This window comes from Kitasatospora cinereorecta (assembly GCF_024172095.1).
GTDB classification, from domain to species: Bacteria; Actinomycetota; Actinomycetes; order Streptomycetales; family Streptomycetaceae; genus Kitasatospora; species Kitasatospora cinereorecta.
Genome location: NZ_JAMZDX010000002.1, coordinates 852,202 through 909,228 on the forward strand (window position 1 = coordinate 852,202; position 57,027 = coordinate 909,228).

49 protein-coding genes (2 of these 49 cut by a window edge) are annotated in these 57,027 nt (G+C 72.9%); 24 read left to right on the forward strand and 25 right to left on the reverse strand.

All coding sequences use genetic code 11. From position 1 onward, the window contains the following. A protein-coding gene (lnt, locus tag FHR36_RS10820; RefSeq protein WP_407660825.1) for an apolipoprotein N-acyltransferase crosses the window boundary here: on the forward strand, positions 1-515 show its 3' end. The gene continues 1,099 nt to the left of window position 1, outside the view; only the last 515 of its 1,614 coding nucleotides appear in the window; the start codon falls outside the window, past its left edge; its stop codon occupies positions 513-515. Positions 516-573: 58 nt separating this feature from the next. Continuing rightward, positions 574-1,152: an FxsA family membrane protein gene (fxsA, locus tag FHR36_RS10825; protein ID WP_253795991.1), complete on the forward strand. Its 579-nt coding sequence runs from the start codon at positions 574-576 to the stop codon at positions 1,150-1,152. 93 nt (positions 1,153-1,245) lie between these two features. Here fxsA and FHR36_RS10830 read toward each other — a convergent pair whose 3' ends face one another. From FHR36_RS10830 to FHR36_RS10840, 3 genes are all read right to left on the reverse strand, one after another. Continuing rightward, on the reverse strand, positions 1,246-1,620 hold the full coding sequence (locus FHR36_RS10830; protein WP_030058371.1) for an RNA polymerase-binding protein RbpA: 375 nt from the start codon (positions 1,618-1,620) through the stop codon (positions 1,246-1,248). A 213-nt stretch (positions 1,621-1,833) separates the two neighbouring features. Further along, positions 1,834-3,450, reverse strand: a complete 1,617-nt coding sequence (locus FHR36_RS10835; RefSeq protein WP_253795993.1) for a hypothetical protein — start codon at positions 3,448-3,450, stop codon at positions 1,834-1,836. 82 nt (positions 3,451-3,532) lie between these two features. Then, entirely contained in the window at positions 3,533-3,727 is a 195-nt protein-coding gene (locus tag FHR36_RS10840; protein ID WP_253795994.1) for a hypothetical protein, read from the reverse strand. 337 nt (positions 3,728-4,064) lie between these two features. Here FHR36_RS10840 and FHR36_RS10845 point away from each other — a divergent pair, with 337 nt between their 5' ends. Then, positions 4,065-4,508 (forward strand): ankyrin repeat domain-containing protein, encoded by a 444-nt coding sequence (locus FHR36_RS10845; RefSeq protein WP_253795996.1) that lies wholly within the window; start codon positions 4,065-4,067, stop codon positions 4,506-4,508. Positions 4,509-4,530: 22 nt separating this feature from the next. After that, on the forward strand, positions 4,531-5,004 hold the full coding sequence (locus tag FHR36_RS10850) for a GNAT family N-acetyltransferase (RefSeq protein ID WP_253795998.1): 474 nt from the start codon (positions 4,531-4,533) through the stop codon (positions 5,002-5,004). Between the two features lie 48 nt (positions 5,005-5,052). Here the strand turns inward: FHR36_RS10850 and FHR36_RS10855 are convergent, their stop codons facing one another. After that, on the reverse strand, positions 5,053-5,856 hold the full coding sequence (locus FHR36_RS10855; RefSeq protein WP_253796000.1) for a nucleotidyltransferase: 804 nt from the start codon (positions 5,854-5,856) through the stop codon (positions 5,053-5,055). Positions 5,857-5,956: 100 nt separating this feature from the next. Here FHR36_RS10855 and FHR36_RS10860 point away from each other — a divergent pair, with 100 nt between their 5' ends. Next, a complete protein-coding gene (locus FHR36_RS10860) occupies positions 5,957-6,484 on the forward strand; it encodes a GNAT family N-acetyltransferase (protein ID WP_253796002.1) in 528 nt (175 codons plus the stop codon). 14 nt (positions 6,485-6,498) lie between these two features. Here FHR36_RS10860 and FHR36_RS10865 read toward each other — a convergent pair whose 3' ends face one another. From FHR36_RS10865 to FHR36_RS10890, 6 genes are all read right to left on the reverse strand, one after another. Then, the gene (locus tag FHR36_RS10865; protein WP_308199272.1) at positions 6,499-7,254 is read right to left on the reverse strand and encodes a YoaK family protein; all 756 of its coding nucleotides are present in this window, start codon (positions 7,252-7,254) and stop codon (positions 6,499-6,501) included. After that, the gene (locus tag FHR36_RS10870; RefSeq protein ID WP_253796004.1) at positions 7,251-8,213 is read right to left on the reverse strand and encodes a tellurite resistance/C4-dicarboxylate transporter family protein; all 963 of its coding nucleotides are present in this window, start codon (positions 8,211-8,213) and stop codon (positions 7,251-7,253) included. Before FHR36_RS10870 ends, FHR36_RS10865 begins: the two co-directional genes overlap by 4 nt. 121 nt (positions 8,214-8,334) lie before the next feature. Next, a complete protein-coding gene (locus FHR36_RS10875; RefSeq protein WP_253796006.1) occupies positions 8,335-8,787 on the reverse strand; it encodes a MarR family winged helix-turn-helix transcriptional regulator in 453 nt (150 codons plus the stop codon). 110 nt (positions 8,788-8,897) lie between these two features. After that, on the reverse strand, positions 8,898-10,181 hold the full coding sequence (locus tag FHR36_RS10880; RefSeq protein ID WP_253796008.1) for a hypothetical protein: 1,284 nt from the start codon (positions 10,179-10,181) through the stop codon (positions 8,898-8,900). A gap of 78 nt (positions 10,182-10,259) precedes the next feature. Beyond that, positions 10,260-10,811, reverse strand: a complete 552-nt coding sequence (locus FHR36_RS10885) for a SigE family RNA polymerase sigma factor (protein WP_253796009.1) — start codon at positions 10,809-10,811, stop codon at positions 10,260-10,262. A gap of 116 nt (positions 10,812-10,927) precedes the next feature. Continuing rightward, positions 10,928-11,497, reverse strand: coding sequence for a hypothetical protein (locus FHR36_RS10890; protein WP_253796011.1), 570 nt, complete (start codon positions 11,495-11,497; stop codon positions 10,928-10,930). Between the two features lie 138 nt (positions 11,498-11,635). Between FHR36_RS10890 and FHR36_RS10895 the strand changes: the two genes are divergently transcribed. From FHR36_RS10895 to FHR36_RS10905, 3 genes are all read left to right on the forward strand, one after another. Further along, positions 11,636-12,040, forward strand: coding sequence for a hypothetical protein (locus FHR36_RS10895; protein WP_253796013.1), 405 nt, complete (start codon positions 11,636-11,638; stop codon positions 12,038-12,040). A gap of 97 nt (positions 12,041-12,137) precedes the next feature. Next, entirely contained in the window at positions 12,138-12,662 is a 525-nt protein-coding gene (locus FHR36_RS10900) for a GNAT family N-acetyltransferase (RefSeq protein ID WP_253796015.1), read from the forward strand. A 189-nt stretch (positions 12,663-12,851) separates the two neighbouring features. Further along, entirely contained in the window at positions 12,852-14,912 is a 2,061-nt protein-coding gene (locus FHR36_RS10905) for a discoidin domain-containing protein (protein WP_253796016.1), read from the forward strand. Positions 14,913-14,985: 73 nt separating this feature from the next. On the opposite strand, the gene FHR36_RS10910 is transcribed toward FHR36_RS10905, so the two are convergent. Beyond that, complete coding sequence (locus FHR36_RS10910; RefSeq protein ID WP_253796745.1) at positions 14,986-16,032, reverse strand: glycoside hydrolase family 19 protein; 1,047 nt, start codon at positions 16,030-16,032, stop codon at positions 14,986-14,988. 253 nt (positions 16,033-16,285) lie between these two features. On the opposite strand from FHR36_RS10910, the gene FHR36_RS10915 reads away from it, so the two are divergent. From FHR36_RS10915 to FHR36_RS10930, 4 genes are all read left to right on the forward strand, one after another. Further along, complete coding sequence (locus FHR36_RS10915; RefSeq protein WP_253796017.1) at positions 16,286-16,675, forward strand: hypothetical protein; 390 nt, start codon at positions 16,286-16,288, stop codon at positions 16,673-16,675. 228 nt (positions 16,676-16,903) lie between these two features. Beyond that, positions 16,904-18,664, forward strand: a complete 1,761-nt coding sequence (gene ctaD, locus FHR36_RS10920) for an aa3-type cytochrome oxidase subunit I (RefSeq protein ID WP_456077704.1) — start codon at positions 16,904-16,906, stop codon at positions 18,662-18,664. 44 nt (positions 18,665-18,708) lie between these two features. After that, the gene (locus tag FHR36_RS10925) at positions 18,709-19,035 is read left to right on the forward strand and encodes a hypothetical protein (protein WP_253796018.1); all 327 of its coding nucleotides are present in this window, start codon (positions 18,709-18,711) and stop codon (positions 19,033-19,035) included. A 266-nt stretch (positions 19,036-19,301) separates the two neighbouring features. Then, positions 19,302-21,686: a phosphoketolase family protein gene (locus FHR36_RS10930; RefSeq protein WP_253796019.1), complete on the forward strand. Its 2,385-nt coding sequence runs from the start codon at positions 19,302-19,304 to the stop codon at positions 21,684-21,686. 22 nt (positions 21,687-21,708) lie between these two features. On the opposite strand, the gene FHR36_RS10935 is transcribed toward FHR36_RS10930, so the two are convergent. Then, a complete protein-coding gene (locus tag FHR36_RS10935) occupies positions 21,709-24,048 on the reverse strand; it encodes a DUF8508 domain-containing protein (RefSeq protein WP_253796020.1) in 2,340 nt (779 codons plus the stop codon). A gap of 262 nt (positions 24,049-24,310) precedes the next feature. Here FHR36_RS10935 and FHR36_RS10940 point away from each other — a divergent pair, with 262 nt between their 5' ends. After that, positions 24,311-25,255 carry a LysR family transcriptional regulator gene (locus tag FHR36_RS10940; protein ID WP_253796022.1) on the forward strand — a complete coding sequence of 315 codons (945 nt, stop codon included), beginning with the start codon at positions 24,311-24,313 and terminating at the stop codon, positions 25,253-25,255. Between the two features lie 573 nt (positions 25,256-25,828). Here the strand turns inward: FHR36_RS10940 and FHR36_RS10950 are convergent. From FHR36_RS10950 to FHR36_RS10965, 4 genes are all read right to left on the reverse strand, one after another. Further along, complete coding sequence (locus tag FHR36_RS10950) at positions 25,829-28,387, reverse strand: collagenase (protein WP_308199273.1); 2,559 nt, start codon at positions 28,385-28,387, stop codon at positions 25,829-25,831. A 300-nt stretch (positions 28,388-28,687) separates the two neighbouring features. Continuing rightward, positions 28,688-30,646: a S53 family peptidase gene (locus FHR36_RS10955; protein ID WP_253796024.1), complete on the reverse strand. Its 1,959-nt coding sequence runs from the start codon at positions 30,644-30,646 to the stop codon at positions 28,688-28,690. A gap of 185 nt (positions 30,647-30,831) precedes the next feature. Beyond that, a complete protein-coding gene (locus FHR36_RS10960) occupies positions 30,832-32,310 on the reverse strand; it encodes a serine/threonine-protein kinase (protein WP_253796025.1) in 1,479 nt (492 codons plus the stop codon). Beyond that, positions 32,310-34,361 (reverse strand): WD40 repeat domain-containing serine/threonine protein kinase, encoded by a 2,052-nt coding sequence (locus FHR36_RS10965; RefSeq protein WP_253796026.1) that lies wholly within the window; start codon positions 34,359-34,361, stop codon positions 32,310-32,312. Before FHR36_RS10965 ends, FHR36_RS10960 begins: the two co-directional genes overlap by 1 nt. A 425-nt stretch (positions 34,362-34,786) precedes the next feature. Between FHR36_RS10965 and FHR36_RS10970 the strand changes: the two genes are divergently transcribed. After that, the gene (locus FHR36_RS10970) at positions 34,787-37,258 is read left to right on the forward strand and encodes a helix-turn-helix domain-containing protein (protein WP_253796027.1); all 2,472 of its coding nucleotides are present in this window, start codon (positions 34,787-34,789) and stop codon (positions 37,256-37,258) included. Positions 37,259-37,498: 240 nt separating this feature from the next. On the opposite strand, the gene FHR36_RS10975 is transcribed toward FHR36_RS10970, so the two are convergent. Then, a complete protein-coding gene (locus tag FHR36_RS10975) occupies positions 37,499-38,971 on the reverse strand; it encodes a WXG100-like domain-containing protein (RefSeq protein WP_253796028.1) in 1,473 nt (490 codons plus the stop codon). A gap of 529 nt (positions 38,972-39,500) precedes the next feature. Between FHR36_RS10975 and FHR36_RS10980 the strand changes: the two genes are divergently transcribed. After that, positions 39,501-40,544 (forward strand): alpha/beta hydrolase, encoded by a 1,044-nt coding sequence (locus tag FHR36_RS10980; RefSeq protein WP_407660826.1) that lies wholly within the window; start codon positions 39,501-39,503, stop codon positions 40,542-40,544. A 381-nt stretch (positions 40,545-40,925) separates the two neighbouring features. Continuing rightward, positions 40,926-41,576, forward strand: a complete 651-nt coding sequence (locus FHR36_RS10985; RefSeq protein ID WP_253796030.1) for a hypothetical protein — start codon at positions 40,926-40,928, stop codon at positions 41,574-41,576. Positions 41,577-41,856: 280 nt separating this feature from the next. Here the strand turns inward: FHR36_RS10985 and FHR36_RS10990 are convergent, their stop codons facing one another. The 3 genes from FHR36_RS10990 to FHR36_RS11000 all read right to left on the reverse strand — a co-directional run bounded on the left by FHR36_RS10990 (position 41,857) and on the right by FHR36_RS11000 (position 44,087). Continuing rightward, on the reverse strand, positions 41,857-42,504 hold the full coding sequence (locus FHR36_RS10990) for a vitamin K epoxide reductase family protein (RefSeq protein WP_253796031.1): 648 nt from the start codon (positions 42,502-42,504) through the stop codon (positions 41,857-41,859). A 2-nt stretch (positions 42,505-42,506) separates the two neighbouring features. Then, entirely contained in the window at positions 42,507-43,328 is an 822-nt protein-coding gene (locus tag FHR36_RS10995) for a DsbA family protein (protein WP_253796032.1), read from the reverse strand. Between the two features lie 114 nt (positions 43,329-43,442). After that, on the reverse strand, positions 43,443-44,087 hold the full coding sequence (locus FHR36_RS11000) for a hypothetical protein (protein WP_253796034.1): 645 nt from the start codon (positions 44,085-44,087) through the stop codon (positions 43,443-43,445). A gap of 177 nt (positions 44,088-44,264) precedes the next feature. On the opposite strand from FHR36_RS11000, the gene FHR36_RS11005 reads away from it, so the two are divergent. Continuing rightward, a complete protein-coding gene (locus tag FHR36_RS11005; protein WP_253796036.1) occupies positions 44,265-45,122 on the forward strand; it encodes a CHAD domain-containing protein in 858 nt (285 codons plus the stop codon). A gap of 24 nt (positions 45,123-45,146) precedes the next feature. On the opposite strand, the gene FHR36_RS11010 is transcribed toward FHR36_RS11005, so the two are convergent. Beyond that, the gene (locus tag FHR36_RS11010) at positions 45,147-45,878 is read right to left on the reverse strand and encodes a uracil-DNA glycosylase (RefSeq protein WP_253796038.1); all 732 of its coding nucleotides are present in this window, start codon (positions 45,876-45,878) and stop codon (positions 45,147-45,149) included. Between the two features lie 133 nt (positions 45,879-46,011). Here FHR36_RS11010 and FHR36_RS11015 point away from each other — a divergent pair, with 133 nt between their 5' ends. Further along, a complete protein-coding gene (locus FHR36_RS11015) occupies positions 46,012-46,971 on the forward strand; it encodes a slipin family protein (protein WP_253796040.1) in 960 nt (319 codons plus the stop codon). 80 nt (positions 46,972-47,051) lie between these two features. After that, positions 47,052-47,474: a CBS domain-containing protein gene (locus FHR36_RS11020; RefSeq protein ID WP_253796042.1), complete on the forward strand. Its 423-nt coding sequence runs from the start codon at positions 47,052-47,054 to the stop codon at positions 47,472-47,474. A 90-nt stretch (positions 47,475-47,564) separates the two neighbouring features. Here the strand turns inward: FHR36_RS11020 and FHR36_RS11025 are convergent, their stop codons facing one another. Both FHR36_RS11025 and FHR36_RS11035 read right to left on the reverse strand, forming a co-directional pair. Continuing rightward, on the reverse strand, positions 47,565-48,524 hold the full coding sequence (locus tag FHR36_RS11025) for an SGNH/GDSL hydrolase family protein (RefSeq protein ID WP_301329979.1): 960 nt from the start codon (positions 48,522-48,524) through the stop codon (positions 47,565-47,567). A gap of 149 nt (positions 48,525-48,673) precedes the next feature. Next, on the reverse strand, positions 48,674-49,090 hold the full coding sequence (locus tag FHR36_RS11035; protein WP_253796043.1) for a PaaI family thioesterase: 417 nt from the start codon (positions 49,088-49,090) through the stop codon (positions 48,674-48,676). 158 nt (positions 49,091-49,248) lie between these two features. Here FHR36_RS11035 and FHR36_RS11040 point away from each other — a divergent pair, with 158 nt between their 5' ends. The 5 genes from FHR36_RS11040 to FHR36_RS11060 all read left to right on the forward strand — a co-directional run bounded on the left by FHR36_RS11040 (position 49,249) and on the right by FHR36_RS11060 (position 54,694). Beyond that, the gene (locus tag FHR36_RS11040) at positions 49,249-50,649 is read left to right on the forward strand and encodes an amidase (protein WP_253796044.1); all 1,401 of its coding nucleotides are present in this window, start codon (positions 49,249-49,251) and stop codon (positions 50,647-50,649) included. 123 nt (positions 50,650-50,772) lie between these two features. Next, a complete protein-coding gene (locus FHR36_RS11045) occupies positions 50,773-51,774 on the forward strand; it encodes a GlxA family transcriptional regulator (protein ID WP_253796045.1) in 1,002 nt (333 codons plus the stop codon). Positions 51,775-51,859: 85 nt separating this feature from the next. Beyond that, positions 51,860-52,603 carry an MBL fold metallo-hydrolase gene (locus FHR36_RS11050; protein ID WP_253796046.1) on the forward strand — a complete coding sequence of 248 codons (744 nt, stop codon included), beginning with the start codon at positions 51,860-51,862 and terminating at the stop codon, positions 52,601-52,603. A gap of 82 nt (positions 52,604-52,685) precedes the next feature. After that, complete coding sequence (locus FHR36_RS11055; protein ID WP_253796047.1) at positions 52,686-53,990, forward strand: cytochrome P450; 1,305 nt, start codon at positions 52,686-52,688, stop codon at positions 53,988-53,990. 182 nt (positions 53,991-54,172) lie between these two features. Beyond that, a complete protein-coding gene (locus FHR36_RS11060) occupies positions 54,173-54,694 on the forward strand; it encodes a hypothetical protein (RefSeq protein WP_253796048.1) in 522 nt (173 codons plus the stop codon). A gap of 102 nt (positions 54,695-54,796) precedes the next feature. Here FHR36_RS11060 and pntB read toward each other — a convergent pair whose 3' ends face one another. Both pntB and FHR36_RS11070 read right to left on the reverse strand, forming a co-directional pair. Further along, on the reverse strand, positions 54,797-56,263 hold the full coding sequence (gene pntB, locus FHR36_RS11065; protein ID WP_253796049.1) for a Re/Si-specific NAD(P)(+) transhydrogenase subunit beta: 1,467 nt from the start codon (positions 56,261-56,263) through the stop codon (positions 54,797-54,799). Between the two features lie 6 nt (positions 56,264-56,269). Next, positions 56,270-57,027 carry the end of a Re/Si-specific NAD(P)(+) transhydrogenase subunit alpha gene (locus FHR36_RS11070; protein ID WP_253796051.1) on the reverse strand. Its footprint extends 799 nt past the window's final position, so only the last 758 of its 1,557 coding nucleotides appear in the window; its start codon lies beyond the right edge, outside the window; the stop codon is at positions 56,270-56,272.

Sequence of the window (57,027 nt, forward strand, 5' to 3'; positions counted from 1 at the left end):
AGCGGGTGGCGCGGGACTTCTACCCGGGCAAGGGCAACGGCGTGATGCAGCTGGGCCCGGCGCGCATCGGTGACGTGATCTGCTTCGAGGTGGCGTACGACGAGATCATCCGCGACACCGTGAACGACGGCGGCCGGGTGCTGGTGGTGCAGACCAACAACGCGACGTACGCCGAGACCGGTCAGCCCGAGCAGCAGCTGGCGATGTCCCGGCTGCGGGCGGTGGAGCACGGACGGGCAGTGCTGATCGCGGCGACCAGCGGCATCAGCGCGGTGATCACGCCGGACGGCACGGTGGTCTCGCACAGCAAGGAGCTGACCTCCGAGGTGCTGACCGCCCGGGTGCCGCTGCGCGACCAGCGGACGGTGGCGGACGACCTGGGGGCGGGCCCGGAGTGGGCGATGGCCCTCGCGGGTGTGCTGGCCTGCGGTGTCGCGGTGGCGGCCGGGTTCCGGCGGCGCCGGTCGGACGGAACACCGGACGGCGGCGAACCGTTGTCCACGGTGGTGCCGTAGTCACGGCCGGAGTCCGCCGGCCGGTGCGGAGAGCACCGCGATGGAGTGGATCCGTACCGTGTCCCAGCAAGCTACCCCGGTCCGTCCGGCCCCGCGCAGCCGTCTGCGGCGGGTGCTGCCGCTGCTGATCGCCGCCTGGCTGGTGCTGGAGATCTGGCTGGTGACGGTGGTGGCCGACGTGGTCGGCTGGTCCACCGTCCTGCTGCTGCTGATCGCCGGCGTCGTGCTCGGCGGCATGGTGATCAAGCGGGCGGGGCGCCGGGCCTTCGCCGCGGCGGTCGAGCAGTCGAAGGACCCGCAGTCCGCCCAGCCGCAGACCGGCACCACCATGACGGTGCTGGCGGGCCTGCTGCTGATCGTGCCGGGCTTCCTGTCGGACGTGCTGGCCGTCACCCTGCTGCTGCCGCCGACCCGGGCGCTGTGGCGGGCGCTCGGCCGCCGGACGGCGAAGCGGGTGCTGAACTCGACGGCGCCGGTGGGCGCCGACCGGCTCGCCGACGCGATGCGCCTGCAGGAGCAGATGCGGATCCACCGGCCGGACGGCAAGGTCATCCAGGGCGAGGTGGTCGACCCGGCACAGGGCCCGCAGGGTTCGCATGGTCCGGACACCGACTACCGCCCGCCGCTGACCCACTGAGCGGGCAACCGCGAGGGGCCCCGGGCGGATCGCCCGGGGCCCCTCGCGGTTGTTGCGCTGTGTCGGTTGCGCTGTGCTGTCGGTCCGCAGCGCCTAGGCGCTCTTGCGGGTGTCGCGCGGGTGGACCGCGAGGTTCATCCCGCCGGAGCGGAGCACGGCCAGCCGCTCGGCCAGCACCTCCTCCAGCTCCTCCCGCGTCCGGCGCTCCATCAGCATGTCCCAGTGCGTGCGGGTCGGCTTGGTCTTCTTCTCCTCCGGCTCGTCGCCGTCGAGAAGGGCCGCCTCCTGGCCGCAGAAGCGGCACTCCCACACCGCGGGGATCTCGGCCTCGACGGAGAAGGGCACCTCGAAGCGGTGTCCGTTCTGACATGCGTACTCGACGGTCTGGCGCGGCGCCAGATCAATACCGCGGTCGGTCTCGTAGCTGGTCGCCCCGAGTCGCGTGCCGCGGAGAGCTCGCTCGCTCATGAATCGTGCCTCCCGGGCTTCTGGCCCACAGGACTAGTTGGTCGCTGTCTTCGTCGTTCGGTGAACGCGCGGCCGTCGACGAAGATTCCCGTCCCGGGACATGCGTCGCCTGTCGTGCCGCCCCTGTTTGTACCCATCGTCGCCCGTTTTGTCACATCTGATCGGTGATATCACCTGGCGTGTCACATATTGTGCAGATTGCGACCGTGGTGTTCACCACACCGGCCGCGGGCGGATTCCCGGCGTGTCCTTGGTGAGCTCCACCGCGGCGGCCGGTTCCGGCTCGGTGGTCTCGACCACCGTAGCCGATGTCGGAGCCGGGCTCGGAGCCGGCCGGGCCGGGGCCTCGGTCCGGGTGTCGCGGTGCGGCAGCAGCGCGATCACCGCGTCCCGCAGCCGGGCCGGCGCCTCCTCGTCCAACGGGTCGACGGTCGCCGGGACCTGCAGCCGCACCGGGGCGGCGGTGCCGATCCGGGCGTAGCCGCGGCCGGGCGGCGTCTGCGCGGCGGGCACGATGTCCAACGCCACGCCCAGCGCCGCCGAGCCGGTCTCCGGGGTGACCGGGCCGAGTACCACCCGGGCCCGGGCGGCGGCCCGGACGGTGGGGGAGATCCGGTCGCGGGCCTCGACGTCGTCCGCGAAGACCACGGTGACCCGGGCCGCCCGGCCGTGCCGCAGCGGCACCTCCAGCAGCTCCTGCGGGTCCGGGCGGCCCTCCGCCTGGGCCAGCTCGCTGAGCTCGGTGGGGTGGTCCAGCAGCAGCCACAGCGGCCGGGTGGCGTCCTCCGGGGCGGCGACCCCGTGGTGGCGGGCGGCGTTCAGCGCGACCAGCCGCCGCTCGGTCTCCTTGGCCACCCACTCGATCGCGGCCACCGCGCCGTGCAGGCTGGTCTCCACCGTGTGCACGCCCGGCCGGTTGACCAGGCAGGCGTGCTCGCCGGTGCCGGCGCCGTCGATCACCACCAGGTCGCCGTACGGCAGTGCCTGCAGGGCGATGGCGCGCAGCAGGGTGGAGGTGCCGAAGCCGGCCGTGCCGAGGGCCAGCAGGTGCGGCTCGGCCGAGCGCGGACCGACCCGCCAGACGACCGGGGGCTGCTGGGCGGTGCCGCCGGGCCGGCTGACCGGGATGGTGCGCCGGCTGCCCAGGTCGTCGGTGAAGCCGAGCACGATCTCGCCGGGCGCGGTCACGAAGGTCTGCGCGGCGATGTCGGTGGCCAGCGGGGCGAGCGCAACCACCCGCAGCCGGTTGGACTCCTCGTCCCAGTCGAAGCGGTACTCCCGGGCGCGGCCTGCCTTGCCCTGGATCACCTGCTCGATCCTGGCCCGGGCGGCCGGCTCGGTGTCGGTGAAGTAGGCGGGGTAGGACAGCTCCAGCGCGCCGAGGCGGCCCTCCTCGTCGAACTCCCAGGAGGCGAAGGCGTTCTTGTAGCTGCCCTCCAGGCTGAACAGCGGGCAGGCGTCGTCGACGCCGCCGAGGTAGGGGGTGAGCGCCGCGTACAGGGCGGTCAGCTTGAGGTCGGCGGCGTCCGGCTCGGGGGCGGGCGCCGCCTTGGGGTCGCGTCCGACCCAGGCGGCGCTGGCCATCAGCGCGACCACAGCCAGCAGCGGGCCGTGCGGCAGCAGGAAGACGCCGACCAGGGCGGCGGCGCACAGGAACAGCGTGGGACCGCGCCGCTCCCTGGGGGTGGCGGCCCAGCGGACCTTGGCCCAGTCGGCGTGGCGGCGCAGGCCCCGACCGATCAGGGCGAGCGGGGCGAACATGTCGGCGGCGTGGTCGCCGGCGGTTCTGGCGAGGTCGCGCCCCCGGGTGAGGTGGCGGGTGAGGGACATGCGGGCTCCGGTGGCTGTGGGACTGGCAGGGGGCCCGGGAGCGGTGGGGTCCGCTCCCGGGCCGGGGGTCAGGAGCGCACGGTCAGAACTTGAGGCCGCCGATCAGGCTGGCCAGGCTCGCGCCGCCGGCCTGGATGCTGGGGGCGATCGAGGAGCCCGCGACGTAGAAACCGAACAGCGCGCAGACCACGGCATGCGAGATCTTCAGGCCGTCCCGGCGGAAGAAGAGAAAGGCGATGACGCCGAACAGGACGATGCCGGAGATGGAGAGAATCACGGGTCTGCTCCTCGCGGGGCTAGGGGGGGACAGTGTTGCAGAAAGTGCCTTTATGGTGACAAAAAGTAATAGATGATGTGGCATGGCAAACGGGTGGATCTGTCGTGGTCCGGCGCATCGGCGGTGTACGTCCGGCCCGGCGACCGTGCCGGGCCGGTGCGGGAAGCGCCGCGTGGGCCGCGCTGACAGGCGTCCCCCGGTGCGGGCCGGGCGTTCGACGGGTTTCGGAAATTCGCCCGAACGGACGCGTTGCCCCGTCGGCCACCGGGGTCCGCTACCGTGCCCTGTGACCGGACAGGTTGATACCGACTGTGGACACCCGACCCGTGAGGCCGCCATGACCGACTCCGCCCTGCCCGCCGACGACACCGCGGACGACACCGCCGACCGCGGACCCGAGCTCGACGCCGAGCTGATCGCCCTCGCCGGGCGGCTGTTCGACGCCGCCCGCGCCGGCGACGCCGCGATGCTCACCGCCTACCTCGACGCGGGAGCCCCCACCGGCATCCTCAACGAGCGCGGCGACACGCTGGTGATGCTCGCCGCCTACCACGGCCACGCCGAGGCGGTACGGGTGCTGCTCGCACACGGAGCCGACCCGAACCAGCTCAACGACCGCGGCCAGACCCCGCTGGCCGGCGCCGTCTTCAAGGGCGCCGAGGACGTCATCGACGCCCTGCTGACCGGCGGCGCCGACCCGGCCGCCGGCACCCCCTCGGCCGTGGAGACCGCCGAGATGTTCGGCAAGGCCGAGCTGGTGGCCCGGTTCGGCGCCCGCTGAGCGGTTTGTAGGCTTGACGACCATGGAGATACGCACCACCGGCTTCGGCCACCCGGACGCGCAGAAGCTGGCGGCCGAGGTCCAGCAGGAGTACGTCGCCCGCTACGGCGACATCGACCAGACCTCGATGCACACCGACCACTTCGACCCGCCCGGCGGACTCTTCGTGATCGCCTATCTCGACGACGAGCCGGTCGCCTGCGGCGGCTGGCGGGCCAAGGAGCAGGACGAGGACGGCCTGCTCGACGGCGACGCCGAACTCAAGCGGATGTACGTGGTGCCCGCGGCCCGCGGCCGCGGGCTCGCCCGCACCGTCCTGCGCCACCTGGAGCGCACCGCCGTCGAGGCCGGGCGCACCCGCCTGGTGCTGGAGACCGGCAACAAGCAGCCGGAGGCCATCGGGCTGTACGAGTCCGAGGGGTACCGGGCGATCCGCAAGTTCGGCTACTACAAGGACCACCCGGACGCCATCTGCCTCGGCAAGACCCTGGTCTGAGACCAGGCGGACCCGCCGGCCGCGCCCCTGACCGCCCGCGAGGGCCGGTCAGGGGCGCGGCGCCTTGAGGCCGTGGACGGCGGCGTACTCGGTGGCCAGCCAGGGCGCCAGTGCGTCCACCAGGACGGCGAGGACCTCCGGGTCGTCGGTGGGGTTGCGCGCGGTACGGGCGGCGAGGGCCATCGCGTCGGCCCGTTGCGGGTAGTAGCGGGCGAAGACCTCCACCGAGGTCTCCAGGTCGCTGGTCCACCCGCCCCACCGGGGCATCACCAGGGTCAGCCCGGTGCGGACCAGTCGGCGGCCCGCCGTCCGGGCCAGCCTCCGGCGGACGGCCGGGTCGAGGTCGCCGGCGCGCTCCCGCCAGCCCGGCAGCAGCAGCGCCAGGTCGCCGTTGGTCTCCCGGGCGAGCAGCGAGGTCGGCCGGTAGCGGGGGAGGTGCTCGGCCAGATCCTCGCCCAGCAGCGGGGTGCACAGACAGGCCACGAACCAGCCGAGGTCGTACCGCTCCCGCTCGCTCAGCAGCGTCGCGGTGTCGAAGAGCAGCACGCTGACTCCGTCGACCTGTGCGAACGAGCTGTCCAGCGCCGCCTCCAGGTCCCGCGCGTCCCGCCGGTCGGCGGGCGTGGGCGGGTGGTGCAGGGCCAGCAGCAGATCCAGGTCCGAGACGCCGGGGACGGCGGTGCCGCGCGGGATGCTGCCGTAGACGTACGCGCTGTGCAGCCGCTCGGGCCCGAAGCACGCCGCGATCCGCTCCCGGGCCGCGGCCACCACCGGCGCGTACGGCGGCCGGACGCGGGCGAGGGAGCCCTCACGGGCGATGCAACCGTCGGTGTCGAGACCCTGGGCGTTCATGACGGCCACTCTGCCCGCTCACCGGCGCCGCCCACCAGCGGGTTTGCGGCGGTGCGGAATCCGGTCGACCGGCGGTCGCCGCGCGGGTTAGCGTCGGCGGATGATCGAACTGCGAACCGAGCGGCTGCTGCTGCGACAGTGGCGGGAGACCGACCTGGAGCCCTGGGCGGCGATGAACGCCGACCCCGAGGTGCGGGAGTTCTTCCCCGAGGTGCTGACCGCCGAGCAGAGCGCCGCCTCGCTGGCGTACTTCCGGACCGAACTGGCCGAGCGCGGCTGGGGCTGGTGGGCCGTGGAGGCGGCGGCCACCGGGGAGTTCCTCGGCTTCGCCGGGCTGGACCCGGTGGACGAGGAGATGCCGTTCACCGGCGTGGAGATCGGCTGGCGGCTGGCCCGTCCGGCCTGGGGCCACGGCTACGCGAGCGAGGCGGCCCGCGCGGTGCTCGCCTTCGGCTTCGACACCCTGGACCTGTCGGAGATCCTGGCGATCACCGCGGCCGGCAACCTGCGCTCCCGGGCGGTGATGGAGCGGATCGGCATGACCCGCGACCCGGCCGAGGACTTCGACGACCCGACCGTGCCCGAGGGTCCGCTGCGGGCCAGTGTGCTGTACCGCGTGCTGCGCTGAGACCGGTCTTCCCGTCAATGTCCCTCGGGGAGAGGGGAGTCGGGGGCCGGCCGGGGCGGTGGTGGCGGTGGGGAGGGGAGTGCCGCGCCGGCCGCGAGGAGGAGCAGCAGCACCGCCCCGCCGAGCGCCAGGTCCGAACGCCCGTGCAACTGGAGCAGGCCGCCGACCAGCGCCCCGGCGAACATCGCCAGCACCGACAGCACCCGGCGCACGCTCGCCGCACCGGGACGGTCCACCGCCAGGCCGGTCAGGGTGCGGGTGAGCACGGTGGTGGTGAGGTCGGGGACGCCGAGCCGGTGCACCACGGCGTTCTGCAGTCCCATGCCGAGGGCGAGCAGGGCGATCCGCGGGTACACCGAGGCGCCCGCCAACCCCGCCACCAGGGCCGCCGCCACCAGGACGGCATGGCCCGCGATCAGCACCGGGAAGACCGTCGCGGGAGCGGTGCGCGGGGCGACGCGGCCGCCCACCACCCCGCCGGCCAGGAAGGCGCCGAGGGCGAGCAGCGACGCCGGTGCGGACAGGCTGCGGTCGCCGGCCAGCGCGAAGCCGAGGAAGACCACGTTGCCGGTCATGTTGGCGACGAACACCCGGCCGAGGCCAAGGAAGCTCACCGCGTCCACCAGCCCGGTGACGAAGGTGAGCCCGAGCAGCAGCGGGGCGAGCGCGCCGAAGCCTCCGGCCGGCCGGTCGGGGAACAGCCGCTCGCCGCCCCGCTCCAGCAGCCGCCGCAGCGGGCGGCGTGGAGAACGGCGGGGCGGATCGGTCACGGGGCGGAGCGGTCGGGGTCGGGGCGGCGGGCGTTCAGCACGGTGGCGGCGAAGGTGACCGCGGTCAGCAGCCAGGCGCCGACGGCGATCCACAGCACCACCCGGCCCAGCGTGGTCAGCCAGGCCACGTGGGTGGCGGTCGAGGTGGAGAGGGAGGCGGTCGCGGTCATGCCGAGCGGGAAGACGGTGGACCAGCGGCGGATGTCGTAGTGCATCCGGGGCCGCAGCAGTTCGGCGGCCAGCAGCACCGTGCACCAGGCCAGGTCGAGGAAGAGCAGGACCAGGGTGGTGATGCGCAGCGCCTGGTGGAAGTCGCCGGTCCACTGCGGCGAGGCGGCCAGCTTGGACGCCGCCAGCGCCGAGATCGCCAGCGCGCCGCCGGCCACCCACTGGTCGCCCGCACCGATGACCACCTGGCGCAGGTCGAAGTGGGCGAGGGCGAACAGGTAGAGCACCAGGCCGAGGCAGAACAGCGCCAGCGCCGCCGGGTCCAGCCACTCGGCCTCGCCCGCGCGGGCCAGCGAGCCGGCCAGCACCGCCAGGCCCTGGGTGGCGACGCAGACCAGGAATACTGCGCCGGGCATCCGGGTGTGCAGTCGGCGGACCACCGGGACCAGTAGGAACGGCCACAGTGCGGCGGCCAGGGCCAGCAGCGCCTCGGCGGCGGTCAGCCGGCCGAAGGCGACCAGCCGGGCGCCCAGGACGGTGGTGGCCGCCACGCCGGTGAGCGCCGGCGGGGTGTCGGCCTCCGCGGTCCAGCGCGAGCGGTCGAACAGCAGGCGTCGGACGAAGTCGGCCGCCAGCAGGACCCAGACCAGCGCGGCCAGGGCGAAGGCGGCGAGCGACAGGACGTGGCGGTGGACCAGCTCCAGGCCGACCGAGAGGATGCCGGTCGCCATCACCGCCGACCCGGCGGCGGGCGGGAGCTCGGCCCACCAGCGGGCCGCCTGACGCTTCATGGGCTCATCGGACCCCGAGGGCACGCGGGCCGCAACCGGGTGGCGGGCCCGGCGGGCCGCCCGGTGCCGGTCGGGTCGGGCAGCCCGGGTGGCCGGGTCCGCCCGGTGCCGGTCGGGCCGGTCAGCCGTGCGGCCAGGGCCGGCCGGTGAGGTCCTCGATGTCGCCGTTCAGCCGCCGGAGGTAGCTGCCGAAGGCGGCGACGTCCTCCGGCGCCCAGCCGGCCATGGCACGGTCGAGGCCGGCGACGATCTCGGCGCGGGCCTCGTCCAGACGGCGGGCGCCGTCCTCGGTGATCCTCAGCTTGCGGGCGAGGCCGCCCTTCTCGTCCGGGATCCGCTCGGCGAGTCCGCAGCGCAGCAGTGCGGCGGTCTGCCGGTTCAGGGTCGCGGCGTCCAGGCCGAACGCGTCGCTCAGCTGACCGACCGACATCGGGCCCTCCGCCTGCAGCCGACTGAGCACCAGGTGGTCGCCGTGGTCGAGCCGGGCCCCGGAGTGCCGGGGCCGGCCGGTCTGATGGATGTGCCGGCCGAGCAGTATGGTCTCGTACTCGATCACGGCCGTCGGCCGGTCCATGGCGCCTCCCGAGCTCCACCGGCGCCCGTTGCCGCGCCGCCGGTGCCCGTCAGTATGAGCAGTCCGGCGGGGTACGGCCTGTCGACCCGCAGCGCCCGCCGGGCCGGGGATCATCCGGCGGGCCTGCCGTTGTGCTGCCGCCAGACCGGCGAGGAGGCGATGGCGGTCAGCTGGTCCATGGTCAGGGCCGGGGTGGCGCGGTCCGCCTCGGTCTCGGACTTCCCGTGCGGGGCCGGGGTGTTGAACGCCGCCGCGACCACCCGGGTGCCGTCCGGCTGCAGCACTTCGGCCGACCAGCGGACCACACCGCCGCCGACGCTCCGGTCGACCAGCAGCCGACTGCCGTCGGGCAGGGGCGTCGCGTCGACGTACCGCCGGTCGGGTGTACCGGTCGGCTGCTTCGTCACCAGGAGCTGGACCTCCGACCGGCCCTGGCCGTCGTCCACGTCGAACACGGCCAGGCCGGTCTGCGAGGTGGCGTCGAGCTCGGTGAGGCCGGCGGGCAGCAGCCCGGCCGCCACCGTCAGGACCTCGCTCCCGGGCGGCTGGGCGTCCGGACGCTGCGCGAGGGGGAGGGGCCGGGCGACCCGGGCCAGCAACGGCTGCCAGGACGGGTCCGTGAGCAGCGCGGTCAGCCGGTCGAAGTCCAGTGGGGGCTCGGGGCGGGTGATCGGGGCGTCCTTGCTCCGGGCGGAGTTCGACTCCGTGAAGAACAGGTGGAGCCCGTCGGGGCCGTAGAGGTGGGCGTCCCAGGACTTGGTCAGGACGCGCTTGTCCGGGTACTCGTAGCCCTTGAGCAGGACCAGGGTCGAGCCGTCCGGCTGCCGGATGCTGGTGCAGCCGTCGTTCGGGACCAGCGCCGGGTCCGGGCAGACCAGGTCGCTCGGCTGGGTGTCGCCGTCGGGCCGCCGCTCGACCTCGACGGCGAACGCGGCCTTGCCGTGGCCGTCGTCGAGCACCCCGTCCGCGTAGAGCTGCGAACTCGCGTCCGAACCGACGCCCTTCGGCGGCCTGACCGGGTTGACGGTCGCGTGCGGGCCCAGCAGGCGGCCGAGGTTGTCGACGACCTCCTGCAGTGTGGTGTTCGGCGGCTTCGACACCGACGGCGACGGGGGCGCCGAGACGGTGGCCGAAGCCGGCGCCCCGTCCACCGAGGCCACCGGGCGGGCCGGCCCGCGCAGACCGCTCGCGAACACCCCGCCCACGCCGATCACCGCGAGCGCGGTCACACTGCCGGCCACCGCAGCCGCCCGGCGCCGGCGCAGCGCCCGTCCCTGCACCATCACCTCCTCCAGCCGCGGTCCGGCGGCCGGCCGGAACTCCTCGGCGACCACCGAGAAGGCGTCACCGACCGTCTCCTCGAACGACGGGACCCACTGATCCTCATCTGCCACGGCGCATACCGCCTTCCAGCCCCTCAGTAGTGAACGGTGAACTCATGCCGGTGAACTCATGCCAAAGGTGAATCCGGCTCAGCGGGCGACCAGTTCGCTCAGCCGGTCGCCGAGCAGGGCGCGCATCCGGCCGAGCGCCCGGTAGCTGCGGGTCCGGACCGAGGTCGAACTCGCCCGCATGATCTCGGCGGTCTCCTCGATGCTGCGGTCCTCCCAGTACCGCAGCACCAGCACCGCCCGGTCGCGGTCCGACAGCTGCGCCAGACCGCGGAGCAGCACCACCCGCAGATCGCTGTCGTCCGCCGGATCGGCCGCCAGGTCGGGGAGTTCGCCGATCGGGCGCTCGGTGCTGCTGCGGCGGCGCCGGTGGGTCAGGAACTGGCGGACCAGCACGCTGTGCGCGTACGCCGACGGATTGGCGATCCGGCGCCCACCCGCGATTCCCAGCCACGTGGTGCGGCTCCAGACCGCGTACATCCGAACCAGCGCCTCCTGCACCAGGTCCTCGGCGAGATGGGTGTCGCCGCTGGTCAGCAGGCACGCCGAGCGGTAGAGATGGCCGTACCGCGCCGCTGCGAACTCCTGGAACCCGTCCTCCTCGGCCTGGCGTACGGCACTCCTGCGACTCATCGTCATCCCCTGGATCGACACCCCGACAGGTCAATGACGTGGCGTAGGGGCGGCGGTGTTACAGATGATCTCCGAGGAATTTCGGAGACCGGGCCATCGGCGCGCCCGTGAGGTGGTCAGACGGTGCCGGGCCGGGCGTCGTCCAAGCCGTGGGCGCGCAGCACCTGTTCGGCGTACGCGGGCTCCTCGAGCGGTATGCCGTGGGCGGCGAGCAGTGCGAACAGGTCGGCGAGCGCGCGCGGTTCACCGCCGCGGGGGCGGCCGCCCGGGGCGGTGACCAGGGTGCCGAGCGCCGGGCCGCACCAGCGGGCGCCGTCGCCGGACGGCCGCCGGGGGGTGCGGGTGCGCAGGCGGAGCGAGAGCAGCGGCCGATCGTCCGAGTCCTCCCAGAACACCATCGCCAACCCCCGCACGGCGGACCACGGGTAGCGGCGGGGGAGCCCCGCCCGCCACAGCGTGACGCCGTGCTCGTCGGCGCGCAGGAGGTAGCCGTGCGGGACCGCCAGCACGGCCGCGGCGACGGTGGCGGCCAGCGCCAGCAGGCCCGGGACGACGCCGGTGACCACGCCGGTGCCGGTGAGCAGAACCACCGTCAGGAGGCCCAGGACGGAGCCGATCGGGAGGCCTGCGGCGCGCCACAGGAAGGCCAGTCGGACGGTGGTTGCGGGTGTCGGCGTGCCGGGCATGGCTGCTTCCCCTCGTCGGACGGACGGCCGTTCGGCTCGATCCGACCGTTCGTGACGGACTGTGTCCATGATGTTGCGGACATGACATATGATGCCCGCGTCAGCTCGTTCCACCCTTGTTCAAAGGAGAACTGTGTCATGACTTCGCGTATCGCAGGTCTGGTGGTTGCGGCGGCAGGGATTCTGGGGGCGACCATCGCGCCCGCCTCGGCGGCGCCCGCCGCGCCGACGGTGGTCGGCCCGGTCTGCCTCGCCATGGTGAACCATCCCTGTGCCTGGCAGAGTCGAACGCCGGGCGGCGTCGTGGGCGGCGGCCTGATCGACGCCACCGGGCCGAACCAGCAGCTGCAGCTCAAGGTCGAGGTGCGGATCCAGCGTGCCTGGGGCAGCCCGTGGGAGACGGTCGCCTCGGTGGCCAGCATCCGCACCGGGTCGATCCGGCTCACCACCCCGGCGGTGAACACCGACTACCGCACCATCGTGTGCGTCACCGGCGGCCCGGCCGCCTCCACCGAGCCGCCGATCACCACCTGCACCGTCTGATCGGACCTCACGTCGGCCGGCCGCGGGCGCGCCCGCGGCCGGTCCCGCAGTGGCGAAACCGTGGCGCGCGGACGGCGCCGATTGGTGGGATGGGGGCATGAACACCTCTCCTGCCGGGATGGCCGAGGTCGCCCTGCGCGTGCACGTCCGGGATCTGACACCGGCCGACCTGGCCGCCTGTGGCTGGGCCGGCTCCGCCACTCATCTGCGCCAGGTGGCCGTGGAGTTGGGGCGGGCGGCGGTCGGCCACGTGGACTATCTCGCGGTCTGCACGGCGGTCGACCTGCCGGTCGCGATCGGCGGCGTCGACTACCGGGCCGCGCCCGGCGCCGGCGTGCTGTGGCAGCTCGCGGTGGTGCCCGCCCTCCAGTCCTGCGGCCTGGGCACCCTGCTCATCCGGGCCGCCGAGCAGCGGATCCGGGCGCGCGGCCTGCGGCGGGCCGAACTCGCCGTGGAGGAGGGCAACCCCCGCGCCCGGGCGCTGTACGAGCGGCTCGGCTACGCCGCCTTCGACCGGCGGCCCGAGGCCTGGGACGAGGAGGCGCCGGACGGCTCGGTCCGCCGCTACGAGACCGTCTGCGTGCTGATGCGCAAGGAGCTGCCAGTCGGGGCAGTGCATTGATACTGACCGGTCAGTAATTCGGTCCGAACTCTTGACTCCCCCTTTGCCGCTCGCGATTCTCGGGTGGATCCCGCACGACCCACCCCGGCACGCACCCAGCGGGCACCCCCGCGGGAACCCCAGCACCAGCCCCAGCACTTGCCCCAGCACCCACCCCCACCCGCCTCCCGACACGCAGAGGTGTGATCAATGACAGGGCACCATCGCGGCAGACGTGTCGTCACGTTGCTGCTGACGCTCTTCCTCGCCGCGGCCGCCGCCATGTTCGGCGTCGGGCCCGGCCCCTCGGCCAGTGCTGCCAACGGATGGTGGAACCCCACCGCCCGGCCCGTACCCGACTCGCAGATCGACGTCACCGGCGCGCCGTTCACCGGCACCGACGCCAACGGCAAGGTCCGCGGCTTCGTCGACGCGCACAACCACCTGATGTCCAACGAGGGCTTCGGCGGCCGGCTGATCTGCGGCGCGACCTTCTCCGAGCAGGGCGTCGCGGACGCCCTGAAGGACTGCCCCGAGCACTACCCCGACGGCGCGAACGCCCTGTTCGAGAACGTCACCGGCGGTGCGAACGGCCACCACGACCCGGTCGGCTGGCCCACCTTCAAGGACTGGCCGGCCCACGACTCGCTCAGCCACCAGCAGGACTACTACGCCTGGGTGGAGCGCGCCTGGCGCGGCGGCGAGCGGGTCCTGGTCAACGACCTGGTGACCAACGGCCTGCTGTGCTCGATCTACCCGTACAAGGACCGCAGCTGCAACGAGATGGACGCGATCCGCCTCGAGGCGAAGAAGTCCTACGAGCTGCAGGACTACATCGACCGGATGTACGGCGGCTCCGGCAAGGGCTGGTTCCGGATCGTCACCGACGAGAACCAGGCGCAGAAGGTCGTCGCCCAGGGCAAGTTGGCGGTCGTGCTCGGCGTGGAGACGTCCGAGCCGTTCGGCTGCAAGCAGATCCTCGACGTCCCGCAGTGCAGCCAGGCCGACATCGACCGCGGCCTGGACGAGCTCTACGGACTCGGTGTGCGCAGCATGTTCCTGTGCCACAAGTTCGACAACGCGCTCTGCGGTGTCCGGTTCGACGAGGGCACCATCGGCGTCGCCGTCAACGCCGGCCAGTTCCTGTCGACCGGCACCTTCTGGCAGACCGAGCAGTGCGCCGGACCGCAGGCCGACAACCCGATCGGACTGCCCACCGCGCAGGCTGCCTCGCTGCTGCCCGCCGGTGTCAGCCTGCCGACGTACGACAACGGCGCCCGCTGCAACACTCGCGGGCTGACCAGCCTCGGCGAGTACGCCGTCCGCGGCATGATGAAGCGCCACATGATGCTCGAAGTCGACCACATGAGCGTCAAGGCGGCCAACCGGGCGTTCGAGATCCTGGAGTCCGACGCCTACCCCGGCGTCATCTCCAGCCACAGCTGGATGGACCTGCAGTGGACCGAACGGCTGTACAAGATGGGCGGGTTCATCGCCCAGTACGACCACTCGGCCGACGGCTTCGTGGCGGAGGCGCACCGTACCAAGGCGCTGCGCGACCAGTACCACGTGGGCTACGGCTACGGTACCGACATGAACGGTGTCGGCGGCTGGCCCGGCCCGGTCGGGGCGGACGCGTCCAACGCCGTGAAGTACCCCTTCACGAGCGCCGACGGCGGCTCGGTGATCGACCGCCAGGTGACGGGTGACCGTACCTGGGACATCAACACCGACGGACTGGCGCACAACGGCATGGTCCCGGACTGGATCGAGCAGATCCGGCTCAGCGGCGGACAGGACGTGGTGGACGATCTGCTCAAGGGCGCCCAGTCCTACCTGGACACCTGGCACGCCACCGAGCAGCACCGGCCCGGCACCAACCTGGCCGCCGGCACGTCGGCCGGTGCCAGCTCCTCCGAGTGGAACCCGTTCATCAGCTACAAGCCCGGCCGGGCGGCCGACGGCGACCGCTCCACCCGCTGGGCCAGCGACTGGAGCGACGACCAGTGGTACCAGGTCGACCTCGGGGCGGCGCACACCGTCCACCAGGTCACCCTGGACTGGGAGCGCGCCTACGGTCGCGAGTACCGCATCGAGGTCTCGAACGACGGCAGCACCTGGCAGACCGTCTGGTCGACCGCCGACGGCAACGGCGGGCTGGACACGGCGGTCTTCACCCCGGTCTCCGCGCGGTACGTGCGGATGCACGGCGTCCACCGCGGCACCGGGTGGGGCTACTCGCTGTACGAGTTCCAGGTCATCGGCACCTGACGGCCGGATCGCTGACGCCGCGGCCGGACCGCCACACCTCGTGACGGTCCGGCCGCGGCGCTCCGCGGGACGATCAGCAGGACAGGTTGGTGCCGGCCGGGACGCCCAGGATCGACGTGAAGCTCTGGTAGGCGTTGATCCGGCTCTGCACCTGGGCCGGGTTGCCGCCGTTGCACTCCAGCGAGCCGTTGATGCTGCGGATCGTCTCACCGAAGCCCGCACCGTTGACCATCGCGTTGTGCGGGGTCATGGTGCCCGGACCGCTCTGGGTGTTCCAGTACCAGAGGCCGGTCTTCCACGCCACGGCGGCGTCGGTCTGCACCAGGTTCGGGTTGTGCAGCAGGTCGATGCCGAGCGAGTCGCCCGCCGCCTTGTAGTTGAAGTTCCAGCTGAGCTGGATCGGACCGCGGCCGTAGTACGCCGACTGGCCGGCCGGGCACCCGTACGGCTGCGAAGTGTCGCAGTAGTGAGGGTAGTTGGCCGTGTTCTGCTCGACGATGTAGACCAGCCCGCCGGTCTCGTGGCTGACGTTGGCGAGGAACGCGGCCGCCTCCTGCTTCTTCACCGTGTCGCTGCCCGTGGTGGCGAAGCCCGGGTACGCGCTGAGCGCGGCGGTCAGGCCGGCGTAGGTGTAGAAGGAATTCCGGTTCGGGAACATCTGGTTGAACTGCGCCTCGGAGACCACGAACCCGCCCGGGTTCGGCGGCGGGGTGGTGCCGCCACCGCCCCCGCTGCAGCTGTACGGGTCCCAGTACCAGGTGCTGATCACCGGGTCGTAGCCCGGGTTGTCGTGCTCGGCGATGTACAGGTTGCCGTCGGTGTACCGGACGATCGCGCCGGTCGCGTAGGTGTGGCCGGCCTGCCAGGCGGGGTAGTCGCAGCCGCCGCCCGAGGGCGGGGGCGTACCGCCGCCGCCACAGGAACCCTGGTCGGCCCAGACGCCCGAACCGCCGGTGCTGGGCGTCTCGCCCTGGGTCCACCACTTCGCCGACCAGTTGTGTCCGCCGTACGAGGCGGTCATGCCGCCGGTATAGACCGCCGACGCCGACCACGATGCCACACAACTCGCCGCGTACGCGGGCGAGGCGAGGGGGACGAGGGCCGCGAGGCCCAGCGCCATGGCCACTCCGGCCAGTAGCGCGATGATCCGATTCTTTGACACAGGCCACTCCTTGCGGGGGGATCGAGTGGGATTGCCAGTACTCAAGTGCATTGGTCCATACCTGTCAAGAGGTCTATACCGCTGGTCGATTGACGAATCGGAATAGGCGGCCTGACGGACGGTCGGGGCCGTTCGGCCCTGGTGGGGGGTGGGGCGGGGTGGGGATGGTGGCTCCCGGCGCTCGCGCGGGGGTGCCCGAGGGGAGTTGGGCATGGACTGTTGCGACGTGATGGTCACCGTCCGCGTCACGACCGCAGAGCGGGTGCTGCTGCGGCGGCTCGCCCGGCAACTCGGGGACGACGTCTCGGCGGTGGTTGCCGACGGGCTGGTCGATGTGCTGCCGATGCTGCTGTGCGAGCGCGGTGCGCGGCAGATGGCCGAGGTGCTGGTCCGGCCGGCGCCGGTCGCGGTGACGGTCTGGCTGCCCGGCGAACTCGCGGACCTGCTGGGGCCGGTGGGGGAGTGGGTCGGGGCTTCGCCCTGTGCGGTGCTCGGCGCGGCCGTCCGGCTGTGGCTGGGGCAGGGGTGGCTCCGCGCGGGGTCGGGGCTGCGGGTGATGCGGGCGGGACGAAGGCGTGCGGCGGTTCCCGCGGCGGCTTGACGTCGACCACAGGGGCGCGGGGAACTGCGCGCCCAGCCATTTGCCCAGGTGGGGTGGTGGTCGGTCGCGCAGTTCCTCGCGCCCCCTGGTGGCTGGCCTCAATCTGTTGGGGACGGTTGGGTGGGACCGCCGGGACCAACGGCCCTACGGGGCGTGAGCGGTGGAAGCCGAGCATGGAGCGCCGCCCTGGGCGGCGTTCGGTTCGGCGAGTACGAAGGAGGGCGGCCGGTGGCTGCCATCGAGGTGGGCGGGGAGACGGTCGGGGGCAGGAAGCCCGGATCGGCGCTGGTGCGGTTGTTGACGACGACCGACCACAAGACGATCGGGTCGATGTACCTGGTCTCGGCGTTCGGGTTCTTTCTGGTCGGCGGGGTGCTGGCGCTCGTGATGCGGGCGGAGTTGGCCCGGCCGGGGACGCAGATCCTGTCGAACGAGCAGTTCAACCAGGCGTTCACCATGCACGGTTCGATCATGCTGCTGCTGTTCGCGATGCCGCTGTTCACCGGCTTCGCCAACTGGATCATGCCGCTGCAGATCGGCGCCCCGGACGTCGCGTTCCCGCGGCTGAACATGCTGGCGTTCTGGCTGTTCCTGTTCGGCTCGCTGATCGCGGCGGCCGGTTTCGCGACCCCGCAGGGCGCCGCCGACTTCGGGTGGTTCCTCTACGCGCCGCTGTCGGACGCGGTCCACTCGCCGGGTGTCGGCGCCGACATGTGGATCATGGGCGTGACGCTGTCCGGGTTCGGGTCCATCCTGGGTGCGGTCAACTTCATCACGACGATCATCTGCATGCGCGCCCCCGGTCTGACCATGTTCCGGATGTCGATCTTCTGCTGGAACGTCCTGCTGACCGCGATCCTGGTCCTGCTGGTCTTCCCGGTGCTGGCCGCCGCACTGCTGGCGCTGGAGGCGGACCGCAAGTTCGGCGCGCACGTCTTCGACCCGGCCAACGGCGGGGCGATGCTGTGGCAGCACCTGTTCTGGTTCTTCGGCCACCCCGAGGTGTACATCCTGGCGCTGCCGTTCTTCGGCATCGTCTCGGAGATCGTCCCGGTGTTCAGCCGCAAGCCGATGTTCGGCTACTCCGGGCTGATCGCCGCCACCATCGCGATCGCGGGCCTGTCGGTGACCGTGTGGGCGCACCACATGTACGTCACCGGTCAGGTGCTGCTGCCGTTCTTCTCGTTCATGACGTTCCTGATCGCGGTCCCGACCGGGGTGAAGTTCTTCAACTGGGTCGGCACCATGTGGAAGGGCTCGCTGAGCTTCGAGACGCCGATGCTGTGGACGGTCGGCTTCCTGGTCACGTTCCTGTTCGGCGGTCTGACCGGCGTCCTGCTGGCGGCGCCGCCGATCGACTTCCACGTCTCGGACTCGTACTTCGTCGTCGCGCACTTCCACTACACGCTGTTCGGCACCGTGGTGTACGCGATGTTCGCCGGCTTCCACTTCTGGTGGCCCAAGATGACCGGGAAGATGCTCGACGAGCGGCTCGGCAGGATCACCTTCTGGACCCTCACCATCGGCTTCCACACCACCTTCCTGGTCCAGCACTGGCTGGGCGCGGAGGGCATGCCCCGCCGGTACGCGGACTACCTGGCGTCGGACGGCTTCACCGCGCTGAACACGGTCTCGACGATCGGCTCCTTCCTGCTCGGCCTGTCGATCCTGCCGTTCCTCTACAACGTCTGGAAGACGGCCAAGTACAGCGAGCGGGTGGAGTCCGACGACCCGTGGGGGTGGGGCCGTTCGCTGGAGTGGGCGACCTCCTGCCCGCCGCCGCGGCACAACTTCACCAGGCTGCCGCGGATCCGCTCCGAATCCCCGGCGTTCGACCTGCACCACCCGGAGATCGCCGCCCGCGACCACCTGGACAACCATGGCGAGCCCGCCAAGCACCTCGCCGGCGTCACACCCGCCGAGTACGACGTGCCGCGGGTCGGCCGCCGCGTCCGCTCCGTCGAGCCCGGTACGGGCAGCGAGAGCTGAACGCTGCGGTGCCTCGGCAGACCCGAACGACCATGGAGGAGAGCATGGCCCACCCCGTTCTCGCGCTCGGCGCGGCCGCCGTCACCCTGGCCGGCAACGTCTGGTACCTGCCCGCCCTCGTCGACCTGCGGGCCGGCGACGACCGCCCCCGCGCCACCCGGCTGGCCGCCGTCGCCTGCCTGGTGTGGTGGATGGGTGCGGCGGCGGCCGGGCCGCTCCTCCTGAGCCCGCTGCCGGGGTGGGCGGCGGAGGCGGTCGTGGTGGTCGGCGCGGGTGCGGGCGGCGTGCTGCGGTGCGTTGCGGCCGGCGTCGGGCGGCGGGAGCAGGTGGAGCAGGCGCGGCGGTGGGAGGCGCTGGCGCTGCGGGTGTGACGTCAATTGGGCAAGAGGGGGCGCGGGGAACTGCGCGACCGGCCATTCGCTCACGTAGCGCCGTGGCCGGTCGCGCAGTTCCCCGCGCCCCTGACTGTGGGCCCGAAGGTCCCGGGGGTCCTCGTTGTTTCGGCGACCCGTACGTGTGCGTGGGCCGCAGGGTGTGGCCCGAACGGCCCTGTGCCCGATCGAGTGCGGCGGGTGACGATGGCAGGGCCCGCCCCCGAGGGCCGGCGGCGCCGACCGATCCCGAGGAGACCGCAGCCATGAACGAGACCCCCAGCCCGGTGCCCGCCCGGCTCTCCGAGCGGGAGCTGCACGCGCTCGACGCCCACTGGCGGGCCGCCAACTACCTGGCCGCGGGCCAGATCTACCTGCTGGCCAACCCGCTGCTGCGCGAGCCGCTGCGACCGGAGCACATCAAGCCCCGGCTGCTGGGCCACTGGGGCACGTCCCCCGGCCTGAACCTGGTGCACACCCACCTCAACCGCGCGATCGCCGCCCGCGACCTGGACGCGATCTGCGTCTGGGGGCCGGGCCACGGCGGTCCGGCGGTGCTGGCGGGCTCCTGGCTGGACGGCAGCTACACCGACACCTATCCGGGCGTCACCCGCGACGCGGAGGGCATGGCGAAGCTGTTCCGCCAGTTTTCCTTCCCCGGCGGCGTGCCCAGCCATGTCGCCCCCGAGACGCCCGGCTCGATCCACGAGGGCGGCGAACTCGGCTACGCGCTGTCGCACGCGTACGGCGCCGCCCTCGACAACCCCGGGCTGCTGGTCGCCTGCGTGATCGGCGACGGCGAGGCGGAGACCGGGCCGCTGGCCGCGTCCTGGCACGGCAACAAGTTCCTCGACCCGGTGCACGACGGCGCCGTGCTGCCGATCCTCCACCTCAACGGCTACAAGATCGCCAACCCGACCGTGCTGGCCCGGATCCCCGAGCCGGAGCTCGACTCGCTGCTGCGCGGCCTCGGCCACCTGCCCCTGTACGTGAGCGGCGACGACCCGCTGACCGTCCACCGCGAGCTGGCCGAGACGATGGACCTGGCCCTGGACCGGATCGCCGCCCTCCAGGACGAGGCCCGCACCGGCGGCAGCACCCGGCGCCCGCACTGGCCGCTGATCGTGCTGCGCACCCCGAAGGGCTGGACCGGCCCGGCCGAGGTGGACGGCGTGCCGGTCGAGGGCACCTGGCGGGCCCACCAGGTGCCGCTGGACCAGGTCCGCAGCAACCCCGCGCACCTCGCCCAGCTGGAGGCGTGGCTGCGCTCGTACCGGCCCGAGGAACTGTTCGACGAACTCGGCCGGCCCACCGCCGAGGTGCTCGCCTGCGTACCGGAGGGCGGCCGCCGGCTCGGCGCCAACCGTCATGCCAACGGCGGCCTGCTGCTGCGTGAACTGCCGCTGCCCCCGCTGGAGACGTACGCGGTGCCGGTGGACAAGCCGGGTCGGACGCTGCACGAGCCCACCCGGGTGCTCGGCGATCTGCTGGCCGACCTGATGGCGGCCACCGCCGAGCGGCGCGACTTCCGGCTGGTCGGCCCGGACGAGACCGCCTCCAACCGGCTCCAGGCGGTCTACGGCGTGACCGGGAAGGCGTGGCAGGCGGACACCCTGCCGGTCGACGAACACCTCGCCCGGGACGGCCGGGTGATGGAGATCCTCTCCGAACACACCTGCCAGGGCTGGCTGGAGGGCTACCTGCTGACCGGCCGGCACGGGCTGTTCTCCTGCTACGAGGCGTTCGTCCACCTGGTCGACTCGATGGTCAACCAGCACATCAAGTGGCTGCGCACCACCCGCGCGCTTCCTTGGCGGGCGCCGATCGCCTCGCTCAACTACCTGCTCACCTCGCACGTCTGGCGCCAGGACCACAACGGCTTCTCCCACCAGGACCCGGGCTTCGTCGACCACGTGCTCAACAAGAGCCCCGAAGCGGTCCGGGTGTACTTCCCGCCGGACGCCAACACCCTGCTGGCCACCGCCGACCACGTGCTGCGCAGCCGCGACTACGTCAACGTGGTGGTCGCCGGCAAGCAGCCCTGCTTCGACTGGCTGGGCCTGGACGAGGCCCGGGCGCACTGCGCGCGCGGCGCCGGGATCTGGGAGTGGGCCGGTACCGAGGACGGCGTCCGCGAACCGGACGTGGTGCTCGCCTGCGCCGGGGACGTGCCCACCCAGGAGGTGCTGGCGGCGGCCGGCCTGCTCCGCCGCCACCTGCCCGAACTGGCGGTCCGGGTGGTCAATGTGGTCGACCTGGCCCGGCTGATGCCCGCCGAGGAGCACCCGCACGGCATGCCCGACGCCGAGTTCGACGCGCTGTTCACCCGGGAGCGGCCGGTGGTCTTCGCCTATCACGGCTACCCGTGGCTGATCCACCGCCTCGCCTACCGACGGGCCGTCCACCCGAACCTGCACGTGCGCGGCTACAAGGAGTCCGGCACCACCACCACGCCGTTCGACATGGTCGTCCGCAACGACCTCGACCGGTACCGGCTGGTCATGGACGTCATCGACCGGGTGCCCGGCCTCGCGGTGCGGGCCGCCGGCCTCCGCCAGGAGATGGCCGACCGGCGCACCCGCCACGACGCCTGGATCCGCGAGCACGGCACCGACCTGCCCGAGGTCGCCGACTGGAGCTGGCAGGACTGAGCCGGCCGCGCGCGGTGCACGGTTACGGCAGCGAGAGGCGGACCACCTGCGGGTCGTGGTCGCTCAGCTGATCGGCGAACTCGGAGTTGAGATGGACCACGTCGTAGCTGTACGCGCCGCCCGCGAGGGCGGGCGAGAGCAGGATGTGGTCCAGGACCTGCGAGTTGCCCTCGTACACGTAGGTGTAGCGCTCGGCCGCCGGCAGGGTGCGCGGCAGGTCGACCAGCGAGCCGCCGGCGGTGAGGAGGTCGGCGGTCTGCGAGTACTCGAAGTCGTTGAGGTCGCCGAGCACGACCACGGCGGCGTTCGGGTCCACGGCCAGGATCCGGTCGGTGAAGTTCTTCACCACGGTGGCCTGGTCGTGGCGCTGGGTCTCCGACGGGCGGCTCGGCGGCTGGAAGTGCCCGAACAGCGGCTGGTCGCCACCCTTGGAGTTGAAGTGGTTGGCGATCACGAACACGGTGTGCCCGTGGAAGGTGAACTCGCCCGCGAGCGGCTTGCGGCTGCTGCCGAAGGCGGAGTCGGCGGGGTCGATCCGGCCGGGGGAGTACGTCAGCGCGGGCACACCGGCGTTGTTCACGACCGAGTCCGCGGCGGTCGAGGTGCCACCGGAGCGGTCGGTGAAGGCCAGGCCGCGGTCGGTGCGGAACATGAAGACCTGGCGGATGTTGCCGCCCGGCTCGCCCCCGTCCTGGTCGTTGACCGGGTTGATCTGCCGGTACGCGTACGTCGGGCCGCCGGCGGCGGTGACGGCGGCGGTCAGCTTGGCCATGGTCTGGTCGCAGGCGACCGTGCCGTTGTCGGTGGCGCCGTTGTTGTCCTGGATCTCCTCCAGGGCGACCAGGTCGGGCGACTTGAGATTGGTCACGATCTGCGCGGCCAGGCCGTCGAACTTGGCCTGCGGGTCCGAGGGGTCGAGGTTCTCGACGTTGAAGGTGGCGGTGGCCAGTTCGCCGGCGGCCGGGGTCGCGGTGACCTCGGGCGCGATGCCGCCGGGGGTGACCGCCGGGGTGGCGGTGACCAGCAGGTGGTAGTCGCCGAAGGCGTAGTCGAGCACGCCGACGGTGGCGCCGGTCAGGGTGTCGCCGACGTCGACCACCGGGGTCGGGGCGAGCGTGTCGTCCAGGACCACCCGCTCGGGGTTGGCGTCGTTCGCCTGGAGCACGATGCCGCCGCGAGCTGTGCGCGTGGTGCTGCCCGGCGGCACCACCGGCACCTCGCCGTAGGAGTTGCTCGGGCCGACCACGGCGGCGTTGTCGATCTCGACCCGCATGCCCTCCAGCGACTCCCAGAAGTCGATGCCGTCGGTGGCCGGGTCGAACACCGCGCCGGTCTCCACGTCGCCGGTGGCGTCGTCCTCGATCACTGCGGCGGGCGGCACCCGGCCGCCGGCGCCGATCACCGTCGCGGCAGGCAGCGCCGCGTTGTGCGCCAGCACGGTGACGGTGGGCGAGGTGAGCTCGGTGGTGGTCAGGTTGGTGGTGCCGCCGGTGCCGCCCGGGCGGAACTCGCCGACCGTACCGGCGACCGTCACCGAGTCGGCGACCGCGACAGTGGGTGCGGTGCCGGTGTAGACGAAGATGCCCTCGCTGGTGGCCGGGTCGGCGTCGGGCTGCGGGTCCTGCATCCAGAAGCCGGTGGTGGACCTGGCGGTGACCACACCCGGGATGCCGGTCACCTGCTGCCCGTTCAGCGGGGAGATGTGGGCGGCGCCCTGGACGGTGTGGATCCGGGTGCCGCCGCTGGTTGTGGCGGAGTTGCGCGGGCTCGGCGCGGCCACCGCGAAGTCGGCCGCGTTGTTGTCTGTGTCGGTCGTGCCGCCGCCCGCCCGCAGCGCGGCGGTGGTGTTGGACAGGTTGCCGGTGGGCGAGGTCTCCGCGGAACTCGCCGTCGAGCCGTACCCGACGAAGTCCCGGACCCCGGCCTGGGTGGCGCAGCCCGTCGAACAGGTCAGCGCGGTGGAGGTGGTGACCAGCGCGACCTTGCCCGCGGTCGCGCTCAGCGCCAGCGTGCCGGTGGCGTCCGGCGCCGGGAGCGCGGAGCCGCTGCCCGAGCCGGCCGCCTCCTGGACGAGGTACCAGTGGCCCGGCGCGATGGTGCCCGACAGCACGGTCCTCGACCAGCTGGAGCCGGTCGCGGAGGCGTACTGCACCGTCCAGCCGGCCAGCGAGACGGCGCTCGTCCCCCGGTTGTACAGCTCGACGAAGTCATTGGTGTACGGGGCACCGGAGTTGCCGCCACCGCCGTACACCTGGCTGATCACCACGTCCGGCGACGCGGCGTACGCGGTGCCCTCGGCCGGCGCCAGCAGCCCGCCCACGACGAGCGCCGCGGTGAACGCCGCGGCCGCCGTGCCCCGCACGCCTCTCGGTATCGAATGCACCTCGGTTCCTCCCGGGTTGAGGTTCGGATGTGCCGGAGTTCTCCCCGCGCGGCCGGTACCGCAAAGGGGCGGCCGGGCATCGCGCCGTCGGACGGCCCGTGAACTCGGCACGCCGGCCGCCCGGACCGTCCACCCGCGTCCACCCGCGGCGACCTCTCGGCGACCTCTTGGCGTGGACCCCCGATCTCGCCTAACGTCCAGGCCGGTTGTCGAACGGACGAGGCAAGGCCGAGGTGCACGCATGGAACTGGAACTCCGCCACCTGCGGACGCTCTGCGTCATCGCGGAGGCCGGCAGCCTCGGCCGGGCGGCGGCGACGCTCGGACACAGCCAGGCCGCCGTCTCCACCCAGCTCGGCCGGCTCGAACGGCACTTCGGCCAGCGGCTGTTCGAGCGCGGCCCGGACGGCGTCGAGCCCACCCCGTACGGCGCGGTGGTGCTCGCGCAGGCCCGCGAGGTCCTGCTCGGCGCCGAGCGGATCGGCCGGCCCGCGGCCGGCACCGGCGGCGGCACGCTGCGGCTCGCCGCCACCAACACCCCGATCCTTCCCGGTCTGGCCCGGCGGATCTGCGCCCTGCTGCCCGAACTCAGGCTGAGCGTCAGCAGCGTCTACGCCTCCTCCGACATCGTCGAGCAACTGGAACGAGGCGAGATCGACGCCGGACTCGCCGTCGACTACCCGGGCCGCGAGTTGGCCCACTCCGAGCTGATCGAGCACCGCGGAATCGTCACCGAGCCGGGCTTCGTGGCCCTGCCCGCCGACCACCGGCTGCGCCACCGCACCGAGGTGTCGCTGGCCGAACTCGGCGGCGAGGCCTGGTTCCTGACCCCCGACGACGGCGCCGGCTGGCCCGGGGTGTTCCACACCGCCTGCCGATCGGCCGGCTTCGCGCCCGCGGTCCTGCACGAGTTCCTCGGCGACCAGTTGCAGCTGCAGCGGATGATCGCCGAGGGACTGGGCGTGTCGGTGGTGCAGGCGACCATCCAGCCGATCCCCGGGGTGATCGTCAAGCCGCTGTGCGGCACCCCGCTGTGGGCCCGCTACCTGATCGCCTGGCGGCGCGACGCCCAGGCCGGGGTGCCGGCCGAGACGCTCTACCGGGCGGCCGCCGACGCCTACCGCGAACTGATCGCCCGGGCCGCGCACTTCCAGTCCTGGGTCGCCCGGACGTACACCTCGCCCTGATGCGGGCACGCCGTGGCGGGCGGCTGCCGGATCGCTCCGGTGATCGCCCGCGTTGTTGGACCGGTTGGTGAATCGGGCGGTCACTGGGTCGCGTTGGTGACGTCCGTGCGGCGGGGCGGTCGGTGAGGGTGATGGGCCGGGTCGCCGGGATGTACAGCTCGCCCTGATGCGGGCACGCCGTGGCGGGCGGCTGCCGGATCGCTCCGGTGATCGCCCGCGTTGTTGGACCGGTGGTGAATCGGGCGGTCACTGGGTCGCGTTGGTGACGTCCGTGCGGCGGGGCGGTCGGTGAGGGTGATGGGCCGGGTCGCCGGGATGTACAGCTCGCCCTGATGCGGACACGCCGTGGCGGGCGGCTGCCGGATCGCTCCGGTGATCGCCCGCGTTGTTGGACCGGTTGGTGAATCGGGGGGTCACTGGGTCGCGTTGGTGACGTCCGTGCGGCGGGGCGGTCGGTGGCGGTGATGGGCCGGGTCGCCCGCACGTACAGCTCGCCCTGATGCGGGCACGCCGCGGCGGGCGGCCGCCGGATCGCTCCGGTGACCGCCCGCCCCTGCCGGGCCGTCGGGGGGGTCAGAACTGGGTGGAGACGGTGACCCCGCTGAAGTCGGTGACCGCGTACAGGCTCAGGTAGCGGTAGCCGGCCGTCGGGTTGGTGACGGTGAGGGACTGCGTGGTGCCCGGGTTGGTGGAGGAGGCGGTGAAGGCGCTCGGCGAGGCCCAGCCGCTCTCGTTGTAGTACAGGGCCAGCGAGCCGGTGCCGCCGGAGGTGGTGACCTTCAGCGTGCTGGTGCCGGCGGGCAGCCAGAGGTACAGGTAGTCGAGGTTGCCGGCGGTACGGGCGCGGCCGCTGCGCGAGCAGTTCTGCCCCATCGCGTCGGTGCGGGTGTCGGTGCAGGTCGGCAGGGTGACCGGGCCGCCGCTGGTGACGGTGACCGAGGTCGGGGTGGAGGCGCTCTTGCCGTTGCTGTCGGTGGCGGTCAGCGCGACGGTGTAGGTGCCGGCCGCGGCGTAGGTGTGGCTGGGGTTGCGCTCGTCGGAGGAGGTGCCGTCGCCGAAGGTCCAGTGCCAGGCGGTGATCCGGCCGGGGCCGGTCTGCACCGAGCGGTCGGTGAGGGTGACGGTGCCGCCGTTGACCGACTGGTCGAAGAGCGCGGTCGGGCCGGTGGCGTAGCAGGCGCCGCCGGCGCAGGCGTTCAGCCAGGCGTCGAACTCGGCGTCGTAGCCGGTGCCGAGCGAGTTGTACACCGCGTAGCCGCCGGTGTAGTCGCCGGTGCGGAAGTGCCCGAGCATCGCGGCGACGTCGGCCGGGTGCTTCTCGAGCATGAACCGGACCGACAGGTAGCCCCACGGGTAGACCCGGGTGGAGTCCGAGTTGTCGTAGGTGTTCTGGAAGATCGTGCTGAGCTTGTAGGTGTGCTTGGCCGCCTGGGCCATCGCGTCGGTGTCGGTGAGGCCGCGGTAGGTGTACGACACGTACTCGGCGATGCCCTCGACCCACCAGATGTCCGGGACCGACATCTGGGTGCCGAAGGTGCCCTTCATGTCGTAGATGCCGTCGAGGTAGTGGGTGTACTCGTGGTTGAGGTTCCACACGTTCGCCGGGAAGCTGTCGTTCCAGGACTTGAGGAACATCACCGACACGGCCCGGTTGTTCGGGTCGGTCGGGTCCATCACGGTCTGCCCGCCGTTGTCGGTGGAGTTGCCGAAGATCGCCCAGGAGTAGGTGGCGTAGTCGTTCTTGTTGGCGAAGACCGCCAGCGTGATGTTCTTGTCGTACGGGTTGACCGGGCCGTTGTCCTTGACCAGCGTGTGGAAGAACCCGTCCTGGCTGCGCAGGCTGGTGCAGACGGCGGCCAGGTCGGCGGCCGACAGGGTCTGCGTCTGGATGGTGCGGTTGTCGCACACCAGCTGGTTCGGCAGCACCGCGGCGGTCAGCTTGGCCGGCAGGTTGCAGGTGTCGTAGTACGAGCACTGGCCCGGGTCGTACGCGTTGGCCTGGTACGCGGTGTGGACGTACAGGCCGCCGGTGGAGCCGAGGATCGGCGCGCCGTCGAGCACCCGCTTGACCTGCGGCTTGGCGAGCGCCTCGACCGCGGCGCCGTCGCCGGCGATCCGGCCGAGGTCGTTGCCGGCGTTGGTGACGAGCACCGCGTTGGCGCCGGTGAGCAGGTCCTTGTGGTTCAGCGCGAAGTTGCCCAGCGAGGTGATCACGCCCGGGTCGGTGGTGACCGCGCCGACGAAGTCGGTGTTCCAGTTGCCGCGCCAGAGCGGGAAGCGCAGCACGTTGTTGACCGCGCCGACCATCTGCGCCGAGGCGTTGTACGAGTTGTCGAAGCCGTCCAGCAGCCGCCGGTAGACGGTGAGGAACTTGGCCTGGAGGTTGGCGCTGTCGGTGAGGGTGACCACCTCCTTGAGCACGGCGCCGTTGGCGTCGGTGACGTCGCGGGAGTGCGCGGTGGCGAAGAAGGCGTCCAGCCCGGCCTTCACCGCGTCCGTCAGCGCGGAGTCGTACGGGCCGACCACGGCCGGGTTGTTCGACTGGATGTAGTACCCGGCGCGCAGGAACAGCACCAGCTGCAGGATGCCGGTCGAGTCGTCGCCGGTGTACGAGGCGGCCTGGCCCTTGAAGGCGCCCGCGACCGCGAGCATCTGCGACTGCTTGAAGACGCTCGCCGCGTCGGAGGTCGCGACGTTGAACAGGGTCGAGACGCAGTCGGTGGTCGAGGACTGGACGAACGCGGCCAGCGCAGCGCCGCTGCGGCTGCCGAAGTCGGCGGCGGTGCAGCTCTGGGCGTCCACCCCGGCCGCGGCGGACCTGGCCTTGGGGGCGGCGAGCGGGGCGGCCGGCTTGCCGGCCTCCGGCGTGCGGCCGACGGCGGCCTGGCTGAGCTGCGCGGTCGTCAGCGGGGCGGCGGGGGCGCCGAGCGCCGTAACGCCCGCCGTAACGCCGGCGAGGTCGGCGGCGGCCGGCTTCGGGGCGGCGGCGGAGGCCGTGGCCGACTTGGCGGCGGCTGCGGAGGCGGACGGGGCGGGGGCGGCCAGTGCCGGCGAGGGCAGCAGGGTCGCGGCGGTGGCGCAGCAGGCGGCGAGGCCCGCGGCGAGTGAGGGAAGGGGTATGCGCAGGCGCACGGCCGAATCCTTGTCGGGTGGGGGAGCTGACCGGGAGTCAGCTGCTGGGGGTGTTGGGGGTTCGGCGTGATCCTGTCAGCTTCGGGGCATCAGAACAATGTCACAGGTCATATGACATCGCTTCCCGCGGTCATAACGTCGAGAGGAATTCTTGGCCCGGCGGGTGCCGGAGGCCCTGCCCCGCTCCGGAAACGCCGGACGCCCGTGCGCCCTGAGGGATCTCAGGTCGCACGGGCGTCGAGGGACGGGCCCGGCTCGGAGGCCGGAGCGGTCAGCGGCCGCTCAGCGGCCGGTCGGCCGTCAGCGGCGGAAGAACGGGAACGCGTACGAGGCGACGTAACCGGGGGCCGGCGAGCCGACACCGGTCACCTCGTCGTAGCCGCGCACCGCGGACAGCGAGCTGTCCTTGCCGAGGCTGCGCACCGAGGTGGTCAGACCGCCGGACGCGTCCGTGCTGTTGGCGAAGTCGACCCGGGCCACCGCGATCTCGCGGCCCGCGCCGAGCGGCTGGTCGGTCACGTCGTGGAAGAGCGGCGAGCCGTAGCGGGCGTAGATCCCCGGGTTGGCGAAGCCGATCGGGAAGTGCCGGGCCTGCTGCGCCAGCGCCTGGACGCCCGCGATGACCGGCGCGGCCAGCGAGGTGCCGCCGATCCGGTACTCGTCGTACGACACCGAGCCGTCCGGCCAGGACTGGGTCTGGCCGACCAGGAACCCGGTGTTGGAGTCGGCGACCGCCGCGATGTCCGGAACGGTGCGCATCCGGGTCGAGCCGCCCGCCTTCGCCATCGCGTCGGGCACCACGCCGTGCTGGTAGAACGGCTGCTTGACGGTGGAGCTGACGCCGCCGCCCGCGCCGCCGGTGAACGTGCCGGGGAAGTTCGTCCAGCTCTTGCCGTCCGCGGCGAGGACCGACTTCTGCACGCCCCAGCCGGTCTCGAACTGGTACTTGTCGCCCTGGCCGACGGCCAGCGAGGTGCCGCCCACCGCCGTCACCCACGCCGAGTTGGCCGGGGTGTCGACCTGCTTCTTGCCGGTGTTGGCGACCTCGTCGCCGTCGTCACCGGAGGAGAAGTAGAAGCCGATGCCCTCGATCGCGCCCAGCTTGAACGTCCGGTCGTACGCGGCCGCGGTGTCCGAGGTTTCGTTGGCCTCGATGTCGCCCCACGAGTTGGAGACGATGTCGGCCAGCCGGCTGTCGACGATCTTGTTCAGCGCGTCCAGCAGGTCCGGGTCGTTGCAGGAGGCGGCGCCGACGTACACGATGTCGGCCTCCGGCGCGACGGCGTGCACCGCCTCGACGTCGAGCGACTCCTCGCCGTACCAGCCGGACGCACCGCAGTCGTCCACGCTGGTGTACGCGGACGGCAGGACCTCCGAGTACTGGCCCTTGCGGTAGGCCCGGTCACCGTTGCGCTTGGCGTACGCCGCCGCGTCCGCCGCCATGGTCGGCGACGCGTACGCGTCGGTGATCGCGACCGTCACCCCCTTGCCGGTGTACCCGCCCGCGCCGTACGCGGCCCGCAGCTGCCGGCCGGTGTAGCCGTGGATCGCGTACGGGACCTTGCCGCCGTACGCGTCCGGCAGCGTGGTCGCCGTGTTCGAGCCGAAGTAGGTCGAGAACGGGCCCGCGTTGCGGAAGCCCTCGCCCGGACCGGGCAGGGTGTCCTGCGGCTTCGCCCGGTGCGGCGCGTTGTCCAGGCCGGTCACGGTGAGCACGGCGTCGGCCAGCTCGCGCGGGGCCGAGGCCGCGTGGGCCGGCGCGTGGAACGTCCGGCCGTCCTTGCGGTAGTCGTGCAGCGGGGTGGCGAACGCCTTCTGCACCGCCGCCGCGTCACCGGTCACCGAGACGTAGTGCCGGTCGGAACCGGTCACCGTCAGGCCCGCGGACTTCAGCCACGCGGTGACCGCCGCAACCTGCTGCGGCGACGCGCCGAACCGCTCCTCCGCCTGCGCGGGCGTCAGGTACTTGCCGAACGACGACGAGTTCGGGTCCGAGACCGCGGTCGCGTACGCCGTCAGCCCCTGCGCGTCCCGCCCCGCGAGATACACACGGGCGCTGACCTGCGTCGCCCCCGAGGTGGCGCCCGCGTCGGCGGCGCCGCTCGTCCACTCCGGTGCGGTGCCCTCCAGCGTGGCCCGCCCACCGGGAACGGTCTCCGCCTGCGCCGCCGGAACACCGGCGGCGAACGTCCCGGCGAGCAGCGACAGCGTCGCCGCCGCTCCCACCGCGAGCCGGCGCCGGGCGTGATTGGGTGTCATGGGTCCCCCCTGGGATGGCCGTGCGGGAACGCAGAGTTCCGCCCCCGCCCTTGTCAGGGCCGGATCATATCGATCACCCCCGCCATCCCATAGAGCCCCGACGGCGAAAACCACCTCGCCGCACCGGACATGACGGAAGGTCCCAACAGTCGCGGCCCTACCGTCCCCGCTCAGGTGAATCCTCCTCACTGCTGGTTCATCGTCGGCGTGACAGCCTCGGCGAACTGCTGGGGCATGTAACAGCCCCCTCCGCCAATGACGTTGGGCGGGACGCTGTAGAGGACGGCCGCGTATCCGGTGCGCACCGTCCAGTCGACCTCGCAGCTCTCGCTGTCGATGTCGTCGTACGCGCTGCGGTTGCCGTCCGGCCTGGCCGCGTTCTTGCGGTGCGGAAGCAATTGGACCGCGGTGGGGGAGAAGGCGAGCGTGATGTTCGCGCCGCGGACGGTGGATGGACCGCTCCTCCAGGTGCAGGTGGAGACCGCTGTGTCGCCCGAAGACGTCCCGCCGGGCGTTCCCACGGTCGTGAGCCCGAAGCGCGCGATGAGCTCGTTGCCGATGACGTCGCAGGGCTTGCCGCTCCACCGGAGGGCCGTGACGGTCCCGGGGCCGGGCGCCGGGCTCCGGGTCGATCCCGGCGTCGCCGGTGCCGGGGGGTTCAGCGCCATGGCCGTCACCACCGTGCCCGCTGCGACGACCGCCAGGGCGATCACGCCGGCGAGGAGGCGCCGACGCCGGGGTGTGGAGCGTGGTCGGCTCGGGGAAGCGTCCTGCGGCGGCGTCCCGGTCGGGTCGGGCAGGATCAGCGTGGCATGGCGGTGTTCGCTGATCAGCGCGTTCACCCCGGCGGGCAGCCACTGGGTGTCGTCGGCCGAGGTGGCGAGGGCGCGGACCACCTCCGCGACCTCCGGACGCCGGTCGGGTTCGGGGGAGAGGCAACGGGTGAGGAAGGGGACCAGGTCGGCGGGGACGTCGTCCAGCCGGGGTTCCCCGTGGATGGTCCGATAGAGGATCACGTCCGGTCGCCCCTCTCCGTAGGGGTGTCGACCGGTCGCCGCGAAGATCAGCACGCAGGCGAGCGCGAAGACGTCGGAGGCCGGGCCGGTGGTCTCCCCACGGGCGTGCTCCGGCGACATGTAGCCGGGGCTGCCGATGAGTGCGGTCGTGTGCTGGGCAACGTCCAGCGCGCCGGCGATGCCGAAGTCGATGACCCGTGGACCGTCGTCGGCGACGATGACATTGCCCGGCTTGAGGTCGCGATGGACCAGCCCGGCGGCGTGGATGGCGCTCAGCCCCTCGGCCAGACCGGAGCCGAGGACCCGCAGCGCCGTGTGGGGGAGCGGACCGAGCCGACGGACGGCTTGCAGCAGCGTCGGCCCGGGGATGTACGCGCTGACCGACCACGGCGGATCGGCCTGCGGGTCGGCGTCCACCACCTGCGCGGTGTAGAAGCCCCCCACCTTGCGGGCCGCGGCCACCTCGTGCGCGAAGCGGCGCCGGAAGTCGGGATCGTGCGCGAGTTCCGGATTGACCACCTTGACCGCGACCAGACGGCCTCCGGGCGAGCGGCCGAGGTAGACCCGGCCCATGCCGCCCCGGCCCAGCCGCTTGAGGAGTTCGTAGGGGCCGATCCGCTGCGGATCGCCGCGCTCGAGCGGTTCCATCAACCCACCTTCCACACCTGGACGGCGCCCAGCAGGTCGGTGGTCTTCGTGGTGGCTGCCAGCATCTTTCCGTCCGGGCTGAAGGCCACCTCGCCGGCGCCGCTGCGGCCCGCGACGGCCGAGGCGAGCTGCTTGCGGGTGGACAGGTCCCACAGCTCCACCCCTCCGCCGGCGGCGGTGGCGAGGGTGGTGCCGTCCGGGCCGAGAGCCACGGACTGGTACCCGGAGGCGGTGCTGCCGAGCGTGGCCGTCAGCCGGTGCGAGCCCATGTCCCACACCGCGATGCCGCCGTAGGTACCGACCAGGGTGCGGCCGTCGGCGCTGAACGCCAGGCAGACCACCCCGTACGTCTCGGTGCTGTCCAGCGCCAGGGTCGCCGTCGGGGTGAAGGACGCGGTGTCCCACAGCTGAACCCCCGCCTTGTCCATGCCGTAGCCCGCGGCCAGGACGCGGCCGTCCGGGCTGAAGGCCAGGGACATCACGCTGGTGCTCGCCTTCCTGACCGTGCCGGCCCTGACGACCAGGGTGGCGACCCGCTTTCCGGAGCCGACCTCCCACACCTGGACCTTCCCGATGCAGTCCTTTCCACTGCGCCCGAGTGCGACCAGGCGGCCGTCGGGGCTCAAGGCGACGGCATTCCCGGGGGAGAGCGTGGTTCCCTCGTCGCCGGAGACGACGGAGACGACGTCCTTGAAGTTCGCGATGGTCGTGCTGGGGGTCACCTGCCAGACGCTGACGCCGATCCGGTCGGCCGTGAAGTCGCCGGCGCTGACATCGAGCGGGAGCATGTAACTGGCGGCGAGGAGGTTGCCGTGGCCGAACGCCACGGAGCCGATAGGGGATTTTTTCGCCGGGGCCACGTTGCGGACGGCATCGGCCCCGAGGCCGCCGGGGTCGCGGAAGACGTTGATCTGCCCCTGCTCCGTGCCGGAGGCGAGGAAGGCGTTGTCGGGGCTGAAGGAGACGGCGAAGACGTCGCTCTGCGCCCCGACTCCCATGGTGCGCACGGGCGTCAGCTTGACCTCGGCCGTGCGCCCACCCGCTCCGCCGGAGTCCCGACGGCCCGACGCGTGGTCGCCGCCCGGCCGCAGCCAGAGCCCGAGCGGGACGGCGACGGCGGCAGCGGTGCCGGCGCCTGCCAGCGTCAGCAGGGCCCTGCGGCTCGGCCGTGGGCGGTTGCGGGCGTCCGCGTCCTCCTGCCGTTCCACGACCATGCCGGCGAGCGACGGCGGGAGCCACGGTCCGGTGAGCCCGGTGCCGGTCAGCCGGCGGCGGATCTCCTGCAGGCTCGGCCGCTCGGCCGGGTCCTTGGCCAGGCACGCGCCGGCCAGCTCCCGCAGGGGGGCCGGCACACCGGACAGGTCGGGGTCCTCCGCGACGATGCGGTGGAGTGCTGCGGAGCCGCCGTCCCGCCCGAAGGGCGGATTCCCGGTCGCGGCGAAGACCAGGAGACCGCCGAGCGCGAACACGTCGGAGGCGGGCCCGGTCACGCCGCTGCGGACCTGCTCCGGCGCCAGGAAGGAGCTCGGCACCGCGGCGACCGTCCTGGACGGATGGGCGTCGTCCCACGCGTGGGCCAGGGCGAAGTCGGTCACCCGGGGGCCGTCGCCGGCCAGGATCACATTCCCCGGGGTGAGGTCGCGGTGCAGGTGGCCGACGGCGTGGATGGCCTCCAGAGCCTCGGTCAGACCGACCCCGAGGACGCCGACCGCCTCGTAGGGCAGCGGACCGTGGGTCGCCACCGCCTCCGCCAGGGACGGACCGGGGATGTACGCGCCGGCCAGCCAGAGCGGGTTGCCCACCGTTGCGGCGTCCACGACCTGCGCGACGTAGAAGCCGCTGACCTCCCGCACTGCCGTCACGGTCTCGCGGAAGCGGTCACGGAACCGCTGGTCCGCGCCCAACTCGGGCGCGACCACCCGCAGTGCGACCAGTCGACCGCCGCGCGAACGGGCCAGAAAGACCTCGCCCAGCCGCCCCTGGCCCAGTCGCCCGAGCAACTGGTACCCGGCGATCTCGCGCGGATCGGCCGCCTTCAGGGCCTGGACCATCGACTGTCTCCTTGATCTGGTTCGGTGCTCCGGTGCTCCGTGCTCCGGAACGACATGCGGGTGACGCGCCCACTGCGGCGGCGCCGCGGCCCGGACGCGCCCGCGCAGCAGCGCGAGGGCGCCGCCCGGGCCGGCACGCGACCTCCGCGTGGCCGTCCGACGGAAGGTCGCCGCGGCCCTCGCGGTAGTGCCGCACCAGCTCCCCACACCCTGCGAGGAGCGACGTCGCGGCATCCGGAAGTCGCGGTCGCCGCGCCGGCACTGACAGGCCGTCGGGATCCCTCACGGCGTGCGGCGTGCGGTCCGCCCCCGCTGCCGATCATGGCTTCGGGGTCGCGGCCGCTGACAGGCCATGGACCGGTCATCCGTGACCGGTCGTCACGATAGGCTCCGTGGTCGCACTTACCGCCCAGTAGGGAGTTGGATTGTCCGGGCCCGGAGCGACCCTGAAGCGACTGCGTATCGAGGCGGGACTGACGCAGGAGGAGCTGGCCGGCCGGTCCGGCGTCAGCGTCAGCACCATCCGCAGACTCGAGACCGGGAGACTCCAGGACCACCGGATGGCGACCCTGCGCCTGCTCGCCGATTCCCTGGGCGTTGCACCCGAGAGCCTGCTGCTGCCGGACCCCCGCACCGAACCGCCCTCGCCCGCGGAGGCGGCACCCCCCGCCGGGCCGACGGCCTCCGCGCCTGCCGCCGACCACGTCACCGACACCGCCCTGTTCCAGCAGCCATTCAAGGTCCACGGCCAACTCGCGGCCGCAGTCGAGAAGCTGGAGCGGGAGGTCAGGCGTCGCTGGCGGCTGGAGGAGGACCACCGCCGGGTGCACGACCCATTCGCTCTGCCGGTCCAGTGGCGGCAGGCCGATCCGGAACTCGTGGACCACTGGGAGAACATCCGGCGGCTCGGACCCGGCGACGCGCCGCAGCCTCTGGACCTTGCCGGCAACCTGGCAGAGGTGGCCGAGGTCTACCGGCGTGTGCCGTCGGGACGGCTGGTCGTCCTCGGCCGCGCCGGGGCGGGCAAGTCCGTGCTGGCGGTTCGGCTCGTCCTCGACTTGATCGAGAGCGGCTTTCCGCAGGTGCCCGTCCTGTTCAGTCTCGGCGCCTGGTCCCCTGACAGTGCGTCACTCCTGGACTGGCTCACGGACCAACTCCTGCGCGACCACCCCTATCTCGCCCAGCAGAGCCCGGACGGTCCCGGGACCCTGGCCGAGGCGCTGATCCACTCCGACGCCGTGCTGCCCGTACTCGACGGCTTCGACGAGATCGCCGCAGGCCTGCGCGACGCCGCCCTGCGCGAGCTCAACGCCACCTCCACGCCGCTGATCCTGACCAGCAGGGTCAAGGAACTGGCCGAGGCCGTCCGTACGGCCGGCGCCCCGCTCTCCTGGGCCGCCGGACTCGAACTCGCCGACCTCACCCCCGGCGACGTCGCGCGCTACCTGCCTCGAACCGTCCGCGCCGTCAACGCCCAGGACGCCCATGACGCTCGGCAGGACGCCCGGCAGGGTGACCGACCCGCGGACCCGCCCACCGTCCGGCAGCCGGCCGCCCAGGACCGCCACCGCTGGGGCGGCGTCCTGGAAGAACTCGAGCGCGCGGACTCGCCGGCGGGCCGCCGCCTCGCCGACGTCCTGAGCACACCCCTGATGATCACGCTCGCGCGCACCGTCTACAGCGAGTCGACCGACCGTGACCCCGCCGAGCTCCTCGACGCGACGCGGTTCCCGACCGTTCATGCGTTGGAAGCGCACCTCCTCGCCGGATTCGTGCCCACCCTCTACCGCCGCCTCGCCCCGCCCCGCACCGTCGTCGGTCGCCGGCGCAGCCCCCGTACCCCCGACCCGCAACGCGCCCAGCGCTGGCTCGGCGTTCTCGCCCACGGTCTCCTCACCGCCGATTACAACCACCAGGACCTCGCCTGGTGGCGTATCGGTGACTCACTGTCCCGCACCTCACGGCTGCTCGCCGTCATGCTCACCAGCGCGGTCTCCGCCTCGGTCGCGACCTGGCTGATGGGCTGGCTCTCCCCGATCCCGCCGATCGAGACCCTCCTCCTGGGTCTGCTGCTCGGCCCGGCGGCGGGGCTGGCCTTCGGCTGCGCCCACGCGCTCACCGTCGTCCTGGCCGGTCCCCGGACCCTCGAACCCGCACGCACCGTGCTACGCCTGCCCGGGAAGCGGCGTGACTCCCCGCGCCCGCCCCTTCGCAGCGTCGCCCTGCGGCTGGCCGCCGTGCTCGTGAGCGGATTCGTGATGGGCGTCGGCTGCGCCGTCGCCATGAGCACGGAACGCAGCCTGGTCTACCACTTCTCGATCACCGCGCCCCTAGCGATGGAAACGCTGCTCGTGAACATGCTGGTGTTCGGCGTGGTGTTCAGCCTCGCGGGCGTCCTCGCATTCGGACTCGTCGCGGCTCTCGAAGTGCCGCTCGACATCGCCTCGGCCGCGAGCCCCGCCACCCTGCTCGCCGAGAACCGGACCGCGGTCGGACGGCAGATCCTGGTGCTCGCCCCACTGCTGACGGTGACGATCGCCCTGGTGGGGCAGCTCGTGGTCGACCTGCTCCAGGGCACCGTCGGTCCGCTGAACTGGGGCCTTAAGGGCGGCCTCGGGGTCGGCGCCATCGGCGGCGTCGGCGGCGCCCTCGCCTACGCGGTGGGGTTCACCGCCTGGGGCCAGTGGCTGGTCATGGTGCGCCTCTGGCTGCCGCTGACCGGCCGGCTGCCCTGGGACGTGGTGACCTTCCTCGACGACGCCCACCGCCGCGGCGTGCTGCGTCAGGCCGGCGCGGTCTACCAGTTCCGCCACCAGCGCCTCCAGCACCACCTCGCCCACCTTCATCGGGGGGCCTCGACCCACTACGCCGAGGCGAGGCTCACCCAGGAGCCGTAGTGCTTTGCGCCGCATCGCCCCGAGGAATGTCGGCCCCGGGCGGCAGCTCCGGCATCCCAAGCGGGACAAGAGGCTCAAGCCCCCTCGGCCGCGGGCGCATCGACCGGGAGACTCGTCGGCAGCGGCCGTTCTCCCACACGTCGTTGCTCGACATCTCGAAGCGTGAAGAACGGCCGCGTCACATGCCCCCGGCCCCCGGAGCTCCGCCGGTCGAGTGACCAGCGGCGTCAAGCGTCAGGCTCAGGCGTCCGCGGTGTGGCGGCGCGTGTCCACGGCGGCAGCGTCGGGAAGCCCGACGGTGTCTTCGTCGAGGGCGTCCCGGCTGGGGCGGGAGGTGCCGTTCGCCTGCGCCGCCGCATCCCGTGCCCGTCCGGCGGCTCCATGGCTGCCCGGGTCGCCCTGGTGCGGCCCCCCGTCTGCCTGGCCGTACGGGGCGGCGCCAGGTATGCCGGGCGTCTGCGCAGTCGGCCGGCGGTCGAGAGGGCCGTGTTCGGCTCCCTGAGGGCGGGCTCCGAATCCGGCATCGCTCCTCGGCGGAACCTGGCCGGTGCCGTGGGGGCCTGCCGGGTGCGGGCCGCTCGCCGAGGCTCGCGCCTGCTGCGGGGCGGTGTCCCCCACAGGCCTGTCCGGCGCGTACGGTCCCGGGGGCCCCACCCGTACCGTTCCGCCACCGCCACCGCCACCGCCACCGCCACCGCCGACGACGAGGAGTCCGGCCGCGTCGGCGTGGTGGGGACCGGGATGCGCCCCGCCGGTCGCGGCAGGGCCTGTGCCATGTGTGCCATATGCGGCCATATCACCTGCCACACCTGCGAGTTGGAGCGATTTGGAGAAGGTCGGGGAGTCCTGCCCGGCCAGGATGCCGTGGATCTGCCGGGCGTGTGAATCCTCCTTCTCGGTGAGGTTCTGGGCCACCTTGTCCATCCCCTCGGCGGTGCCCCGGAATGAGCCGAGCAGCCGTTTGAGTACCTCGACGCCGATGGTGGTGGCGATCTGTTCGGCTGCGGCGATCACCAGCCTGCCGAACGCGTCCCCCGGATTGCCCAGGTCCAGGCCCTCGACGACGGTCCGGAAGGAACTGCCGTGGGAGTCGATGTCGTCGGCGTGTCCGCGCAGTTCGAGCGCGCAGGAGGCCAGCTGGGCCAGGTCGATCCCGAACCCGGCCCCGACACTGCCGGCCGCACCCGGCCCGCCGGCGGGCAGCAGCTGCTTGACGACGGTCTCCACCAGGTCGGCCACCGGTTGGGCCAGCGCCTGCCCGAGCGCCGACACCGCCTCCTCCAGGACGGTGGACAGGATCTGCCGACCAGCCGCGACGACGGCCGCGGTGCCCTCCGGCCCGATCAACGAGGAGGCCACCAGTTCACCCTGGGTGGCCACGAGTTGGACCACGGTGGCACCCTTGCAGCCCTCGATCACCAGAGCCGCCGCGTTGAGCGCATTGGCGGCGACACCGCAGGCCTCCACCACCAGGCCGGAGTACTTCGAGACGGTTCCCCACAGCTCGGCCAGCCTGTCCGCCGAAGTACCGTGGTAGACCTCCCTCAGCGCGGTCAGGGCCTTGTCCGCGTCCATCTGGACCGAGTCGATCGCCGAGGCAACTCCTCTGAGCCCGTCCGCGAGCCTGACCAGTTCGTCCTCGTTCACCCGGGGCCAGTCCAGCCCGACGAGATCGAGTATCCCGGCGAGCTCCGGCGGCAGCTCCAGTCCCATGCTTCTCCCTCCATCTGTCGTACGGCTGCGCACACAGCGGTGCTGCGGGGCGCTGCGCCGAACCCCGAGGCGACCGCACGGGCACCCCTGCCGGGCTGCGGCGTCCCAGCCAGGCGTTCCGATGGTGGTGTCTGCGTTGTTCCGGGAACAGGCCGAGACGCCGGTCATCTGTGACCGGTGCTTGCTCCGGACCGCTCGCCGGCGCTCGCAGCCATGGGCGTGGGGCCGCGCTCGGGTGGCAACGCCGGTTCAGTTCGTTGCCCCGGACCCGTGTTACCGCCGTCCCCTCCTGTCGCAAAGGGCCGACGGGTCGGCCGAAGCGCCGGTCGCCGGATGGGCACCGGTCACAAGTGGCCGGTCGCTGACCTGGTCGGTGGTCCGGGTCGGCCGACAGCATGACCAGGCATGGCACCCGTTTTCGCGTGCCGGTCATCAGCCGCATCGAGCAAAGGATTTCGCTTTGAAAACATCGAACAGGCCATTCCGGTGGGGCCGGGCCCTGCTCGCTTCCGTCGTCGCCGCCCTGACCATGACGGTGATGCCCGCCGCGCACGCCGGTACGCCGGCCCAGCCGCCGATGCCCGACGCGTTCAACCTGACCACCGTCGCGACCGACCCGGCGATCGTGGCGACGAACACCCCGACGAACTTCGTGATCACGGTGACCACCCCGCAGGTCGCGGGCACCCACCACATCCGGATCATCCTGCCGGCCGACTACTACACCAACACCGGCAAGCGCTACCCGGTGCTGTACTTCCTGCACGGGGCCAGCGACAACCCGGCCAACCCCTACCTGGCCTGGCCCGCCGTGCTGGATGCCTCGGCCCGCTCGTCGATGATCACCGTGGAGCCGGACGGCGGCCTGCGCGGCTGGTATGCGAACTGGCTGGACCAGGGCACGTCCGCCAAGGCGCAGAACTGGGAGAACTTCCACATCAACCAGGTGATCCCGTTCATCGACGCGGACCTGCGCACCATCCCGGACAAGGCGCACCGGGCGATCGCCGGCCTGTCGATGGGCGGCTTCGGAGCCATGCACTACGCCCAGGACCATCCCGAGCTGTTCAGCCAGGTCGCGTCCCTGTCCGGCGCGATCGACCTGTCGCGGGACTCGATGGACGTGCGGATGGCCGCGGTGGGCACCCTGACCAACGGAGCCGGCGTGCTGTGCGGATCGGCCTCGGACCCGACCTGCCCGAGCGGGTTCGGCCCGACGGTGTCCTCGGACGCGCTGTTCGGCACCCCGTACCCGTTCTCGGTCTTCTACCCGTTCAGTGACGTGCTGTGGAACGCCGCCGATCCGTCCACGCACATGGCGAAGCTGGCCGGAATGGGCATCTCCATCTACGTCGGCAACGGTGGCGGCAATCCCGTCAACATGGAGTTCTGGGCCGAGTCCGCCTCCGGGCATGTCAAGGCCAACCTCGACGCGCTGGGCATGCCGTACCACTACGTGGACTACGGCAACGGCGCCGGCTGGGGTGCCTGCGACGGCGGCCACGACGGCAAGTGCTGGGCGGCCGACATGGTCGACTTCGTCCCGCGCCTGGAGGCCGCGTTCGGGGCCTGAGAGGGGCATCCCGTGTGAGGTAGGCGGCATCAGGAAGCCGGTGCGGGGCGGACCTGGATGGTCCGGGGCGTGCGGGAGCGGACGCCCGCTCGGGCGCGGCGATGCCGATGGCCTTGAGCCGGGCCGTCATCGCGTCGGTGTCCGGCACCGTGGGGCGGGGGAGCGCAGCGTCGTGGAAGAGGCGGATCATCGCGTCGACGTCGGCCCCACGCCCCGCGGTGCGCGGGCATGTGAGAGGCCATTCTGAACCGGTGAGCCCGATTCCCGCAGTCGGCTTGGGTCAGGCACCGTCCTGGCGGTCACGTGGACCTTCGGCGGCTTCTACAGTGCCTCGAGGTAGAGCGGGCGGGGACGGTAGACCAGAAGGGCTGACTCAAGAACGTGGTGCGGATCGAGGAATTGGCGGACCTGAAGTCCGTCCATCAGCGCCAGGCGGCCGTCCTGGCCCTCTGGCGGTGGCGCGCGCCGATACTCGCGTTTGAATTGGATGCAGAGTGGGGCATCGACCGGTCCGTGCTGGAGTCGCTGTTCCGACTGGCAGCATCACCCGCTGGTGAACACTCGGATCGCGCATACCGGCGAGTAGTCGCCGAGCTGTGCACAGCCCCGCTCTTCACGTCCGAAGTCGACCCGGACACGGTCCAGCTCTTCCAGTTGGAGACCATCAGCAACCTGCTGACCTTCGGCGAACTGCTGGACAAGCCTGGCGTGGACGAAGTCGAGCGAGTGGTCGAAGCCTCGGCCGGCCTGGCGAGCTACCTTGACGGTCTCGTCGAGGACTCCTACTACTCTCATCCCTCGGAGGAAGCCCACCGTCAGTACCTCGCAGACCTGGCGGACCGGGCGGGCGAGGGCTATTTCGCGTCGCGCCACTTCGCTGTCGAGACCGCCTGTCATGGTGCTCTCGGGGTACTCCCCGGTTCCGCAGGGCTGCTCGACTCGCCGACGGGTCGCAAGTTGCTCGCGCTCTGCGAGGACTTCGGCGAAGAGCTCGTCACAACGATGCAGTGGCTCCGCAGGACGGGTCACTAGCGTCGTGAGCCGGATGGTAGGTGCGGCAGCCGTGGCGGACGGGTGGCCTGAACGCAGGGCTGCTACCGGCGGCGCTGGATGAACAGGCCCGCTTCCGTCTCGGCAAGGACGCCCAGGCTGACCAGGCGCTTGAGCGCTGCGGAGAGCGATGAGCGGGCACGTGCCGCGATCAGCAGGGCGCTGATCGCGGCACGTGCCCGCTCCGGCGGGGGCCTGGTGGGTGAGTGGGCCCGGAGGGGGCCATGTGTCCGGAACATGCGCCGCCGCAGGTCGGCGCGGTTCAGAGCAGGGTGCGCCAGTAGTACCAGAAGCGGTTGAGGATGAGGAGGGCGATCACCAGGTACCAGAGGGCGGGGGCGATCCATTGGAGGCCGCGGGTGCGGGCGAGCCAGTGGGGGGTGGGGAGGACGCCGGTGCGGAGGTTGTGGAGGGTGGTGTACCAGAAGAGGGGGAAGACGACGGCCCAGACGACCATGCAGTAGGGGCAGAGGGCGCCGATCTGGTAGAGGGCCTGGTTGATCAGCCAGACCACGAAGCCGACGCCGAGCAGGCTGCCGGCCTGGAGGCCGAGCCAGAACCAGCGGCGGTAGGCGGCGCCGGCGAGCGCTCCCGCCCCGATCGCGGTGATCGCGCCGAAGGCGGCGAGGCCGATCAGCGAGTTGGGGAAGCCGAAGGCCTCGGCCTGCGGGGTCTGCATGACCGAGCCGCAGCTGATGATCGGGTTGATGTTGCAGCTCGGCCGGTAGCCGGGGTTCTGCAGCAGCCGGATCTTGTCGAAGGTCAGCACGGCCGAGGCCGCGAGGCCCAGCAGGCCGCCGATCAGGAGCAGCCAGGCGTACGGGCGGCTCGGGGCGACCGGGCCGGCCGGGGTGGCGGGCGTGCCGGGGGTGACCGGGGCGTTCGGTGCGAGCGGGGCGGAGGCGCTCATGGTCAGCCGCCGATCGTCTGGCGGATCAGGGCGGTGTACTTGTCGGCGGCGAGCGGGGCGCCGTCCTGGCCGAAGACGTTGAGCTGCTTGCCGTCCAGGACCACGGTCGGGGTGCCGCGGACGCCGCTCTTGTTGAACGCGGCGGCGACCTTGTCGGCCCACGGCCGGTAGGTGCCCTCGGTGACGGCCTTGGTGAAGGCGTCGGTCTTCAGGCCGGGCACCTGGTCGGCGAGCTGGAGGATGCGGTTGACGTCGCCGAAGCCGTCCTGGCGCTCCTCCGGCTGGTTGGCGTAGAGCACGTCGTGGAACTGCTTGAACTTGTCCACGCCCTCGTTGAGCGCGGCGCCGGCCGCGGCGAGCGCGGTGCGCGAGCCCTGGCCGCCGAGGTTGTTGTCGAGGAACGCGGCCAGGTGGTACTCGATCTTGTAGGTGCCGTCGTCGGCGAGCTGCTGGACCGCCTTGCCGGAGGAGCTCTCCAGGTGCTGGCAGATCGGGCAGCGGAAGTCCTCGTAGACCTGGAGGGTGTGCTTGGCGTCCGGGTTGCCGTAGACCACGACGGTGCCGTCCGGGCCGGAGGTGTTGGCCGGGGTGACCACGGTGGTGGGGACCGGGCCGGCGGCGGGGGTGGAGCTGCCGTTGCCGTCGGCGGTGGAGATGGCGAGCGCGGCGCCGCCGGCGACCACGGCGACGACCGCCAGGACGGAGCCGCCGATCACGGCGCGGCGGCGAACGGTCGCCCGCTGGGCCTCGCGGCGCTGCGCCTCCTGGAGCCGCTCGCGGGCGGACTGGGCGGGCTTGGTGGACTGGTTGGGCTGCGTGGTCATGATCCGTCGACTCCTCGACGTACGGGCGCGCGCGGCGCGGCCTCGTACGGATGAAGGGAAAGGTGGGCTGGCGGAATCGCCGCCGACGGTCCCCGGGTCGTTCGAGGGACGGTGTCAGCAGGCGAGCGCGAGAGCCGGCGGACCGCGCCGTGGCGCGGGAGTGAGGAGAACGGCCTGCGGCCGCAGGGCGGCCTCCGCGCGCTCGGGCGCGGGGCGCAGCGCGGCGGGGCAGGCCGGGACCGCGGAGAGCAGCAGGGCCCGCCACGGCGCGGGGAGCAGCGAGTGCAGGGCGCGGACGGCTTCGCCGACGCCGGTCAGCGCCGCCTGGCCGAGCCGCAGCCAGGCGGCGGCGACCAGGGCCAGTACCAGGTGGACGGCCAGCACCAGCAGCTGCAGGCTGCCGGTCGAGCGGCCGGTCCAGTCGGCGAACAGCGAACTGCCGCCGACCGAGTCACCGCCGCAGACGAGGAGGTTCACCCCGTGCGACGGGGCGGCGGTGGTACAGGCGTCCTGGCCGAGGTTGAAGACCGTGTTCAGCAGCAGTTCGACCGGTACCAGCACGGCCGAGACCTGGAGGAAACGGTGGCGGGCGCCGTCCAGGACCAGCGCCAGCAGGAAGACCGCGAGCGAGGCGGCGGCCACCAGGGTGAGCGGCAGCGCCCGCCCGGTGATCACGACCTGGCCCAGCGCGGCCAGCGGCACGGCGAGCGCGGTGAACACCGCGGCCCGCAGGGCCCTGGTCGCACGGTTGTCGGTCATGGTTTCGGAGTATGCCACGGGAGGGGTGGCCGGGACGAGAACACGGACGGGTGGGTGAGGGAGACCACCCCGAGACCGACCTGGGAGGCCGCCGCTGCCCCTGGCCCTGAACGGTCGGCGCTGCCTGGCGGGGCCGAGGCGCGGGCATACGCTGGAAGCGGCGAGAGGTGGGTGGCCGTGGCGCGCAAGGTCAAGGGGACGGCAGGAACGGTGCTGGCCGCGCGGATCCGCGAGCAGGTCGACCAGATCACCGAGCTGGACCGGGCCGTCCGCGCCGACGAGGCCGATGCCGTGCACCGGATGAGGGTCGCCTCCCGCCGGCTGCGCAGCGCCCTGCGTTCCTACCGGGGACTGCTCGACGGTGACCCGGCGCCGGTGGTGGAGGAGCTGCGGTGGTTCGGCGGCGCCCTCGGGCACGCCCGTGACAGCGAGGTGCTGGCCGAACGGCTGCTCGCCCAGGCCCGTGACCTCCCGGCCGACGGCGGACGCGACGCCGTCGTCGCTGACCTCACCCGCTGGGCCGAGCGGCAGCAGCGGCAGGCCCGGCCCGAGGTGATGGCGGTCCTCGACAGCCCCCGGTACCAGCTGCTCGTCGAGACCCTCGCCGAACTCGCCGCCGACCCGCCGCTCGGCCCCCGCGCAGAACGTCCCGCCGGGCCGGAACTCACCCGTACGCTGCGCCGCGAACGGCGGCGGACCGACGACCGGATCCGCGCCGCCCGGAGCGCCGAGCCGGGCGAGGCGGTCGAGTCGGCCCTGCACGCGGCCCGCAAGGCGGCCAAGCGGGCGCGGTACGCCGGTGAGGCGGCGGGGCCCGCGGCGTCCGACTTCACCGAGCGGATGAAGACGCTGCAGGACCTGCTCGGGCGGCACCAGGACGCGGTGGTCGCGGCGGCCGAGGTGCGGGTGCTGTCCGACGGGGGGTTCGGCTACGGGGTGCTGTACGGCCGGCAGGTGGAGGAGGCGGCGCAGATCCGAGCGCAGCTGCCCGAGGCGTGGCGGGCGGTGAAGGGCAAGCCGCAGCGGCTGCGCTGAGCGGGAGGGCCGACCGCGTGGGGGTCAGCCGAGGCTGAGGCCGGCGGTGCGGGCGGCGGTGGCGAGCAGGTGGTCGAGCATCTGCGGGGTGAGGCGGCCGGTGTAGGTGTTGCGGGGGCTGACGTGGAAGCAGCCGAAGAGGTGGAGCGGTGGGCCGTCGTCGCGGGCGGGGAGGGTGACGTGGGTGCCGTGGCCGAAGGCGGGGCGGGGGCGCGGGACGTCCCAGCCGGCCGCGTCGAGGGCGGGGAGCAGCGACTGCCAGGCGAAGCCGCCGAGGGCGACGACGGCGCGGACGGTGGGGCGGAGCAGTTCGAGTTCGCGGACGATCCAGGGCCGACAGGTGTCGCGTTCGGCGGTGGTGGGCCGGTTGTCCGGCGGGCAGCACCGCACCGGGTCGGTGATCCGTACGCCGTGCAGGCGCATGCCGTCGTCCCGCCAGGTGGCGTGCGGCTGGGAGGCGAGGCCGAGACCGTGCAGGGCGGCGTACAGCAGGTCGCCGGAGGGGTCGCCGGTGAAGATCCGGCCGGTGCGGTTGGCGCCGTGGGCGGCGGGGGCGAGGCCGACCAGGACCAGGGGGGCGTCGACGGGGCCGAAGCCGGGGACGGGGCGGGCCCAGTAGTCCTGGCCCAGGTAGGCGCGGCGCTTGGTGCGGGCGGCCTCCTCGCGCCAGGCGACCAGCCGGGGGCAGTCGCGGCAGTCGACCACCAGGGCGTCGAGCTCGGCGAGGCTGCGGGTGGCCGCGGCGCGGTGTTCCATGCCGCCGATCGTAGGCGGAGGGTGCGGCCGGCCGCGGGTGTTCGTGTCCGTCGGCGGCGGGCGTTCGCGGAGTAGCGTGGAGGTACGGGCCCGGAACGGGTCCGTGGCGGTTCTGCCCGACCGAGGTGACGCGATGATCGTGATCGACGCAATCGTGGCGGCGGTGCTGGTGCTGGCCGTGTACGCCGGGCTGAGTGTCCGGACGGTGCAGCAGTTCCAGCGCGGGGTCGTCTTCCGGTTCGGCCGGGTGGTGGACCAGATCCGGGGTCCGGGGCTGACCCGGATCATCCCGGTGGCCGACCGGCTGTACAAGGTGAACGTGCAGATCGTGACGATGCCGATCCCCGCCCAGGAGGGCATCACCCGCGACAACGTCACGGTGCGGGTCGACGCGGTGGTGTACTTCAAGGTGGTCGACCCGGTGAAGGCGATCGTCAACGTGCAGGACTACAAGTTCGCGATGTCGCAGGTCGCGCAGACCTCGCTGCGCTCGATCATCGGCAAGAGCGAGCTGGACGACCTGCTGGCCAACCGCGAGCCGATCAACCAGGGCCTGGAACTGATGCTGGACAGCCCGGCGCTGGGCTGGGGCATCCAGATCGACCGGGTGGAGATCAAGGACGTGGCGCTGCCCGAGTCGATGAAGCGCTCGATGGCCCGGCAGGCCGAGGCGGACCGCGAGCGGCGGGCCAGGATCATCACCGCGGACGGCGAGTACCAGGCGTCGACCCGGCTGTCGGAGGCGGCGGCGATCATGAGCGCCACCCCGGCGGCACTCCAACTGCGGTTGCTGCAGACGGTGGTGGAGGTCGCGGCGGAGAAGAACTCGACCCTGGTGCTGCCCTTCCCGGTGGAGTTGCTGCGTTTTCTGGAGAGCGCGACGGAGAAGAACGGGCAGGCCGCGGCGTCGAAGCCGCAGCAGGTCGAGCAGGTGGAGGCGGTGATCGAGCAGCTGGAACTGCCGTCCCTGGACGAGGTGCTGGCCGCCGATCCGCTGCAGCCGCCGGTCGCCGACCAGCTGCCGTCCGCGGACGGGAACCCGGTGCGACCGCCGGACGGGAACCCGGTGCAGCCGCCGGCCGACGCGCGGTGACCACCGGGGCCCCGGTGGCGGCCCCGGACGGCCCGGCCGACGATGGTGGGGGGACCTGCGGGACGTCGGGAGGCCGGACCATGACCACTGCCGGAGAGATCATGCACCCGGGGGCGGAGTGCATCGGAGACCAGGAGACCCTCGCCGACGCGGCCCGGATCATGCGGGAGCGCGACGTCGGGGCGCTGCCGATCTGCGGGGAGAACCAGAAGCTGCTGGGCATCCTCACCGACCGGGACATCGTGTTGAAGTGCGTCGCCGAGGGACGCGACCCGAACACCGTCAAGGCGATCGAACTGGCCCTGGGCCGTCCGATGGTGATTGAGGAGGACGAGGACGCCGAGCTGGTGCTCGAGGTCATGGAGAAGAACATGGTCCGGCGGCTCCCGGTGATCAACCACCCGGACCACAAGCTGGTCGGCATGATCAGCGAGGCCGACATCGCCCGGCACATGCCGCAGGAGCGGGTGGCCGAGTTCGTCTCCGCGATCTGCGCGGAGTGAGGCGGAGTGAGGCCGGGGTTGATCGGGACGGGCTGACGGCGGGGCGCAGGACGTGGTCCGGCGCCCCGCACGGGCGTGCCCGGGGAGCGGTCAGAGTTCGGCCAGGAACGTGTCGGCGATGACCTGGTAGCCGGTGTCGTTGGCGTGGATGTCGCCGCGGGCCATGTTGGTCCACTGCATGATGCGGGCCACGTTGAGCGGCACCTGCGTGCCGCCCAGCGGGACCATCGGGAGGAAGGCGTTGGTGGCGAACGCGGCGCCGACGTCCGCGGTGGGCACGTGGTGGGCGGCGTCCACCCGGTCGATGGTCGCGTTGAGCGCGTCCGCCAGCGGGACCGACAGGGTGGCCAGCGCCCTGCCCTGGTCGCCGGTCAACCAGGCGGCCAGGAACGGGTCGTAGAGGTTCATCCCGACGATCCGGGTGTGCGGTCCGGCGGCGGACCGCAGTTCGCCGAGGATCCGGTCCAGGTCGCGGTCGACGGCGGCGATGCCGTTGACGGCGCACGGCAGGTTCAGCTGCCCGCCGGAGGCGCAGCCGTCGACGTTGTTGGCGCCGATGTCGATGGTCACCACGACCCGGTCCTTGCGGTGCGCCTTGAGGTAGGAGACCGCCGCGGCCAGCTGGGAGCCCGCGTACGGGTGGGGGTAGGGGCAGCCGCCGTGGATCATGGTGCCGGTGTCCTCGCCGGGGCAGCCGAGGTCGGTGAAGGAGAACGGCCGGCCGGCCGCCTCCGCCCGGTCGCCGAGGGTGCGGGCGAGGTCCTGGGCGTAGCCGCGACCGACCACGTGGCCGCCGCCCGGGGTGGACTGGTAGCCGGCCGCGAGCGAGTCGCCGAGGGCCAGGTAGTGGGTGGCGGGATGGTTGCGCGCGGACTCGGCCGAGGCGGCCGAGGCGGGGGTGGCGGTCGCCAGGCCGAGCGCGGACGCGGTCAGGACCGCGGCGGCCAGCAGGCGGCCGGGGCGTCGGCTGCGGCCCGTCCGGGCGGGGGCGGTTCCAACGGCGGGGCCGGTGGGTCTGGCGGGGGTGGATGCGGGCACGGCGGTGGGCATGCGGCCTCCAAGTAGGGCCGGCCGGTGGGTGGTTCGGCTCGGCCCGGTGAGGCTACTGCGCGGTACGCCGCGCCCGACAGGGGTCGGACACGGGCAAACCGGAGCGGGCAAACGGGAGCGGGTCGACGGCGCGGGAGTCCGGGGATGGCTCAGCCCGGGAAGGCGTACACCGTGGAGGCCTGCGCGGCCGGCTCGTCGGCGCCCTCGGCGGTCATGGTGACGTCCACGAAGGCCAGGCGTCGGCCGAGCTTGGTCACCCGGGCGCACACCAGCACGTCGGCGCCCACCACCGCGCGCTGGAAGCTGGTGGACTGCTGGATGGTGGTCATCGGGCCGAAGCCGCCGAGCGCCGCCGAGAGCGCGACCACGGTCGCGGTGTCGGCCGCCGCCATCAGCGCCTGACCGGACAGGCCGCCGCCCTCCCGGGCCAGTTGGTCGGACCAGGGCAGGCGCAGCACCGCGTGCCGCTCGCCGGTCTCGGTCACCGACAGCCCGAGCGCCTGTACCCAGGGCGCGAAGTTGTCCGCCAGAATCTTGTCCGCCTCGACGGTGGTGAGAGTCGCCATGGCTGGATGGTAGGGCTCGGCGGGTGCGCCGTCACCGACGTCGACACACCGATGTCGACAGAGCGGGTGCGGGCGGCGGGGGTGTGCGGTGATCGGATCCGGGCTTAGACTGCGGCCGCGCAGAGGAGTTACCGGCCGGTAGGAGTGGGGGAGTTCGGATGGCGGACGAGCGGGTGCACGCGTTCGGCGACGATGCGCTGGGCGAGCACGACGCGGTTGGCCTGGCGGCGCTGGTGAGGTCCGGGGAGGTCTCCGCCGAGGAACTGGCCCGGGCCGCCGCCGAACGGGCCCGGAAGGTCGACGCGGCCCTGGAACCGGTGGCCTTCGCCGCGTACGGGAAGCCGGTGGCGCGCGCCGAGCGCAGCGCCCCGCTGTACGGCGTACCCAGCTTCCTGAAGGACAACGTCGACCTGCGCGGCATGCCCACCGGGCAGGGCAGCGCGGCGTTCCGGGCCCGGCCCGCGCGGCGGACGGCCGGCTTCGCCGTGCAGTTCCTCGGCACCGGGCTGAGCGTGCTCGGCAAGACCAGGCTGCCCGAGTTCGGCCTCAACGCCTCCACCGAGTACGCCGCCGCCGACCCGGTGCGCAACCCCTGGCGGACCACCCACTCGCCCGGCGCCTCCTCCGGCGGCTCGGCCGCGCTGGTGGCCGCGGGCGTCGTCCCGATCGCCCACGCCAACGACGGCGGCGGCTCCATCCGGATCCCCGCCGCCTGCTGCGGGCTGGTCGGCCTCAAGCCCACCCGAGGCCGGCTGGTGGCCAACGAGCAGGGCCGGCGCCTGCCCATCGACCTGGTCACCGACGGCGTGGTGACCCGCTCGGTCCGCGACACCGCCGCGTTCTTCGCCGCCGCCGAACGCCAGCACCGCAACCCCGTGCTGCCCGCCCTCGGCCTGGTCGAGGGCCCCGGGAAGGACCCGCTGCGGATCGGCCTGCTGATCGACTCGCCGACTGCCACCGCGGACGCCGACACCCGCCGCACGGTCGAGGCGACCGCCGCCCGGCTGGAGGCCATGGGCCACCGCGTCGAGCCGGTCGAGCTGCCCTTCGGCCGCCAGTTTCAGCAGGACTTCACCGCCTACTGGGGCTTCATCGCCTTCCTGATCGCCGCCACCGGCAAGCTGATGCACGACCCGGGCTTCCGGCCCGGCCGGCTGGACGGGCTCACCTCGGGCCTGCGGCGCGGCTTCCAGCGCGAGTTCACGCGGCTGCCCGGCGTGCTGCGCCGACTCCGGCAGATGGAGCAGCCCTACGAGGACCTGTTCCGCACCCACGACGCGATCCTCTCCCCGGTGCTGGCGCACGTCCCGCCGCCGCTCGGACACCTCAGCCCGAACGTGCCCTTCGACGAGCTGATCGAGCGTCTCCACCACTACGTCGCCTACACCCCGGTCAACAACGTGACCGGCGGCCCCGGCATCGCCCTGCCGACCGGTGCCACCGCCGAGGGACTGCCGGTCGGCGTCCACCTCTCGGCCGCCCGCGGCCAGGAGCGGATCCTGCTGGAGCTGGCGTACGCGCTGGAGGCCGACCGGCCCTGGCGGCGGATCCAGGACTGACCCGCGCCCGGCCCGGCCCGGCTTGACCCGGCCCGGCGTGGCCCGCGGCGGTGGGGCCGACATGTCCGGATGTGACAGAACGGGGTCGTTGCGGACGTCCGCGGCAGCCGGGACGATTTCGGTGTGCCCGGAACCCGCAGAGTCGTCATCGCCGCCTTCCCCGGAGTCGAGTTGCTGGAAGTGACCGGCCCGGCCGAGGTGTTCTCGGTCGCGTCCCGGCTGGCGGCCGCCGCCGGGGCGGCCGGCTACCGGGTGGAGGTCGCCGCGCCGCAGGCGGGTGAGCTGACGACCGCGGCGGGGATCCGGCTGGTCGCCGACCGGGAGCTCGCCGGGGTGCGCCCCGGGACGGACACCCTGCTGGTGGCCGGGGCGATCGCGCCGGGCGCGGACGGCCGCTTCGAGGCGGTGGTCCCCCCGGCCGTGGTGGCGTGGCTGGGCGGGGCCGCCGCCGATGCGCGGAGGGTCGGCGGGGTGTGCGCCGGCGTCCACCTGCTGGCCGCGGCCGGGCTGTTGGACGGCCTGCCCGCCACCACGCACTGGCTGACCGCGGACCGGCTCGCCGCCGACCACCCCGGGGTGGCGGTCGACCCCGAGCCGATCTTCATCCGGGCCGGCCGGATCTGGACCTGCGCCGGGGTGACCGCGGCCATGGACCTGGCGCTCGCCATGGTCGCCGAGGACCTCGGTCCCGAGCTGGCCCTGGCGGCCGCCCGGGCGATGGTGATGTACGTCAAACGCCCGGGCGGGCAGAGCCAGTTCAGCGTGCCGCTGTCGGTGCAGACGGTCTCCGACGACCGGATCGACCGGCTGCGGCGGTGGATCGACGAGCACCCCGCCGCCGAACTGTCGGTGGAGGAGATGGCCGCCCGGGTCCACCTGAGCGCCCGCCACTTCGGCCGGGTCTTCCGGCAGCGGACCGGGCGCACCCCGGCCGCGTACCAGGAGGAGGTGCGGGTGGAGCTGGCCCGGCGCCTGCTGGAGGAGACCGGCGACGGCCTGCCGGAGATCGCCCTGGCCAGCGGGCTCGGCTCGGTCGAGACCCTGCACCGCGCCTTCCGCCGCCGCCTGGGCGCCACCCCGGCCGAGTACCGGCGCCGCTTCCGGCCGCACCCGGCCACCGTCTGACCCACGCTCTCGCCGCCGCCCTGCCGCCCCGCGCGCCAGGGCCGACCGGCCTGCCCCGAACCGTCCCGAGAAGGAGCTCACCGCCATGTCCGTGACCAAGGTCGTCGCCATCCCCGTCCTGGGCCGGCACACCGTCAACGCCCATCTGCTGCTGGGCCGCCACCCCGTCCTGGTCGACGCCGGCATACCCGGAACGGGCCGGCTGATCCACGACCGGATCGCCGCCCACGGCGTGGACCCGCAGGACCTGCGCCTGATCGTGGTCACCCACGGCCACCTCGACCACTTCGGCTCCGCCGCCGAACTGCGCCGCCTCACCGGCGCCCCGATCGCCGGGCACGCCGCCGACCTCGGCCCCTACCGCACCGGCCGGGTCCGCGAACCGTACCTGCCGACCGGCCCGATGGGACGGCTGATGGCCCGCAACCCCAAGCTGCACGTGCGCGCCGAGCCGTTCGAGCCGGACCTGCTGGTGCACGGCGAGACCTCGCTGGCCGACCACGGCGTGGACGGCCGGATCGTGCCCACCCCCGGCCACACCGCCGGCTCCGTCTCGGTGCTCACCGACGACGGCGAGCTGGTGGCCGGCGACCTGCTCGCCAACTCCTTCATGGGCCTGATCGAGGGCCGGCCCGCCAACCCGCCCTTCCACGACGACCCGCTCGGCAACCTGGCGAGCCTGCGGGCCATGCTCGCCCTCGGTCCGACCCGCCTGCACGTCGGGCACGGCACTCCGCTCGACCCCGCACGGGCGGCCCGCTGGGCCGAGCGCGAGCAGCGCAGGCTGGAGCGGCTCGCCGCGCGCGGCCGGCTCCGCACCCGGGGCTGAGCGGACGTCAGCCGGTGCGGACGGTCGCTCCGGCCGTAAGCGATCTGGTGCACGCCGGGGTCTCGGCGTACCGTCGGTCGCTGTGACCCTCGACCAGGCGCGGGTGAACCGCATCTTCCTGCCCGGCACCTACGCCGACGGCGTCCCGTACGAGCTGCTGCGCGAGCTGCGGGCCGAGGCGCCGGTCCGGTGGGTGGAGGAACCGCCGGTCGGCAACTGGCCCGCCGGGCCCGGGTACTGGGCGGTGCTGCGGCACGCGGACGTCAAGTACGTGCTGCGCACCCCGGACGTCTTCTCCTCGCACCTGGGCGCCACCCAGATCCGCGACCCCGACACCGCCGCCGACCTCGACTTCGCCCGCACGATGATGCTCAACCAGGACCCGCCCGACCACTCCCGGCTGCGCCGGATCGTCGCCGGCGCCTTCACACCCCGGGCGCTCGGCGAGCTGAGCGCGGCGATCGAGGACCACGCCCGGACCCTGGTGGCGGACGCACGCAAGGACGGCGCCGCCGACTTCGTGCAGCTCGCGGCCGACCTGCCGGTACGCACCCTCGCCTGGATCATGGGTGTGCCGGAGCAGGACCGGCAGCTGCTGGTCGACTGGGCGAACCGGGTGATCGGCTACCAGGACGCCGACTACGCCCACGCCCGCTCCGCCGACCCGGCGCACCTCACCGACATCGGCCGGGCCGCCGTCGCGCACCGGCCGACGACCATGACCACCCCCGACGGCCGTCCGGTCAACCCGCGCTCCCGGGCCGCCCTCGCCGACATGTTCGCCTACGCCCACGCGCTGGCCGAGGCCCCGCGGCCGGGCAGCGTGCTGGCCCGGATGCGCGACGGCGGGCTGAGCACGGAGGAGTTCGAGACCACCTTCTTCCTGTTCGCGGTGGCCGGCAACGAGACCGTCCGCAACGCCCTGCCCGGCGGCCTGTACACCCTGCTCGGCCACCCCGAGCAGTACCGGTTGCTGTGCGAGCGGCCCGAACTGACCGCCTCGGCGGTCGAGGAGATGCTCCGGTACTGGCCGCCGGTCGTGGACTTCCGGCGCACCGCCGCCCGCGACACCGAACTCGGCGGGACGGCGATCCGGCGCGGCGACAAGGTGGTCGTCTACCACGCCTCCGCCAACCGCGACGAGACCGTCTTCGCCGACCCCGACGCCTTCGACATCGCCCGGACCCCGAACGACCACGTCAGCTTCGGCTACGGCCCGCACTTCTGCCTCGGCGCCCAGCTGGCCCGGGTCCAGATGCGGGCGCTGCTGCGACGGGTGGTCACCGAGCTGCCCGAGCTCCGGCTCGACGGCGCACCGGTCCGGCTGGTCTCCAACTTCCAGAACGGTCTCAAGCACCTGCCGATCCGGTGGTCGCGGGGGGTCTGACCCAGGCCGCCGAGGACGGTCGGGAGCGGCCGGGAGCAGCCGGGAACGGCCGGGACGAGCCGGTTCGGTTCCGCTGACGCGCAGGCGCACAATGGAGGGGCACGGCAGGCGGAGGGACCGGTACCGGCGGTGACCGAAGGGTCACCGAGGGCATCCGGTCGAGCGGCCAGCGGGAGGAATTCATGGCGACAGCTCCCGGCCCGTCACGGAGCACCCGATGGACCGTCTCCCGGCTTGCCCGCGCCGTCCACCGGGCCGGTGCGCCGCAGCCCTCGCCCGCCCCCGACCGGACGGCCCAGCTGACCGCCCTCGCGGTGGTGCTGGCGGACGCCTCCGCCGAGCAGCCGCTGGCGGACTGGGCGGTCGCCGCCTGCGGGGAGGCCGGACCGGTCGCGGCCACGGTCGCGCAGACCGCCGGACGGCAGGCCGCGCGGTACTCGCAGCTGGCCGGCCGACTGCGGGCGTTGCCCGCCGACGGCGAGGTCGCTGCGCTGAGGGAGCGGGCGCTGCGGCTGGTCGCGTACCACCAGTGGATGCTGCGCCAGTGCGCCAACCTGGCGTTCACCACGCACCCGGACGAGCGGACCGAGGAGGCCCGCCGACGGATCAACGGCCTCGGTGCGCCGGGGAACCGGCTGCGCGAGCTGCACGAGCAGGTGCGGGCCGAGGCCGCCCGGGCCCTCGAGGAGACGGCCCGGTTCTGAAAGCCCGGTACGGTCCGCGTACCCGCCCGTGCACCGAAATGCCTCGGGCGCCGTCCGGCCGGAGGTGGCCGAAGGCGCCCGAGGGACGTGAACCGCTGCCTGCTACCGGCCGGCCGTGGTGGCCTGGCGGGCGGCGGGCGCCGGGGTGCGCGGCCCGTCGGCGTCGAGGGCGCGCAGGATGCCCTCCACGCTCTCCTTGGCGTCGCCGAACAGCATGCTGCTGTTCTCCCGGAAGAACAGCGGGTTCTGCACGCCCGCGTAGCCGGAGGCCATCGAGCGCTTGAACACGATGACCTGCTCGGCCTCCCAGACCCGCAGCACCGGCATGCCGGCGATCGGGCTGGCCGGGTCCTCGGCCGCGGCCGGGTTGACCGTGTCGTTGGCGCCGATCACCAGGACGACCGAGGTGCCGGCCAGGTCGTCGTTGATCTCGTCCATCTCCAGCACGATGTCGTACGGCACCTTGGCCTCGGCCAGCAGGACGTTCATGTGACCGGGCAGCCGGCCGGCGACCGGGTGGACGCCGAAGCGGACCTCGACGCCGCGCTCGCGCAGCCGGCGGGTGAGCTCGGCGACCGGGTGCTGGGCCTGGGCCACCGCCATGCCGTAGCCGGGGGTGATGACCACGGACCGGGCCTCGGTGAGTAGCTGGGCGGCCTCCTGGGCACGGATCTCGCGGTGCTCGCCCTCCTCCTCGGCGGCGCCGGACGGGGCCTCGATGCCGAAGCCGCCGGCGATGACGGAGAGGAAGGACCGGTTCATCGCCTTGCACATGATGTACGACAGGTAGGCACCGGAGGAGCCGACCAGCGCACCGGTGACGATGAGCAGGTTGTTGTTCAGCAGGAAGCCGGCGGCCGCGGCGGCCCAGCCGGAGTAGCTGTTCAGCATCGACACCACCACCGGCATGTCGCCGCCGCCGATCGAGGCGACCAGGTGCCAGCCGAGCGCCAGGGCGAGCACGGTGACCGCGATCATCAGGCCGAGGTTCGGGCTGACGGTGAACCACACGGTCAGGGCGGCGAAGGCGAGCAGCGCGCCGACGTTGAGCGCGTTCTTGCCGGGCAGCACCAGCGGGCGCGAGGCGATCCGGGCGGACAGCTTGAGGAACGCCACGATGGAACCGGTGAAGGTGACCGCGCCGATGAAGATGCCGATGAAGACCTCGGCGTGGTGGATGCGCACCAGTTCGGCGGCGATGTGGGCCGGGCCGGAGCCGTGCGCCTCGACCTCGAGGTAGCTGTTCCAGCCGATCAGCACCGCGGCGAGGCCGACGAAGCTGTGCAGCACGGCGATCAGCTCGGGCATCTGGGTCATCTCGACCCGCCGGGCCCGCCACAGGCCGATCGCGCCGCCGCCCGCCATCGCGAGGACGATCAGGGCGACCGCGCCGGCGCTGATGCTCCGGGACGCCACCACGATGGTGGCGACCAGGGCGAGGGCCATGCCGGCGATGCCGTAGACGACGCCGGCGCGGGAGGTCCGGTGCTGGGAGAGACCGGCCAGACTGAGGATGAACAGCAGCGCGGCGACCAGGTCCGCGGCATGGGCTGCCGTTGTGGAAGTCATCGGGGCTCAGCCTTTCGAGAACATGTTCAGCATGCGGCGGGTGACGGCGAAACCTCCGAAGATGTTGACGCTCGTCAGCAGGATCGCCACCGCGGACAGCACGGTGACCAGCACGCTCTCGTGCCCGATCTGCAGCAGCGAGCCGATCACCACGATCCCGGAGATCGCGTTGGTGACCGACATCAGCGGGGTGTGCAGGGCGTGGTGCACCTTGCCGATGACGTAGTAGCCGATCACCACGGCCAGCGTGAAGACCGTGAAGTTCTCGGCCAGCTGCGCCGGGGCGAAGGCGACCAGCAGGAACATCGCCAGCAGGCCGGCGCCGATCAGGCCGGACCGGGCCGCCGTGCTCAGGCCCGGCTTCGCCGGCGCGGGGGCGGCCGGGGCGACCGCGGGCTGCGCGGCGGGGGCGGCCGAGACGGCCACCGGCGGCGGGGGCCAGGTGGTCTCGCCGGAGCGGACCACGGTGACGGCCCGCTGGACCACGTCCTCGAAGTCGATGACCAGCCGGCCGTCCTTGCCGGGGGTCAGCAGCTTCACCAGGTTGGCCAGGTTGGTGCCGAACAGCTGCGAGGCCTGGGCCGGCAGCCGGGACGCCAGGTCGGTGTAGCCGATGATGGTGACGCCGTTCTCGGTCACCACCGTCCGGCCCGCCACGGTGCCCTCGACGTTGCCGCCCTGGGCGGCGGCCATGTCGACCACGACGCTGCCGGGCTTCATCGCCGCCACGTCCGCGGCGGTGAGCAGCCGCGGCGCCGGACGGC

Bases quoted from the DNA above. Each gene is read 5' to 3' on its own strand.
- FHR36_RS10830 (WP_030058371.1), bottom strand. From the start codon at position 1,620: ATGAGCGAGCGAGCTCTCCGCGGCACGCGACTCGGGGCGACCAGCTAC.
- FHR36_RS10835 (WP_253795993.1), bottom strand. From the start codon at position 3,450: ATGTCCCTCACCCGCCACCTCACCCGGGGGCGCGACCTCGCCAGAACC.
- FHR36_RS10845 (WP_253795996.1), top strand. From the start codon at position 4,065: ATGACCGACTCCGCCCTGCCCGCCGACGACACCGCGGACGACACCGCC.
- FHR36_RS10850 (WP_253795998.1), top strand. From the start codon at position 4,531: ATGGAGATACGCACCACCGGCTTCGGCCACCCGGACGCGCAGAAGCTG.
- FHR36_RS10855 (WP_253796000.1), bottom strand. From the start codon at position 5,856: ATGAACGCCCAGGGTCTCGACACCGACGGTTGCATCGCCCGTGAGGGC.
- FHR36_RS10860 (WP_253796002.1), top strand. From the start codon at position 5,957: ATGATCGAACTGCGAACCGAGCGGCTGCTGCTGCGACAGTGGCGGGAG.
- FHR36_RS10870 (WP_253796004.1), bottom strand. From the start codon at position 8,213: ATGAAGCGTCAGGCGGCCCGCTGGTGGGCCGAGCTCCCGCCCGCCGCC.
- FHR36_RS10875 (WP_253796006.1), bottom strand. From the start codon at position 8,787: ATGGACCGGCCGACGGCCGTGATCGAGTACGAGACCATACTGCTCGGC.
- FHR36_RS10885 (WP_253796009.1), bottom strand. From the start codon at position 10,811: ATGAGTCGCAGGAGTGCCGTACGCCAGGCCGAGGAGGACGGGTTCCAG.
- FHR36_RS10890 (WP_253796011.1), bottom strand. From the start codon at position 11,497: ATGCCCGGCACGCCGACACCCGCAACCACCGTCCGACTGGCCTTCCTG.
- FHR36_RS10895 (WP_253796013.1), top strand. From the start codon at position 11,636: ATGACTTCGCGTATCGCAGGTCTGGTGGTTGCGGCGGCAGGGATTCTG.
- FHR36_RS10900 (WP_253796015.1), top strand. From the start codon at position 12,138: ATGAACACCTCTCCTGCCGGGATGGCCGAGGTCGCCCTGCGCGTGCAC.
- FHR36_RS10905 (WP_253796016.1), top strand. From the start codon at position 12,852: ATGACAGGGCACCATCGCGGCAGACGTGTCGTCACGTTGCTGCTGACG.
- FHR36_RS10910 (WP_253796745.1), bottom strand. From the start codon at position 16,032: ATGGCGCTGGGCCTCGCGGCCCTCGTCCCCCTCGCCTCGCCCGCGTAC.
- FHR36_RS10915 (WP_253796017.1), top strand. From the start codon at position 16,286: ATGGACTGTTGCGACGTGATGGTCACCGTCCGCGTCACGACCGCAGAG.
- FHR36_RS10925 (WP_253796018.1), top strand. From the start codon at position 18,709: ATGGCCCACCCCGTTCTCGCGCTCGGCGCGGCCGCCGTCACCCTGGCC.
- FHR36_RS10930 (WP_253796019.1), top strand. From the start codon at position 19,302: ATGAACGAGACCCCCAGCCCGGTGCCCGCCCGGCTCTCCGAGCGGGAG.
- FHR36_RS10940 (WP_253796022.1), top strand. From the start codon at position 24,311: ATGGAACTGGAACTCCGCCACCTGCGGACGCTCTGCGTCATCGCGGAG.
- FHR36_RS10955 (WP_253796024.1), bottom strand. From the start codon at position 30,646: ATGACACCCAATCACGCCCGGCGCCGGCTCGCGGTGGGAGCGGCGGCG.
- FHR36_RS10960 (WP_253796025.1), bottom strand. From the start codon at position 32,310: ATGGAACCGCTCGAGCGCGGCGATCCGCAGCGGATCGGCCCCTACGAA.
- FHR36_RS10965 (WP_253796026.1), bottom strand. From the start codon at position 34,361: ATGGTCCAGGCCCTGAAGGCGGCCGATCCGCGCGAGATCGCCGGGTAC.
- FHR36_RS10975 (WP_253796028.1), bottom strand. From the start codon at position 38,971: ATGGGACTGGAGCTGCCGCCGGAGCTCGCCGGGATACTCGATCTCGTC.
- FHR36_RS10980 (WP_407660826.1), top strand. From the start codon at position 39,501: ATGACGGTGATGCCCGCCGCGCACGCCGGTACGCCGGCCCAGCCGCCG.
- FHR36_RS10990 (WP_253796031.1), bottom strand. From the start codon at position 42,504: ATGAGCGCCTCCGCCCCGCTCGCACCGAACGCCCCGGTCACCCCCGGC.
- FHR36_RS10995 (WP_253796032.1), bottom strand. From the start codon at position 43,328: ATGACCACGCAGCCCAACCAGTCCACCAAGCCCGCCCAGTCCGCCCGC.
- FHR36_RS11000 (WP_253796034.1), bottom strand. From the start codon at position 44,087: ATGACCGACAACCGTGCGACCAGGGCCCTGCGGGCCGCGGTGTTCACC.
- FHR36_RS11010 (WP_253796038.1), bottom strand. From the start codon at position 45,878: ATGGAACACCGCGCCGCGGCCACCCGCAGCCTCGCCGAGCTCGACGCC.
- FHR36_RS11015 (WP_253796040.1), top strand. From the start codon at position 46,012: ATGATCGTGATCGACGCAATCGTGGCGGCGGTGCTGGTGCTGGCCGTG.
- FHR36_RS11020 (WP_253796042.1), top strand. From the start codon at position 47,052: ATGACCACTGCCGGAGAGATCATGCACCCGGGGGCGGAGTGCATCGGA.
- FHR36_RS11025 (WP_301329979.1), bottom strand. From the start codon at position 48,524: ATGCCCACCGCCGTGCCCGCATCCACCCCCGCCAGACCCACCGGCCCC.
- FHR36_RS11035 (WP_253796043.1), bottom strand. From the start codon at position 49,090: ATGGCGACTCTCACCACCGTCGAGGCGGACAAGATTCTGGCGGACAAC.
- FHR36_RS11040 (WP_253796044.1), top strand. From the start codon at position 49,249: ATGGCGGACGAGCGGGTGCACGCGTTCGGCGACGATGCGCTGGGCGAG.
- FHR36_RS11050 (WP_253796046.1), top strand. From the start codon at position 51,860: ATGTCCGTGACCAAGGTCGTCGCCATCCCCGTCCTGGGCCGGCACACC.
- FHR36_RS11060 (WP_253796048.1), top strand. From the start codon at position 54,173: ATGGCGACAGCTCCCGGCCCGTCACGGAGCACCCGATGGACCGTCTCC.
- pntB (WP_253796049.1), bottom strand. From the start codon at position 56,263: ATGACTTCCACAACGGCAGCCCATGCCGCGGACCTGGTCGCCGCGCTG.